Consider the following 44,288-nt stretch of genomic DNA (forward strand, 5'->3'; position numbering starts at 1 on the left):
CATGTGAAAGTAGGTCAACGCCAGGCTCCCAATACCGAAACCCCCGTACGCCGTAAAGGCTGCGGAGGTTTCTTCATGGCGGTGGCGAGTCTCTCGACCCGGCAGGGTGGGCTTGGGCCCACCCATCCATCCGCCAGGACGGATGGATCTCGGCGCGTCCTCGGCAACTCGGCTCGCCTCTCGACTGACTCTCGCCTACCGCGCAAACGGCCCTTTGGCCACTTGATCCATCAGTCGATCCACGCCTAGCTCCCACTCTCGAAAGGCCCGCGCGCCATTTGGCGGCGAGGATTCGGCGTTGTAGGAATTGGCGCACAGGGATCGAGGCGGATTCCTACGACGATTGAGGATTATCCCCATATTCACAGCCGGCGATTCCCCTTAAGCTCCTGATCTGGGTGACAGATGAAGAGTTGAGCGAGTGGTGACGAACACAGGTTTTGGGTGGATGGGTGTCGGGCTGTTGTTTATGGCGTCCTTCCCGGTTCAGGCGAGTGGTCTGGATCTCAATCGGGCGTCGGTGTCCGATCTTGCCGGCGTCAACGGTGTTGGGCCGGTGTACGCTGAACGAATCGTGCTCCATCGCCTGACGGAGGGCGCATTTGGCTCTGTTGATGATCTAGAAACGGTATGGGGCCTTGACGCGCAGGCCATCCGGCGGCTTCGTCCTCACGTCGCGGTTCATCCTGACTAATTCGCATGTTTTGATTTCTCCCCTGAGTGACTTTTTGCCCCGGCCCTGCCGGGGCTTTTTCTTGGCTCCTGTTCCAGGCTGCGGATAGCGACTGCGGGCATGACAATGGCGCGTCGGTGCGCGACAATGCCCCCTTTTCATTGACGATTTCTGGAACGGGCCACCATGAACCTGCATGAATATCAGGCCAAAGCGCTGCTGTCCGAATTCGGCATTCCCGTGCCCTCCGGCACGCTGATCGAATCGGCCGACGAGGTGGGAGACGGTAGTCGCCTGCCGACCAGCGAATCGGGTCGGTGGGTGGTCAAGGCGCAGGTGCACAGCGGGGCGCGGGGCAAGGCCGGCGGCGTGCGGTTGGTCGACGATGTCCCCGGTGTGACGCAGGCGGCCAGCGACTTGCTCGGCACCCGGCTGGTGACCCTGCAATCCGGTCCCAACGGCCTTCCGGTCGACTCGCTATTGGTCGAGCCGGTCGCTGGTATCCAGCATGAATATTACTTGGCCGTCACGGTCGATCGGGCATTGCAGCGCGTCGTGATGGTGGCGTCGTCTCAGGGCGGCATGGACATTGAAGCGGTCGCCGAGCAACTCCCCGAGTCGATCCATCGGGCCGTGGTCAACCCCACCGTGGGCCTGGGGGCGTATCAAGCCCGCGAGTTGGCATTTGCACTCGGGCTGGGCGCAGGCCAGGTCAAGGATTTTGTCTCGCTGGCGCTAAAACTCTACTCCGCGTTTGTCGAACGGGACGCGGCCCTGATCGAGATCAATCCGTTGGCGGCCTTGACCGACGGGCAGCTGGCGATCGTGGACGCCAAAGTCGCCCTGGATGACAACGCCGGTTACCGACAGGCCGAATGGTGGCAACGCCGGGATATCGCCCAAGAGGATCCGGCCGAGCGCAAGGCGATCGAGCACGGCCTCAACTACGTCTCGCTGGATGGCAATATCGCCTGCATGGTCAATGGTGCCGGACTGGCGATGGCCACCATGGACCTGATCCAGCACGCCGGCGGCAGGCCGGCGAATTTCCTCGATGTCGGCGGCGGCGCCTCGGCGGCCAAGGTCACCGAGGCGTTCAAGCTCATCCTGGAAAATCCCCGCGTCGAGGCGATTTTGGTCAACATCTTCGGCGGGATCGTGCGTTGCGACCTGATTGCCGAGGGGCTCATCGAGGCTGCCCGAGAGGTGGCACTGGATGTGCCGACGGTCGTGCGTCTGGCTGGCACCAACGCCGACCAGGGGCGCCGCATGCTGGCCGAATCCGGCCTGGCATTGACGGCCGAAGACGATCTAGCCGCTGCCGCCAACCGGGCGGTGGCGCTCGCCCACACCAGCCGGGAGGCTGCACGATGAGCATTCTGGTCGACGAATCCACTCGAGTGATCTGCCAGGGCTTCACTGGCAAGCAGGGGACGTTTCATTCCGAGCAGGCGATCGCTTACGGCACCCGTCTGGTCGGGGGGGTAACCCCCGGCAAGGGGGGGCAGATGCACCTCGGTCTGCCGGTATTCGATACGGTCGCCGATGCCGTGCGCGAGACGGGCGCGATCGCGAGCATGATCTACGTCCCCGCCCCGTTCGCCGCGGACTCGATTCTCGAGGCCGCCGCCGCCGGGATCGAGGTGATTGCCTGCATTACCGAGGGCATCCCGGTAATCGATATGCTCAAGGTCAAGGCGGTGCTCGCCCAGGACTATCCCGAGGCCTGCCTGATCGGACCGAACTGCCCGGGTTTGATTACGCCGGATGGCTGCAAGATCGGCATCATGCCGGGCTCGATCCATACCAAGGGGCGGGTTGGCATCGTCTCGCGTTCCGGCACGCTCACCTACGAGGCGGTGGCGCAGACCACGGCCGCGGGGCTCGGGCAGAGCACCTGTGTGGGGATTGGCGGTGATCCCATCGGCGGGCTGGATTTCATCGATTGCCTGTCGCGTTTTGCCGACGATCCGCAGACCGAACTGGTGTTGATGGTGGGCGAGATCGGCGGGGGCGCCGAAGAGGCCGCCGCCGAGTTCATTCGCCAAGGCTATCCCAAGCCCGTGGTGGCCTACATCGCCGGGGCCACGGCGCCGGCCGGCAAGCGCATGGGCCATGCCGGTGCGGTGATTGCCGGGGGCAAGGGGACCGCCGCGGCGAAATGCGAGGTGTTGCGCGCCGCGGGCGTCCACGTGGTAGACAGCCCGGCCGATCTGGGCGTCACGGCTGGCCGCGTTCTCGAGGGTCGATCCGAGGGCGTGAACGCATCGTGACTGACAACCTGAACCGAATCGAGGAAAGCGAGGCCGGCGGTCTGCGGATTGCGCTGGCCCAGATCAATACCCGGGTCGGCGATTGTCGCGCCAACGCCTCGCGCGTGATCGAACTGGTCGCACGGGCCGGCAAGGAGATCGATGCGCGGCTGGTCGTCTTCCCCGAGCTGACCATTTCCGGCTATCCACCGGAAGACCTGCTGCTGCGTGACGATTTCGTCGAATCCTGCGAGGAGCAGCTCGCGCGTATCGCCCGCGAGGTGGGCGATACGGCCGTGCTGATCGGCACCCCGGGGCGCGACGCCGAGGGATGCTTGCAGAACCAGGCGGTGCTGATCGATGGCGGCCAGGTGGTGGCCCGCTACGCCAAGCGCGCCCTGCCCAACTACGGCGTGTTCGACGAGAAGCGTTATTTCCGCAAGGGGACCTCTCCGTTGGTGGCCAAGATCGACGGGGTCCCGGTGGGCGTGGTCATCTGCGAGGACGCGTGGCGTGAAGGGCCGATCGAAGAGACCGCCCGGGCGGGCGCCGCCGTGATCTGCGTGCTCAATGCCTCGCCGTTTCATCGTCAGAAGACCCGTGAGCGCGAGGCCCAGATCGCCGAGCGCGTCAATTCGAGCGGCTGCGCGATCATCTACGTCAATCTGGTCGGTGGCCAGGACGAACTGGTGTTCGACGGTCGTTCGTTCGTTTCCTCGGCCTCCGGCAACCACATGCATCTGCCCGGCTTTGCCGAGAGCATCGGTTGGACGGAGATCTCGTCGACGGGCGAAGTCCTGGCCCACGGCCCCAGCCATGACTGGGAGCAGGGCGAGGCGGAGATCTATCGCGCCTTGACCACCGGTATTGCCGATTACGTGCGCAAGAACGGATTTTCCGGCGTGGTGCTGGGGCTGTCCGGTGGCATTGACTCGTCCCTGGTGCTCGCGCTTGCCGTGGATGCGCTGGGGGCCGACAACGTGCTGGCCGTGCGCATGCCGTCACAGTACACCTCGCCGATGAGTCTCGAGGATGCCCAACTCCAGTGCGACGCGTTGGGCGTGCGTTGCGAGACGTTGTCGATTGAGCCGGTGTTCGGCTCCTTCCAGGAAACGCTATCGCCGTTGTTCGCCGGCCTGGCCCAGGACGTTACCGAGGAGAACCTGCAGGCCCGTACCCGCGGTGTGATCCTGATGGCCTTGTCGAATAAGTTCGGCCGGCTGTTGCTCACTACCGGCAACAAGTCGGAACTCGCCGTCGGCTACGCGACCCTCTACGGCGACATGGCCGGTGGGTTCGCCCCGATCAAGGACGTGCCCAAGACGGTGGTCTACCAGCTCGCCCGCTACCGCAACTCGCTGGGTGGAACCGTGCGTCCCGAACTCGATGCCGTGCCCGAGCGTGTCATCACGCGTGAGCCCTCGGCGGAATTGCGCGCCGACCAGCGGGATTCCGATTCGCTGCCGGCCTACGCGGATCTCGATCGCATCATCGAGGCCTTCGTCGAGCATGACCGCAGTATCGAGGAGATCGTGGCCATGGGGCTGGATGAGGCGGTGGTCCGCCGCGTGGTCGGCATGATTTTGGTCAACGAGTACAAGCGCCGTCAGGCCCCGCCGGGGGTACGCATCAGCCGGCGGGCCTTCGGCCGCGATCGTCGCTACCCGATCAGTTCCGGTTTCCGCCCCGACAAGGTCGACGACTGAAACTCGCTTTAAGATCACCGCGGGGTAACACTCGCCCCCCTCTGCTCTCTGGCGTCTCTACCCCAGATCGCCCCATTGGTACTGCAGTATTGCCACGCCGGTGATGGCTGCCGTCTCGGCACGCAGGATGCGTGGTCCGAGGGTCAGTGCGCGAAAACCCTGCTCCCCGGCTCTAGCCACTTCCCCATCGGTCAATCCGCCCTCCGGACCCACTAGCAGGGCCACCCCGGTGGGGCGTGGCTGGTCCCGCAGGGCCGTCAGCGGCTGTTGGGCGCGTGGGTCGAGCACGAGGCGTATCGGCGCGTCGGTCGCCATCAGTGCCTGATGCAGTGATCGAATCGGCTCGATGGTGGGCAAGGTGTCGCGGCCGCACTGTTCGCAGGCGTTGATCATGATCTGGCGCCAGCGGATCAGGCGCTTTTCGGCACGGCTGCCCTTGAGTTCCAGCACGCTACGCTCGGTCTCCACCGGCGCGATGGTGGTCACGCCCAGCTCGACCGCCTTCTGGATCACCAATTCCATCTTCTCGCCCTTGGCCAGCGCGGCCATCAGGGTGATCGGGACCACCGACTCCTCGGGGCTGATTTTGCTGGATTCGACCAGTGCGCGGGCCTCGCGCCGGGCCAGTGCCAGCCGGCCGTGGGCGCGCTGGCCACGACCGTTGAACAGCTCCAACGGCTGGCCGTCCTTCAGGCGCAGGACGTTTCTCAGGTAATTGACGGTGTCTGCCGGCAGGTCGATTTCTCTCCCGGCTTGCAGTTCGTGGTCGACGAAGACGCGACGGGTGCGCATCGGTGCTAGCGCAGTGCCGCGCGGGCGGCGTCACGCGTGACCTCGAACACGTGCCGATAGTCGTCCTCGTCGAGGACGTAGGGCGGCATCCAGTAGAGCGTGTTGCCGAGCGGACGCAGCAGCAGCTCGTGCTCAAGCGCGTACTGGTACGCGCTCACCCCACGGCGATCCCCGGACGGGAACGGCTCGCCCGTCGCCGGGTCGATCAGGTCCATGGCGGCGATCATGCCGGTGCGCCGCACGTTGGTGATGTGGGGCTCCGCGGCCAGCTCGGCGAGATGCCGATCCATGATCTCTTGGGATTTCTGGTTGGCGTTGATGACGTCGTCGCGCTCGAACAGGTCGAGGGTGGCGAGTGCCGCCGCGCACGCCAGCGGGTTGCCCGTGAAGCTGTGGCTGTGCAGGAAGGCGCGCATGGTGGCGTAGTCGTCATAGAACGCCTGGTAGACCGTGTCGCTGGTGAGCACGGCGGCCAGCGGCAGGTAGCCGGCGGTCAGCCCCTTCGACAGGCACATGAAGTCCGGCGTGATGTCGGCCTGCTCGCTGGCGAACAGGGTGCCGGTCCGGCCGAAGCCCACCGCGATCTCATCACAGATCAGGTGCACGTCGAACTCGTCGCAGAGCATCCGCAGCCCGCGGATGTAGTCCGGATGATGCATCAACATGCCCGCCGCGCACTGCACCAGCGGCTCGACGATCACGGCAGCGGTGCGCTCGGCCTGTTCCTCGAGGATCCGTCGCATGCCGTCGAGCGCCTCGGCGGCCCGCTCGCGGCAATCGCCACGATCCTGCCGGCAGGCCGGCGAGGGCGCGGTCGCCGTGGTGCGCAGCAGCGGGCCGTAGGTGTCCTTGTAGAGCCCCACGTCGCCGACCGACAGCGTGCCGAGGGTTTCGCCGTGGTAGCTGTTGGCCACCGTGACGAACTCGCTTTTCTCGGGGCGGCCGCAGTTGCGCCAATAGTGATAGCTCATCTTCAGCGCCACCTCGACACCCGAGGAGCCGTTGTCCGCGTAGAAGACCCGGTCGAGCCCGGAGGGCGTGATCTCTACCAGTCGCTCGGACAGTTCCACCACCGGGGCATGGGAGAAGCCGGCCAGGATGACGTGTTCGAGCTTGTCGAGCTGGGCCTTGATGCGGTCGTTGATATAGGGATTGGCGTGACCGAAGATGTTGACCCACCAGGAGCTGATGATATCGAGGTAACGTCGGCCATCGAAGTCATAGAGCCAGGGCCCTTCGCCCCGCTCGACGGGCACCAACGGAATGGACTCGTGGTCCTTCATCTGGGTGCAGGGGTGCCAGAGGACGTTGAGGTCGCGGCGTTGCCAGTCCTGGTTGCGGGTCATGCCGTACTCCGAGAGTGAGTCGTGGATTCAGTCAGCGTTCGTTGATGGTCTCGTCGACCCGGCGACCGAAGTGCCGCCCGCCGCGCTCGGCCAGCGAGACGCGCACCCGGTCGCCGGGGTTGAGGTCGAGCACGCTCACCGCTCGGCCCTCGGGGTTCACCAGGCGGATGGTCTCGGCGTGCTGCACGATGGCCGAGAAGCGGTCGCCGTCATCATCGACCGCCTCGATCTGCACCATCGGGCGCCGTTCGATCTTGTTGCGACCGACGGCCAGGGTGCGGGTTCGGCCATCGGCGCCCACCACCAGGGCGGGGTCGCCGCTGCTCATCTCGGCGAGGTAACGCACCCGGTCGCCGGGGGTGAGCACGTAGCCGTGAATCGCGCCGGCGTTCACCCGAAAGGGGCGCGCGGCGCAGTGTGGGTTGTCGACGTTCTCGCTGTGGATCAGAAAGCGGGCGTGATTGAAGCTACCCACCAGCAGCCCTTCGCCCGGGGCGAGTTCGCCGATCAGGTCGAGGCAGCTGCGATCGCCCATGCCCACCGGGGTGATGGCGGTGATCCGCGCGTCCGTCAGCTCGACCGGCGAGGGGGCAAGTTCCGCGAGCATGCGGCCCAGTGCCTCGATGGTCTTGGCATCGGCATGGCGCAGCCAGATGCCGGCCACACCCTGCTCCATGATCGTCAGCGCCAGCTTGGCCTGCTCGGCGTCATCGACCACCTGGATTACCTGCACGCCGCGCGAGATCAGGTTCTCCGCGGGAATGATGCTCCACTCGGCCGGCTCGATTACCGCGAGCCGGTCGCGACGGACGGATTCCTCATCGGCCTCGCGCTCGACCCGGTGGTGCTCGAAATCACGCCCTTCCTCGAAGTCGCCGCCGGCCCCGACGAGAGGCAGGCCGGCGGTCTCCTGACCCGCGGGCAAGACCAGCGCGGTGGCGCCGGCCTCAGCCGCGGGGCCGGCGAGGGAGGCGTCGGCCGGTTCGATCCAGATGTGCTTGTCGGACAGCTTGATGCTCATGCGCGGGAGTATATCGTCCGTCGGCGGCTGTGGGGTCCGGGTATCGTTACGCGGCTGGAGACTCGGTCAGGCCGGTCGCCGCATCCGGTTGAGCCTCGCCCGCAATGGCGGCTTCGGTCGTCGGCCCGGCTCAACCCGATGTCACGAGCCGGCTTCGGGCCTCAGTCCCCGACCAGCCCGGCGTCGCGACAGAGTCGAATGACCGGCTGCGAGCGGTTCATGGCGTAGAAATGGATCCCGGGTGCGCCGGCATCGACCAGTTGTTCGCAGAGCTCGGTGACCACGTCGTGACCGAAGGCGCGCAGCCCCTCCAGGTCGTCGCCGAAGGCCTCCAGTCGTTTGCGCAGCCAGCGCGGGATGTCCGCACCGCACATGTCGGAAAAGCGCGCCAGCTGCTGGTAGTTGGTGATCGGCATGACGCCGGGGACGATCGGCACGTCGATGTTCAGGCGTTCGCAGTCGTCGAGAAAGCGCCGGTAGGCCTCGATCGAGTAGAAATACTGCGTGATCGCCGCATCCGCGCCGGCCTCGACCTTGCGCTTGAAGTTGGCCAGATCGGCCTCCGCATTGGGCGCCTGGGGGTGGATTTCCGGGTAGGCGGCTACCTCGACGTGGAACCAGTCGCCACTGTATTCGCGGATGAAGGCGACCAGCTCGTTGGCATAACGAAAGTCGCCGGGGTCCTGCATGCCGCTGGGCAGGTCGCCGCGCAGGGCGACGATGCGCCGGATATCCTGGGCGCGATAGTCATCGAGGATCTGCCCGACGCCTTCGCGCGAGGAGCCGATGCAGGACAGATGCGGGGCGGCCGGCACCCCCGAGTCGCGCTGGATCTGGCGGACCGTTTCGAACGTGCGGGTCTGGGTCGAGCCGCCGGCGCCGAAGGTCACCGAGAAGTACTCGGGGTCGATTGCGCGGGCGAGTTCCTGGTAGACCTCGCGCAGCTTGGCCTCGCCGTCGGCGGACTTGGGCGGAAAGAATTCGCAGGATACCGGGATCGGCATGATTCCTCCGGGGAATGTAGGGCAGGCGACACGGGATGCCGTGCCGCCCGGGGGCATGATGTCGGTAAAGTCAGATCAGAGCGCCAGATCAGTAGCGGTACGCGTCCGGTTTGAACGGGCCTTCGGTGGGCACGCCGAGGTACTTGGCCTGCGTGTCGGTCATGCGGGTAAGCACGCCGCCGAAGCCTTCGACCATGTAGCGGGCGACTTCCTCGTCGAGATGCTTGGGTAGCACCTCGACGCGCAGCGCCTCACCCTTCTTGTCGGCCGGCAGGTCGGCAAAGCGATCCCGGAACAGGTGAATCTGTGCCAGTGCCTGGTTGGCGAACGAGCCGTCCATGATGCGGCTCGGGTGGCCGGTACCGTTGCCCAGGTTCACCAGGCGACCCTCGGAGAGCAGGATCAGGTAGTTCTCGCTGTCCGGATCGAATGCGCCGCCGGCGGTCGCCTCGCGGTAGATCTTGTGCACCTGCGGCTTGATCTCTTCCCAGGCCCAGTTCTCGCGCATGTAGGCGGTGTCGATCTCGTTGTCGAAGTGACCGATGTTGCAGACCACGGCCGCGTTCTTCAGTGCGCGCAGCATCGGCGCGTCGCAGACGTTGACGTTGCCGGTGGTGGTGACGAGCAGGTCGATCTTGCCCAACAGGCGCTGGTCGACGCCGTCGTCGGTGCCGGTATTGATGCCATCGATGTACGGCGAGACCACCTCGAAACCGTCCATCGCCGCCTGCATGGCGCAGATCGGATCGATCTCGGTGACCTTCACGATCATGCCTTCCTGGCGCAGAGAGGCGGCCGAGCCCTTGCCCACGTCACCATAGCCGATCACCAGCGCCTGCTTGCCCGATAGCAGGTGGTCGGTGGCGCGCTTGATGGCGTCCGAGAGCGAGTGGCGGCAACCGTACTTGTTGTCGTTCTTCGACTTGGTGACCGCGTCGTTGACGTTGACCGCCGGGATCTTCAGCGAGCCGTCCTCGAGCATTTCCAGCAGGCGATGCACGCCGGTGGTGGTCTCCTCGGAGACGCCGTGGATGTCCTCGATGAGATTGGGGTACTTCTCGTGCATCAGGCCGGTCAGGTCGCCGCCATCGTCGAGCAACAGGTTCGGGGTCCATGCCTGCTGATTGTCGCCGGGGCCCTGGATGGTCTGTTCGACGCACCACCAGTATTCCTCCTCGGTCTCGCCCTTCCAGGCGAACACCGGCACGCCGCTCGCGGCGATGGCGGCGGCGGCGTGGTCCTGCGTGGAGAAGATATTGCACGACGACCAGCGCACATCGGCGCCCAGCGCGGTGAGCGTCTCGATCAGCACCGCGGTCTGGATGGTCATGTGGATGCAGCCGGCGATGCGCGCCCCGGCCAGCGGCTGCTCGGCGCGGTATTTCTCGCGGATCTTGCTCAGGGCCGGCATTTCGCGCTCGGCGATGCGGATCTCGCGGCGACCCCAGTCGGCGAGATTGATGTCGGCGACCTTGTAGTCGTTGAAGGCTTGCGGTTTGGTGACTGCGTTCACGGTCAGCGTCCTCGTCGATTCTTTTCAGTGGATCGACTCGAACGAGAGGGCGGGTCGTGCGGCTCTTGTTCAAGTCGAGGCTTGAAAGCGAACCCGGTTCCGATGGGTCGGGTTCTCAAGAGCGCCGTTGTTCAGGTGACGGGCCGGGTGATCCGGTCCGCCGCCGCGCCCCGGCCGAGCCTGACCCGCTGATCAGCGGATTGCAGCGCTCCTCGGTCGGGGCGGGGAAAATTCAGTCGGGGATTATAACCGCCCGAGGGGCGGTCTGCACGGCGCCGATTCCGTGCTTACAGGCCGGCATCGCTGCGCAGTGCCTCGGCCCGATCGGTGCGCTCCCAGCTGAACTCGGGCTCTTCGCGACCGAAATGGCCGCCAACGGCGGTCTTGCGGTAGATCGGTCGGATCAGGTCCAGCATCTGCAGGATGCCGTAGGGGCGCAGGTCGAAGTGCTTGCGAACGAGATCGGTGATGCGCTCGTCGGCAATCCGGCCGGTGCCGAAGGTATCCACCGAGATCGAGGTGGGTTCGGCCACGCCGATGGCGTAGGAAATCTGGATCTCGCAACGGTCGGCCAGATCGGCGGCCACGATGTTCTTGGCCACGTAGCGTCCGGCGTAGGCGGCCGAGCGATCGACCTTGGATGGGTCCTTGCCGGAGAAGGCGCCGCCGCCGTGGCGGGCCATGCCGCCGTAGGTGTCGACGATGATCTTCCGCCCGGTCAGGCCGCAGTCACCCACCGGCCCACCGATGATGAACTGGCCGGTGGGGTTGATGTGGTATTTGGTGTGCTGGTCGAGCCATTCGGCCGGCAGCACCGGCTTGATGATCTCCTCCATCACCGCCTCGTGCAGGTCGGGCTGAGAGATGTCGGGGTTGTGTTGGGTGGAAAGCACCACCGCGTCGATGCCCACCGGGACCCCGTCTTCATAACGGAAGGTGACCTGCGACTTCGCGTCCGGCCGCAGCCAGGGCAGGGTGCCGGCCTCGCGCACCGTCGCCTGGCGCTGCACCAGGCGGTGGGCGTAGGTGATCGGCGCGGGCATGAGCACGTCGGTTTCGTTGGTCGCGTAGCCGAACATCAGGCCCTGGTCGCCGGCGCCCTGGTTGGCGGCGTCCTCGCGGTCAACGCCCTGGGCGATGTCGGAGGACTGCTTGCCGATGGCATTGAGCACGCCGCAGGTGTGACCGTCGAAGCCGAGCTCCGAGCTGTCGTAACCGATATCCACGATCACCTCGCGCACCAGCTCGTCGACATCGACCCAGGCGGAGGTGGTCACTTCGCCGGCGAGCACGACAAACCCGGTCTTCACCAAGGCCTCACAGGCGACCCGGGCCGACGGGTCCTGTACCAGGATCGCGTCCAGGATCGCGTCGCTGATCTGGTCGGCGATCTTGTCCGGGTGGCCCTTGGAGACGGACTCCGAGGTGAACAGGTGGCGCTTGGCGGCGTTTGCGCTCATGTCGTGCAGGCCTCTTTTGCGTACATAATGGGGTGGGTCAGAAAATGGGGCGGGATAACGACACAGACCTGACGGTTGCTTCAGTAGCCGTAGGTGCCGACCAGCAGTTCGGCGTTACCGGCGTAGTAGCGATTGGTCGCCGGCACGATGTCGGTCAGTTGTTGTTCATCGAGGATGCGTCGGCCTTCATCGGTCTCGGCAAACGACAGCAGTGCCTGTCGCAGCGCCTTGCGGGTGCGCTCATTGAGCTCCGGGGAGACCGAGAAGCCCAGGAATGGCAAGGGGTCGGTGGTGATCACCGGGTACAGCCCCGGGTAGCCTCCGACCAGCGGGGTGGGGATGACGCCCGCCTTGGCCTTGCCCTCGATCACCGCGGCGGCGACGTCACGGTTGGTGCGTTCGAAGATCAAGGTCGGTTGCTGCACGGGGTTGGGGAACAGCTGGTACAGCACCAGTGCGCCGACCGATGGCGACGGCTGGACGGCCACGCGCTTGTTGACCAGTTCCCTCGGCGACAGGATCAGGTCGTCATCGCGGGTGACCAGGGACTGGGTCACTTCGCCGTCAAAACGGGCGATCACCTGCCAGTTCTGGCGCTGCACGCGGAAGTCGGTCACGGGCGCGGCGTCCAGGGCGATGTCGAAATCCGAGCCGCCGCGCGTCGCCTCCCAGAAGGAGAGGTAGTTCGGGAACAGCTCCAGTTCCACGGTTTCGCCCAGACGCCGGCTCAGGTACTCGGCCACCGGGGCGTAGGCCTCGTTGAGCTCCGCTTCCGGCAGGAAGGGCGCGATGGCCATCTTCAGGGCCTCCTCCGCCTTGGCGGGGAGGGCCGCGACCAGCAGCGCCGCGGCACCGGCCAGCAAGGGCAGCAGGCGCCCGGCGTGGCCGAGTCGGCGGGTGGCTGGGCGAGAGGCGTAGGCGGGGTGCGTCGACGCGTGCATGGGCGGGTTTCTCCTGGTCCTTGGCGATCGGTTTGTGTCCGCGACCGGTCTGCTGCCGGTTTTGCGTGTTTCCGTGAGCTGTCGCGATCCTGTCGGGCGAGACGGCTCGCTGCGCCGCCCATCGCGGCATGGCGGGCAGCGGTCGAATGGCAGGGAAAATATCACAGTTGTCGTCCGGGCGGCGAGCGGCGCCGTTCGGCGGGAAGCCCCGGGCGGCTTGCCCCCCCCCGATTGGCGTGTCGTGCGACACTCTGCCGGTTACGTAACCATTGACTCGAGAAAGCCGCAAGGAGGTTCGCTCATGGCTCGCACCGAAACCCCGGTCTGCGAATTTGGTCGTCCCGCCGTGGAGTTCGCCCTGCCGGACGTCGAGGGGCGCATCTGGCGTCTGAGTGACGTGCAGGGTGAAAAAGGCACCCTGGTGATGTTCATTTGCAATCACTGCCCGTACGTTAAATCCGTGCTGGATCGCATCGTGCGCGACGCGCGTGAGCTCAAGGGGCTGGGTGTCAACACGGTGGCGATCATGTCCAACGATCCCAGCGACTACCCCGAGGACTCGCCAGAGAACATGAAGCGTGTCGCCGAAGCGCAGATGTTCTCCTTTCCCTACCTGATCGACGACTCTCAGGCAGTCGCCAAGGCCTACGGCGCGGTCTGTACGCCGGACTTCTTCGGCTACAACGCGGATCTGGAACTGCAGTACCGCGGTCGTCTGGACGCCTCGCGCAAGGAGGCCGAGCCGGACGCGCCGCGCGAATTGTTCGAGGCGATGAAGCAGGTGGCCGAGACCGGTCACGGCCCCGAGGAGCAGGTGCCCTCCATGGGCTGTTCAATCAAGTGGCGCGAGTCCTGACCGGGTTGGCCTGGCCTTGTCGGCCTTTTTGGTTCGCCGGGGAGGTGATGTCTGTCGTTGCTAAGTAATTGAAAAACAGGGTGGTTGCCTTGTGTGAGGGTTTTGGGGACAATGTCGCGCAACTTCCGCGCCTGCCTCAAGGCTAGGTGCCGTCGTCTGTGCACTCAATGCACGCGGCGCCCAGAACTGCTTCTTTTTCAACCCTTTGGAGTGTTTTATGTCGACACGTAGAGAGCTTGCCAACGCGATTCGCGCGTTGAGCATGGACGCCGTTCAGAAGGCGAATTCGGGTCACCCGGGCGCCCCGATGGGCATGGCGGATATCGCCGAAGTGCTGTGGAACGACTACATGCACCACAACCCGAAGAACCCGGAATGGCCGAACCGCGACCGTTTCGTGCTCTCCAACGGCCACGGCTCGATGCTGATCTACTCTCTGCTCCATTTGACCGGCTACGAGCTGCCGATGGAAGAGCTGAAGAACTTCCGGCAGCTGCACTCCAAGACCCCGGGTCACCCGGAATACGGCTACACCCCCGGCGTCGAGACCACCACCGGCCCGCTGGGCCAGGGTCTCACCAATGCCGTCGGCATGGCGATCGCCGAGAAGATGCTCGCCGGCCAGTTCAATAAGCCGGGCCACAAGGTCGTCGACCACTACACCTACTGCTTTTTGGGTGACGGCTGCCTGATGGAAGGCATCTCCCACGAGGCCTGCTCACTGGCGGGCACGCTGGGTGTGGGCAAGCTGATCGCCTTCTACGACGACAACGGCATCTCCATCGACGGTCACGTCGAGGGCTGGTTCACCGATGACACGCCCAAGCGTTTCGAGGCTTACGGTTGGCACGTCGTCCGTGACGTCGACGGTCACGATGCCGATGCCATCGACGCGGCCATCCGCGAGGCGCGTTCGGTCAACGACAAGCCGACCATGATCTGCACCAAGACCGTGATCGGTTTTGGCGCACCGAACCTCTGTGGCACCCACGACTGCCACGGCGCCGCCTTGGGCGATGCCGAGGTCAAGGCCACCCGCGAGAACATCGGCTGGAGCCACGAGCCGTTCGTCATCCCCGACGAGGTCTACGCCGGCTGGGACGCCTCCGAGAAGGGCGCGAAGGCCGAGGCCGAGTGGAACAAGACCTTTGCCGCCTACGAAAAGGCCTTCCCGGCCGAAGCCGCCGAGCTCAAGCGTCGCCTCAACGGTGATCTGCCGGCCGACTTCGCCAAGAAGATGGACGCGCTGATCAAGGAGATCGACGCCAAGGGCGAGAGCGTCGCTTCGCGCAAGGCCTCCCAGGCCGTGATCACCGGCCTGGCCGAGATGCTGCCGGAACTGGTGGGTGGCTCGGCTGACCTGGCGCCGTCCAACCTGACCACCTGGAAGGGCTGCACCGCGCTGACCGCCACCGAGTCGGATGCCAACTACATCCACTACGGCGTGCGCGAGTTCGGCATGAGCGCCATCATGAACGGCATGGTGCTGCACGGCGGCCTGCTGCCGTACGCCGGCACCTTCCTGATGTTCTCCGAGTACGCTCGCAACGCCCTGCGCATGGCCAGCCTGATGAAGATCGGCTCGATCTTCGTCTACACCCACGACTCCATCGGCCTGGGCGAAGACGGCCCGACCCACCAGCCGGTCGAGCAGATCGCCACCATGCGCCTGATCCCGGGCATGCAGACTTGGCGTCCCTGTGACGCGGTCGAGACCGCGGTGGCCTGGAAGCAGGCGGTCGTGCGTCGCGATGCGCCGACCTCGCTGGTCTTCTCGCGTCAGGGCCTGCCGCACCAGACCCGCTCGGGTGAGCAGATCGCCAATATCGAGAAGGGCGGTTACGTGCTGAAGGATTGCGACGGTACGCCGGACCTGATCCTGATCGCCACCGGCTCCGAGGTCGGCCTGGCCATGGATGCCGCCGAGAAGCTGACCGACAAGAAGGTGCGTATCGTCTCCATGCCGTGCGTCGAGGCCTTCGACGCCCAGGACGATGCCTACCGCGAATCGGTCCTGCCGAGCGAAGTCACTGCCCGCATGGCCATCGAGGCCGGTGTGACCTCCTGCTGGTACAAGCACGTGGGCACCCACGGCAAGGTGATCGGTCAGGACACCTTCGGTGAATCCGCCCCGGCCGGTGACCTGTTCAAGTACTTCGGCTTTACCGTCGAGCGCGTGGTCGACGAGGCCCGCAAGCTGGGCTGATCCACGCCCGCATCAACCGTTTTTGGGCGCATGTGTCGTCAATCGCATGCGCCTTGACTGATTTGTATCCACGTATTGATTAGGAGAAAACCCATGGCTATTCGTGTCGGCATCAACGGCTTCGGCCGTATCGGTCGCATGGTCTTCCGTGCGGCCGCCCAGGAATTCCCGGAGCTGGAAATCGTCGGTATCAACGACCTGCTCGAGCCGGAGTACCTGGCGTACATGCTCAAGTACGATTCCGTGCACGGCCGCTTTGACGGTGACGTGTCGGTCGAAGGCAACAACCTGGTCGTCAACGGCAAGAAGATCCGTCTCACTGCCGAGAAGGATCCATCCCAGCTCAAGTGGGGTGACCTGGACGTCGACGTCGTGGTCGAGTCCACCGGCCTGTTCCTCACCGAGGAGACTTGCCAGAAGCACATCGAGGCGGGTGCCAAGAAGGTGGTCCAATCGGCCCCGTCCAAGGACGCCACCCCGATGTTCGTCTACGGCGTCAACCACAACGACTACGCCGGTCAGCAGATCGTTTCCGCCGCCTCCTGCACCACCAACTGCCTGGCGCCGGTGGCCAAGGTCCTGAACGACAAGTTCGGCATCAAGCGCGGCCTGATGAGCACTGTTCACGCCGCCACTGCTACCCAGAAGACCGTCGACGGTCCGTCCGCCAAGGACTGGCGCGGTGGCCGCGGCATCCTGGAGAACATCATCCCGTCCTCCACCGGTGCTGCCAAGGCCGTGGGCAAGGTCCTGCCGGCCCTGAACGGCAAGCTGACCGGCATGGCGTTCCGCGTGCCGACCTCCGACGTCTCCGTGGTCGACCTGACCGCCGAGCTGGAGAAGGGCGCCTCCATGGACGAGATCAAGGCGGCCATGAAGGAAGCCTCCGAGGGCGAGCTCAAGGGTGTGCTGGGTTACACCGAGGAAGCGGTCGTTTCCACCGACTTCCGTGGTCACCCGGAGCCGTCCGTGTTCGATGCCAAGGCCGGCATCGCCCTGGACGACACCTTCGTCAAGGTGGTTGCCTGGTACGACAACGAATTCGGTTACACCTGCAACATGCTGCGCGTCGTGCAGCACGTCGGCAAGTAAACCGAACGACCGGAACGGGTGGGTTTTCCCACCCGTTTTTCCAGCTGTCTTTCGCAGCCCGCGAGAGCCGTAAGGACTGGGCGTCACCGAGTCGCCTCCCAATCCTTACCGCTTTTTATCTGTCTCATTGAGGAGTTTCCATGGCGAATGTCATCCGCATGACTGATCTCGATCTTGCCGGCAAGCGCGTGCTGATCCGCGCCGACCTGAACGTGCCGGTCAAGGACGGCAAGGTCACCTCCGACGCGCGCATCAGCGCGTCGCTGGGGACCATCAAGGCCGCGCTCGACCAGGGCGCCCACGTGATGGTCACCTCGCACCTGGGTCGTCCGACCGAGGGCGAGTTCTCCGAGGAGGATTCCCTCGCCCCGGTCGCCAAGGACCTGGGCGACAAGCTCGGTCGCGACGTCCGGCTGGTACGTGACTACCTGGGCGCGAGCGTCGAGGTTGGCGCCGGCGAGGTGGTCATGCTGGAGAACGTCCGCTTCAACAAGGGCGAGAAGAAGAACGACGAGGCGCTCTCGAAGCAGTACGCCTCCCTGTGCGATGTGTTTGTGATGGATGCCTTCGGCACCGCTCACCGCGCCCAGGCCTCCACTCACGGTGTGGCCCAGTTCGCACCGGTCGCCTGTGCCGGCACGCTGCTGACCCAGGAGCTCGAGGCCCTGAACAAGGCGCTGGCCAATCCGGCGCGTCCGATGGTCGCGATCGTCGGCGGCTCCAAGGTATCCACCAAGCTGACCGTGCTTGAGGCGCTCGCTGCCAAGGTCGATCAGTTGGTCGTCGGTGGCGGCATTGCCAATACCTTCGTCAAGGCTGCCGGTCACGGCGTGGGCAAGTCGCTCTGCGAAGACGATCTGGTGCCGACCGCCAAGGCGCTGATGGACAAGCTCAAGAGCAACGGGGCGAACATCCCGATGCCGACCGACGTGGTCATCGGCAAGCAGTTCGACGAGAACGAGCCGGCCGTCCTCAAGCGCGTCGAGGACGTCGCCGACGACGAGATGATCTTCGATATCGGACCGGAGAGCGCCGAGGCACTGGCGAAGATCATCGAGAACGCCGGGACCGTCGTCTGGAACGGCCCGGTCGGCGTATTCGAGTTCGATCAGTTCGGCGACGGCACCAAGCGCATCGCCCAGGCGATTGCCGACACCAAGGCCTTCACGCTGGCCGGTGGCGGCGACACCATCGCGGCAATCCAGAAGTACGATATCTACGACAAGGTGAGCTACATTTCGACCGCAGGCGGCGCGTTCCTCGAGTTCCTCGAGGGCAAGACCCTGCCGGCGGTCGCCATGCTCGAAGAGCGGGCGAAAGGCTGATGGCGACTATGCACGGTTCCACTGATCATCTGCCAGCGCAGCGACGCACCAAGATCGTCGCCACGTTGGGCCCGGCCAGCGACGACCTGGCCACCATCACCGCCCTGGTGCGCGCGGGCATCGACGTCGTGCGCATGAACTTTTCGCACGGCAATGCTGCCGACCACCAGCGTCGCGCCGACTTGGTGCGCGAGGCCGCGGCCGCCGAGGGGCGTTACGTCGCCATCCTCGGCGACCTGCAGGGGCCGAAGATCCGCATCGACCGGTTCAAGGACGGCAAGGTGGAGCTCGAAGAGGGCAAGCCGTTCACCCTCGACGCTGACCTCGACTCGGATAGCGGCGACGAGACTCAGGTCGGCATCACCTACAAGGCACTGGTTTCCGACTCGCGCCCGGGTGACATCCTGCTGCTCGACGACGGCCGCATCGTTCTCAGGGTCGATGAGGTCCAGGGCAACCAGGTGCGCACGACGGTTGCCATCGGCGGCATGCTCTCCAACAACAAGGGCATCAACCGTCAGGGCGGTGGCCTGTCCGCGCCGGCGATCACCGACAAGGATCGCGCCGATATCGTGACCGCATCCCAGATCGGTGTCGACTACATCGCCGTTTCCTTCCCGCGTTCGGGCGAGGACATCCACGAGGCGCGTCGCCTGCTACAAGAGGCCGGTTGTCGCGCACATATCGTCTCCAAGATCGAGCGCGCCGAGGCGGTCGACTGCATCCGCGAGATCATCCAGGCCTCCGATGCCATCATGATCGCCCGCGGTGACCTGGGCGTGGAAATCGGCGATGCCGAGCTGCCCGCGGTGCAGAAGGCCTTCATCAAGATGGCCAAGGAACTCAACCGCCCCGTCATCACCGCCACCCAGATGATGGAGACCATGATCGATAACCCGATCCCGACGCGGGCCGAGGTGTTCGACGTGGCCAACGCGGTGCTCGACGGCACGGATGCGGTGATGCTCTCGGCCGAGACGGCCGCCGGCAAGTACCCGGTGCGCGTGGTCGAAACCATGGCGCGGGTCTGCCATCGGGCCGAGTACCAGATCGAGGCCAAGAAGAGCCCGCCGCCACTGGACGTGCCCTTCGAGCGGATCGACCAGGCGATTGCCTACTCGGCGATCTACACGGCCAACCACCTTTCGGTCGCGGCCATCGTCGCGCTGTCCGAGTCGGGGGCGACGCCGCTGTGGATGTCGCGGGTCGATACCGACATCCCGATCTATACCTTCACCCGTTCGGAGGAGACTGCTCGTCGCGTCGGTCTCTATCGCGGCGTGCAGGCGGTGCACTTCCCCGCGCCCTCGACCGATCATGCCGAGGTCAACCGGATGGTGATCGAGAGCCTGCAGAAGATGGAAAAGCTCGACGAGGGCGATCTGGTGATCATCACCAAGGGCGACCTGATGGGTCAGATGGGCGGCACGAACGCCATGAAGATCGTTCGGGTCGGGGACGTGATCTCCGTCGACTGACGGGCGGTGGTCATGTATTGGCGCGATTTTGCATATCCCGGCGCGCTGGGTATGCTGTCGCGCTTATCGAATTCTCGGTGTCCGGGCCGGTGCGGCCGGGATGCCACCACGGTTTCTTAACTACGTTTCAACTTGAGGAGAGGCAACATGGCGCTCATTTCGCTTCGCCAGCTGCTGGATCATGCCGCTGAACACAGCTACGGCATGCCGGCGTTCAACGTCAACAACATGGAGCAGATCCACGCGATCATGCAGGCCGCCGACGAAGTCGACAGCCCGGTGATCCTGCAGGGCTCTGCCGGTGCTCGCAAGTACGCGGGCGAGCCGTTCCTGCGTCACCTCGTGGAGGCGGCGACCGTGGCGTACCCGCACATCCCGATCGTCATGCACCAGGACCACGGTTCGGACCCGGGCGTCTGCCTGCGTGCGATCCAGTCGGGCTTCTCCTCGGTCATGATGGACGGCTCCCTGATGCCCGACATGAAGACCCCGTCCGACTACGAGTACAACGTCGACGTCACCGCCAAGGTGACCGAGATGGCACACGCCGGCGGTGTGTCCGTCGAGGGTGAGCTGGGCTGCCTTGGTTCGCTGGAAACCGGCGAGATGGGCGAGGAAGACGGCCACGGTGCGGAAGGCAAGCTGGACATGGACATGCTGCTGACCGACCCGGAAGAAGCCGCCGACTTCGTCAAGCGCACCGACTGCGACGCCCTGGCGATCGCCATCGGCACCAGCCACGGCGCCTACAAGTTCACGCAGAAGCCGACCGGCCAGATCCTGCGCATCGACCGAGTCAGGGAGATCCACCAGCGGATCCCGGACACTCACCTGGTCATGCACGGCTCCTCCTCCGTTCCGGAAGAGTGGCTCGAGATCATCAACAACTACGGCGGCGACATGGGTCAGACCTACGGCGTGCCGGTTGAAGAGATCGTCGAAGGCATCAAGCACGGTGTTCGCAAGGTCAACATCGACACCGACCTGCGCATGGCATCCACCGGTGCGGTTCGCAAGCACCTCGAAGAGAACAAGTCCAACTTCGACCCGCGCAAATTCCTCAAGGAAGCAACCGCTGGCATGCAGTCCATCTGCAAGGCGCGCTTCGAAGCATTCGGTTCGGCCGGCATGGCTTCCAAGATCCGTCCGATCTCCCTGGAAGAAATGTACAAGCGTTACGAGTCCGGTAGCCTCAAGCAAAAGATCCGCTGATCTTGGCTTGACCGGGCAGTTGCCCGGCACTGCTGGAAACGACAACCCCGCCGATTGGCGGGGTTTTTTTGTGCCTCCGGCTTGCCCCCGCCCGTAGGCGTAAGGGTGCAAATGCGTGATAATCGGCCCCATGGGAGCAAACGCGTACAAGGATGACCCCGTGCCCCGGCGGCCGGTGGATAACCGGCGACCGGGGCTGCGTGCCGTCTGGCTATTGGTGCTGGTTGGCTGGGTGGTGTTGGGCGTTCTCGGCGCGTGGGTGGTCCAGCGTGAGTTCGAAGCCGAGGTCGACGCCCATGCGGATCGACTGCAGGACACGACTGAATACGCGCTGTCGAGCCGCCAGGCCGAACTGGCGCGGATTGCCCGGATTCTTGCGTTGGATGAACGGGTGCGCGAGATCCTCTCGCAGGCACGCGCCATGGTCGAACTCGAAGGCGGCGGTGGCGGCGAGGACGGCGCGGCGAAACTGCGGCGGGAACTTGCCCGCGCGGTCACCCCGATCGCCAGCGAACTGATCCACGGTCAGGACCGCGTGATGCAGTTTCATCTTGGTCCCGAGGCGGTCAGTTTCCTGCGGGTGCACGCCCCGGATCGTTTTGGCGATGAATTGGGCTCCCTGCGCCCACTGCTTTCCCAGGTATACCGCAGTGGGCAAGGTGCGATGGGCTTCGAGGTCGGACGCGTGTTTTCGGGCTTTCGGGCGGTCGAGCCGGTCTGGGCGCCGAATCCCGGTGGATCACCCGGGGGATCGAGCCGGGTGATCGGCACCGTGGAAGTGGGCACGGGCGTCGCGCCGGTCGATAACTACCTCAACGAGAGCCTGGGCGCACGCGCCACCCTACTGTTGCCCGCCGGGATTGCCGCCGAGAACATCTGGGCGGACATGCGTGAAAAGCGTCACATCGCCCCGGTTGGCCGCGGCGACTACTACCTCGACGGGCCCGAGGTCGAGGATGTCGGGCTGGCGGCGGCGCTTCGGCACCTCGAGGGCGAACCGCCGACGCGCTGGCGTTTTTCCGCCGACGGGCGTGAGTGGCTGGCGGTCTCGCGGCCGGTGCCGATTCTCACCCAGGAAAGTCAGACGCCGGCCCAACTCGTCGCCGTCGAGCCGATCACAGACCTTTATGCGGCCATGCAGGGGCGGCTGGCGGCGCTGCTCGCCGCGGTCGTCGTCGCCTTTCTGCTGACCTCCTTGGGTCTCTGGTTGCTGTCGCGCTGGCAGCGCACCCGCTGGATGGTGGTGATCGATCGAGCCGAGGCCGAGCGCGACGCGCTGTTCGAGTTGAGTCCCCAGCCGTTGGAGCTGACCGACATGCAGGGGCGTTCGCTGCTGGTCAACGATGCCTTCCGCCACACCTTCGGCGCCGCCGAACCTGTCGACGGGCGCGGTTGGCTGGCGCGTGGGCTGGAGGGGTTGCAGCTCGAGGCATTCGAGCGCGCGATCGTGCGCGGGGAGCGCTGGAACGGGGCGCTGCGACTGCCGGCATTACAGGGCGGGTTGGGCTGGTTTCGGGTACAGGTGGTGCCGATTGCCGACGAGTCCGGTCGCCCGGCGCGCCTGTGGTGGTTCTTTCACGATGTCGATCGCGAACGGCGCGCCGCCGCCGTGGCGCAGGCCGAGCGGGATCGCCTCGATGCCTTCCTCGCGGCGAGCCCGGCGGTCATCTATACCTTCCGCGCCGATCGCCCCGACCGGCTCGACTACGTCAGCGCCAATATTCGCGAGATCCTCGGCTACACCCCGGATGCACTAATCGACGGGCCCGACTGGTGGGAGCAGACCCTGCACCCGGACGATCGCGAGCAAGCCCTGCAGGAGGGCGATTTCACGCGATGGCAAGGCGACCAAAAGCGTAGCCGCTACCGGCTATTGCGTCCGGACGGTACGCCTCTCTGGGTGACGGACCATGCCCGCCTGCTGCGCGATGCCGAGGGGCGTCCGGAGCGGATTGTCGGTGCGCTGATCGACTCGCGCGAGACGGTGGCGCTCGAAGCACGGTTGGCCGAAAGCGAGCGGTTGTATCGCTCGATCGTCGAGGGTGTCGAGGAGTCGATTTTCGTGGTGGCGGTCGGACCCGATGGCGCCTTTCGCTTTCTCACCAACAACCCGGCCCACGAACGCGCCACCGGCCTGTCGCGCGTGCAACTGGCCGGAGCCACCCCGGAGGAGATCTTGCCGCCCGAGGCCGCCGCCCACGTCAAGCGTCAGTACCGCGCCTGTCTGGAGGCGGGGCAGGCGATTCGCTATCACGAAACGCTCGATTTCCCGGCTGGTCGTGGGCATTGGCATACCACGCTCACCCCGATCCGCGACGAAAACGGGCATGTTGCCTTGATCGCCGGGGTGGCCGTGCGCCTCGAGGACGAGCGCAAAGACGAGGCCTGAGTCGATCGGGCCCTTACCTTGCAAACCTCGATGACGTCGACCATCATCCCGGCCCTTCGATATCCGAGGACCTGCGCGTGACCTTGCCTGATCCACCGTCTGCCCGCTCACAAACGACCGCCGCGCCGGTGGTCCGCGCGCGCGGCCTGGTCAAGTGCTTCGGTGCGCTGCGCGCCGTCGACGCGGTCGATTTCGATATCCCGGCCGGGCGCTGCTTCGGTTTTCTGGGCCCCAATGGGGCCGGCAAGACCACCACCCTCAAGATGCTGATGGGGCTGGCCGATTTCGATGCCGGCGAGCTCTCCGTGCTCGGACACGCCCTGCCGGCCGAGGCGCGCGCCATTCGGGCCCGCGTGGGTCTGGTGCCCCAGGGGGACAACCTCGACCCCGACTTTACGGTTCGCGAGAACCTGTTCATGTACGCCCGCTTTTTCGGCCTGTCCCGGTCGGAGGTGGCCTCACGGGTCGACGCGTTGCTCGAATTCGCCAACCTGACGCACAAGGCCGAAGCGCGGGTCGATCAGTTGAGCGGCGGCATGCAGCGTCGCCTGACCATCGCCCGGGCGCTGGTGAATGACCCCGAGGTCGTCATCCTGGATGAGCCCACCTCGGGGCTCGATCCGCAGGTGCGTCACGTCATCTGGGGGCGGTTGGCCGAATTGCGTGCCCGCGGCGTGACGTTGGTGCTGACGACCCATTACATGGAGGAGGCCGAGCGGCTCTGCGACGAACTGGTGGTAATGGACCACGGTCGCATTCTCGATCAAGGCAGCCCCGGCGAGCTGATTGCTCGCCACGTCGAGCCAGACGTGATCGAGTTGCGGGGCGCGGTCAGCGATGGCGTGTTCGCCACGTTGACCTCGATGGCCCTGCGCGTCGAGCGTCACGGTACCGCCGTCTACGTCTATACCGGGGCACCGGGCCCGATACTCGATTTTCTGGGTCAGCCGGATGGCCTGACGGTGATCCACCGTCGTGCCGGTCTCGAGGATGTGTTCCTGCACCTGACCGGACGGGATTTGCGCGAATGAAGCGCTCGATCTGGCAATTGCCGCGGGCAAGGATGGCGGCGTTTTCCGTGTTCGCCCGCAATTTTCTCGTCTGGCGAAAGCTGATCGGGCCGGCGATCGTGCTCAATTTCGGTGAGCCGGTGATCTACCTGCTGGGCCTGGGTATCGGGCTGGGGGCGTTGGTGGGCGACATCGGCGGGCTACCGTATCTCGTCTTCCTCGCCTCGGGGATCGTCGCCTCCTCGGCGATGATCTCGGTCAGTTTCGAGGGCATGTACTCGGTCTACACGCGGATGGTGCCGCAGAAGACCTTCGACGCGATCATGGCCACGCCGCTGGATATCGACGACATCATCCTCGGCGAGACGCTCTGGGCGGCGTTCAAGGGGCTGTTGAGCGCGGTGGCGATCCTGATCGTCGCCGCCCTGCTGGGCGCGGTGCCGGGCGGCTGGATGGCGCTGTGGGCGCTGCCGGTGGTGTTCCTGCTCGGACTGGCCTTCGCCGGGCCGGCCATCGTGATGACGGCCATCGCCGACAACTACGATTTCTTCAACTACTACTTCGTGCTCGTGGTTACCCCGATGTTCATGCTCTCCGGGGTGTTCTTCCCGATCGAGACCCTGCCCGATTGGATGCAGACCGCCGTGCTGGTCCTGCCGCTGACACATGCGATCGAGGTCATCCGCCCCCTGATCGTCGGCGAGCCGGTCGAGCACCTGCTCGCCCACCTGGCCGTGCTGGCCGGCTTCGCCGTGGTCGCCTATTACCTGGCCGTGGCCCTGGTGCGGCGGCGGTTATGGAATTGAAGAAGGCCGAAAGCGCAGCGTGTGAAGGGGCGTAGGAGCGGCTTTAGCCGCGAACATGCCGGGATGGCAAAGAGGTCGGGAAAAAGAAATTAGGAGTCAGAGGATGGCTTGATGCCGGAGGCGATGAGTCCAGCATTTCGCGCTGACAGCTCAGCTCTCCCAGCGTCGCCCGGTATCCAGCCGGATCACGGCCTGATTGATCAACGGACAAGCCATCAGGTAATCGACCGTCTGGCTGACGACGCCCGGGCCGGGCTCGAACGGCAGCAGGCGTCGCTTGAGCCGGTGGCGACGGTACTCGGCGTCGTCCTCCGGGTGGAACATCAGTAGGCCGGGGGCGATGGCGTTCACCCGCGTGTGCGGGGCGTAGCGCAGGGCCAGCGAGCGGATCGAATTCTCGATCGCCGCCTTCGAGGCGATGTAATGGATGTGGTCGGCTTCACCCTCGTCGATGTGGGCGTCGGTGAGGAAGATCGCCTGCCGGTCGGCGTGGCCGTCATCGCGCTCGCGGGCGGGCAGGGCGCGCTGCAGGTGTTCGGTCAGCTCGATCGGGCTGGTCACGTGCACGGTGTACATCGCCGTGGCCAGTTCCGGCTTCGCGGCGACGTCCTCGTCGCGGTGCCAGATCGAGGCGTTGTGCACGATCAGATCCAGGCGATCCGTTTGGTCGGCGACCTGCTGGGCGAATTCGGCGAGCCGTTCGCGCTCGAGCAGGTCGAGTGGCAGGGCGATCAGCCCTTGCTCGATCAGCGCGCGCAGGGCGTCGGTCTCGCGGCGATAGGTGCCGATGACCCGGTGGCCCGCGGCCAGCAGGTGTTCCGCGAGATGGGCGCCGACGCGGCGCGTCACCCCGGTGATCAGGATGGTCTGAGCGCGTGATGTCATGGGGTCACCGTGCCACCAGCTGCAGGAACTCGTTGCGGGTGGCCGCGCTGTCACGGAACTGCCCGGTCATCCGCGAGGTGATGGTCTCGGATTCGACCTTCTGGACGCCGCGCATCGCCATGCACATGTGCGCGGCGCGCACCTGAACGGCGACGCCGACGGCCCCGGTGGCGGTCTCCACTGCCTCGGCGATCTGCTGGGTCATGTTCTCCTGGATCTGCAGGCGGCGCGCGTAGAGATCCACGATGCGGGCGAGCTTGGACAGCCCGAGTACCTTCCCCTGCGGGATGTAGCCGATATCGACATGGCCGATGATCGGCAGCATATGGTGCTCGCAGAGGCTGTAGAACTCGATATTGCGCACCACCACCATCTCGTCGTTGTCCGACTCGAACAGGGCGTTGCCGATGGCGGATCCCAGGCGCTGATTCAGCCCTTGGTTGAGGTAGAGCAGGGCCTTGGCGACGCGCTTGGGCGTGTCGATCAGCCCCTCGCGGGCGGGGTCCTCGCCCAGTTCGGCCAGGATGGTCTTGACCGCACCGGCGATGGTCTCGATGCGCTGTTCGTCGGCGCCGACCGGTTCGGGAAAGTCGTCCTCGTGCAAGGCTGCCATGTCGGTGGTTTCTCTCGGTAAAAGGCAAAAAACGTCGGCACGAACTTTAACAGGTGCCCGCGGGCGTGTCTGACCCGGGCGGTTACCCAGCGATTGCCTGGCGATTGCCCAGCGGTTGGTTGGGCCCGCGCTTGCCGCTAAACTGTCGCGTTCTTTCCCAGCGCCGACACCGGCGCCCATGTCATGTTTCCAGCGCAAGGGGTTATCCCGTCCGTGAAGGCCGTAATCGAACAACGTCTCCAGGCCATCTGCCAGCAACTGGTCGCCGAGGGTGATCTGTCTGCCGAGGTGCCGGTCAAGCCGGTGCTAACGGTGCCGAAAGATCCGGCCCACGGCGATTTCGCCAGCAACCTGGCGATGCAGCTGGCCAAGCCGATGAAACGCCCGCCCCGGGCGATCGCCGAGCGTATCGTCGAGGCCTTCGCCGATCAGACGGGGGTCGAACGGGTCGAGATCGCGGGTCCGGGCTTCATGAACTTCTTCGTCGAGGCGGGCGCCGCCTTCGCCCTGATCGACCGCATTCTCGAGGAGGGCGAGCGCTTCGGTGGCTCGAACGCCGCCGGGGGGCAGCGCGTGCAGGTGGAGTTCGTCTCGGCCAACCCGACCGGCCCGCTGCACGTCGGTCACGGCCGGGGCGCGGCCTACGGTTCGGTGGTGGCGAACCTGCTCGAGGCGGTCGGGGCCGATGTCCAGCGCGAGTACTACGTCAACGATGCCGGCCGGCAGATGCACATCCTCGCGGTCAGCGTCTGGCTGCGTTACCTGGAAGGACAGGGCGAGAGCATCACGTTCCCCTCCAACGGCTATCGCTCCGAGGGCTACATCCTCGAGATCGCGACCGCGCTGGCCGACGAGCACGGCCGGCGACTGGTGGTGGGCTCGGACAAGGTGTTCGCCGATCTACCGGAGGATGCGCCGGACGGCGACAAGGAGCGTCACATCGATGCGCTGATCGGGCGTATGCGCGAGTTGCTCGGCGAGACCGACTATCAGCTGGTGTTCCGTGCCGCGCTCGATTCGATCCTGTCGGATATCCGCGCCGACCTGGCGGAATTCGGTGTGACCTACGACCACTGGTATTCGGAACAGAGCCTTGCCGATCGCGGCCTGGTCGAGCGCGGCATCGAGCGGCTGGAGGCGCAGGGGCATCTCTACGAGCGCGACGGCGCGCTGTGGTTCCGCTCGACCGACTTCGGTGACGACAAGGATCGCGTGGTACGTCGCGACAACGGCCAGACCACCTACTTTGCCTCCGACATCGCCTATCACCTCGACAAGTTCGACCGCGGCTTCGACCAGGTGGTCGACATCTGGGGCGCCGATCACCACGGTTACGTGCCCCGCGTGCGCGCCGCGCTGACCGCGCTGGGCAAGTCGGCCGACCAGCTGACCGTTTCCTTGGTGCAGTTCGCCATCCTCTATCGGGGTGGTGAGCGCGTGCCGATGTCGACCCGCTCGGGCAGCTTCGTCACCCTGCGCGAGCTGCGCCAGGAAGTGGGCAACGATGCCGCGCGCTTCTTCTACGTCATGCGGGCGGCCAATCAGCATCTCGATTTCGACCTGGATCTGGCCAAGAGCCAGAGCAACGAGAATCCGCTCTACTACATCCAGTACGCCCACGCCCGCGTGGCCTCGGTGTGGCGCCAGTTGCCGCTGCGCGGCTTTACCCATGACCCGCAGACCGGTCGCGAGGCGTACGCGCGACTGACCGAGCCGCACGAGCAGGCCCTGTTCAAGCGCCTGTCGCAGTATCCGGCACTGGTCGAGCGGGCCGCCCTGTCGCACGAGCCGCACCAGCTGGTGCACTACCTGCGCGATCTCGCCCAGGATTTCCACAGCTACTACAACGCGCACGCCTTCCTGCTGGGTGACGATGCACCGTTGCGCAACGCCCGGCTCAATCTGGTGCTGGCGACCCGGCAGGTGCTGGCCAACGGCCTGGCGCTGCTGGGCGTCAATGCCCCGGACGAGATGTAACCGTCACCATGGCCAGCAAGGGGTACAAAAAGGTGAATCGACCTCGATCGTCGGCAGGCAATCGTGGCGCCAAATGGGCGCTGCTGATCGCTCTGGCCCTGCTGGTCGGGATGGTGGTGCTGCTTGCCCGGCTGACGGCAGAAAAGAACAGCCAGCCATCCGCTCCATCGAGTGGGCAGACCGAGGCCCGCGGCGTGGAAAAGCCGCCGGAGAAGCAACCGGTCTCACCCGAGTTCCAGTTCTACACCCTGTTGCCCAAGGAGGGCAATCAGCCGCCTCGCCCCGTCGCACAAGAGGATGAGGTCCCGGACGAGGCGGCCGCCGAGCAGCCTGAGTTGAAATCGGAGGCGCGTTACGTGCTCCAGGCCGGTTCGTTCAGCAAGGCGCGCGATGCCGAGGCGCGCAAGGCGGAACTCGCGCTGCTTGGGGTGGAAAGTCGCATCAATGCAGTCGACGTGAGCGGGCAGCGCTACCACCGTGTGATGCTCGGCCCCCTGCCGGGCAAGGAAATCACCGCTCTGCGCCGTCAACTCGATCAAGCGGGCATCGAGACGACCGAGCCTCGCCGCAGCGACGGCTGATCGTTACCGGGCGGCTATTGCCCGGGCGCTATACTCGGAATACAGTGAGCCATATGCAGGGCTGTCGTGATACGGGAGCCTGCCGACAGCAAAGGCCAATTCCGAGGATGGCACATGGGCGGTGGCGATACCGCGGAGGAGATGGAAGCGGAGGCCAGCGTCAGGCGGGCGGGCCGCGTATCGCCCTCGGCGTCGATGTTGCTGCTGATCATGGTCGCCTTCCTGCTGTTCGTCCCGGTCGCGCAGGCCGAGCGAGATATCCTTTCCCAGACCCATTGGGCCACCACGCCCGAGCGCCTCTCGCCGGCCGAGGCCACGGCCCTCGATTTTCGTGCCGCCGAGACGGATTCCCTGAACCTCGGACCGCATCAGGGGCGAGTCTGGTTGCGCTTCACGCTGGATGGTGACGCGCTCGACGAGTCACGCTGGCTGTCGGTTCGCTGGCCGTATTTCCTTGATCTGCGGGTGTTTCTGCGCGATCCGGATGTCGCCGAGAGCGACTGGCTGGAGGTGCGAAAGGCCACCGAGATGGTGGGGTTGCTGGATATGCCAAGCCACCCGGGGCGGTTGTTGCCGCGGTTTTCAGGTGAGCGCGAGGTGCTGATCCAGCTGCGAGCCGATGGCCCGACGGCGCTGCGCCTGACGCTCGGCACGCTGGAAGAGGAGCGGGTTCGCACCCTGGTGCGCTACACCCTGTTCGGCGTCTATCTCGGCGCGATGCTGGGCATGGCGGCCTACAGCCTGTTCCTGATGGCGGCGGTGCGCGAGCGGACCTATCTCGGCTATGCCGCGTTCTTGACGGCCACCGTGCTCTATATCGGTCTGCGCTACAACATCCTCACTCCGTTGCTGCCCGATCTCGTCCAGTCGTGGCCACCGGCGGCGCGGGCGCAACTGGCCGTCGCCCTCATGGTCTTGTCAGGCATCTGGTTTGTTCGGTGCTTCCTGCGTACCCAACGCGATGATCGACGCATCGATGGCGTGCTGGTCGGCATCATGATCGTGGTGTTGCTGTCGGTGCCCGCATCGATCTGGCTGGCGGGGGTCGCCTCGTTCGCGATCGTGGCAACCTACGCGGTCGCCGCGGTGATGGTGATCGTCTGGGCCGCCATACGCGCCATGCGCCGTGGGTTCGATCCGGCCGCTTACCTGTTGCTGGGCTGGTCGGTGTTCGCCCTGGCCGCATTGCTGTATCTGGCCCTGCTGCTGGGCTGGCTGCCGTATGCCACCTGGCTGATGGTCGCCTTGCCGGTCGGCTCGTTGGCCGAGGCCTTGTTGCTGGCGTTCGCCCTGGGCAATCGCATTCGCCACAAGCAGCGCGAGGAGGCGGTGCTGGCGCAGGAGCGCGATCGATACCGTTTCCTCAGCGAGCAGGATGGCCTGACCGGGCTCTACAACCGCCGGGCGCTGGATCGAGGTCTGGAGCACGCGGTCGCGACCAGCCTGCGCACGGGGGCCCCGCTGAGCCTGATCGTGCTGGATACGGATCGGTTCAAGGATTACAACGATCGCTATGGCCACCTCGCCGGAGACGATGCGCTGCGTTGTCTGGCGCGCGTGATGCGGGCGAACGTACGTGATGGCGACCTGTGCTTCCGCTACGGGGGCGAGGAGTTCGTCATCCTGATGCCGGGGCAGGCGCGCGCCCAGGCGACGGTGGTCGCCGAGCGGATTCGCGAGGCCTATCGTGGCCATTCCGCCTCCGAACTTGGCACCGGCTGCACCGTGAGCCTCGGGGTGGCGCAATTCCGCGAGGGCGATACTGCCAACACCTTGCTCGCACGCGGCGATGCCGCGCTCTATCACGCCAAGGAGGGCGGACGCGATCGGGTCGAGTTGGCCCACTGACGCCCCTGCCGGAATCCCGTTGGGGGTGATAAACTCGCGGGTTTGCGCGCCGGTGTGTCGTTGATCGCTCAACGTGCGCCGCGCGGCACCGTTTCACTGCTCTGCGAGGCATAAAACAATGTCGATGGAAGATCGCGATGGCCTGATCTGGCTGGATGGCGAGATGGTCGAATGGCGCGAGGCCAAGACCCACGTGCTCACCCACACCCTGCATTACGGCATGGGCGTGTTCGAGGGCGTGCGGGCCTACAAGACCGATCAGGGCACCGCGATCTTCCGCCTCGAGGACCACACCCGCCGGCTGCACAACTCGGCGAAGATCCTCGGCATGAAGTTGCCCTACACCGAGAGCCACCTCAACGAGGTGCAGCGCCAGGTCGTGCGCGAGAACCATCTCGAGAGCGCCTACATCCGTCCGATGGCCTTCTACGGCTCCGAGGGCATGGGCCTGCGTGCCGACAACCTCAAGGTGCACGTCATGGTCGCCGCGTGGCACTGGGGTGCCTACCTCGGTGCCGAGAACATCGAGAAGGGCATCCGCATCCGCACCTCGAGCTACTCGCGCCACCACGTCAACGTCACCATGTGCAAGGCCAAGGCCAACGGGGCGTACATGAACTCCATGCTGGCGCTGCGCGAGGCCACTGCCGCCGGCTACGACGAGGCGATGCTGCTCGACACGCAGGGCTTCGTCGCCGAAGGCTCGGGCGAGAACATCTTCATCGTGCGCGACGGCATGCTCTTCACCCCCGACCTGGCCTCCGCGCTCGATGGCATCACCCGCCGGACGATCATCGCGCTGGCGAACCAGTTCGGCATCCCGGTGGTGGAAAAGCGCATTACCCGCGACGAGGTCTACATCGCCGACGAGGCCTTCTTCACCGGCACGGCCGCTGAGGTCACACCCATCCGCGAGGTGGACGACCGGCCAATCGGCAGTGGCGTGCGCGGCCCGATCACCGAGCGGCTGCAGACCACCTATTTCGACCTGGTCGAGGGCCGCTACCCGCCGCTGGCGGACAACTGGCTGGACTACGTGGAGGCGAAAGCATGAACCCGGATACCGCGTCGCACCCCAAGGATTTCGAGACCCCCAATGCCGATTGCCTCGTCGAGGTGACCCAGGCGGACCTGCCGATCTACTGCCCGCCTGCGGAGGATGCCTTGTGGAACTCGCACCCGCGGGTCTACATCCATCTCGAACACCAGGGTGACGAGGCCCGCTGCATCTACTGCAGTGCGGTCTACAAGCTGATCGACTGAACTGGCTGGTCGACTGACAGGGGGCCCATCGCGGCGGCGTTATCGCTCGCCCGTGACCCTTTCGCAGATCACCGCCGCTACCTGCCGGCTGTCATCCACCGGCTGGTAGTCCCAATGCTCGAGCGAGCCATCGAAGGCGCGTGTCACGCCTTCCTCGCGCAGTTCGCGATGGAATCGCGCCAGGCGCTTCGAATACATGCCGAAATCGATCACGTACAACGGACGACCGGTCGAGGCGGCCTCGGAGACCATCGAGGCCGAATCGCCGCTGACCACGAGATAGTCGGCCAGGGCGAGGATGCCGAAGTAGGGATTCGGTCCCTCGCCTTGCCAGAGTTGGTGCGGCACCTCACGAATGGTCTCGGCCAGGGCGCGCGTGTTGGCCTCGCCGGTACGTCGTGACGGCGTGATCAGGAGCGAGCCGCCGCTGTCCCGCGCCGCACTCGCCAACTGCTCGCCGATCTGCCGCGTCTTTTCCGGCGTGAGCGTCATGGTCCGGTTCGAGCCGCCCAGCAACACGCCGATCCAGGGGCGCGGCAGCGTCTCGAATGGGGTGCGGAATTGGCCGGCGGCCTGATCGAGCTTCGCTTGGGTGACGTGATGGATCGCCCCGCGCGTGGGCAGGACGTTTGGGCCGGCCAGCCCGTCGTGACGGGGTGGTGCCACCAGGTCGAAGTATCGTGGCGGGATCAGCGGGTCTTGGACATGGACCGTGAAGCAGCGCCCGCCACTGGCCTTGCGGATAGCGATCGAGGCCGCCGCGCTGCGGCGTCCGCAAGTGATCAGCACGCGCGGCCAGGGTGGGGCGAGATGGTCCGAGTCGGGGCTGAGCCGGTCCAGCGGCAGGGGTACCCAGTGCATCGGCAGCCAGCGCCACGGACGCGGCATGCCGATGGTCTTCTGTACCACCGGCCAGCCGGTGGACACGGCGACGGCCTCGGCCAGCCCGCGGGCCTGGTTGGCCATGCCCGCCTCGCCGGTGGTGACGGCCCAGATTTCGTTGACGATGTCGGGATGCGTCGGCATGCGGGCATGATAGCGTCTCCGGCAGACCGTCGGGGAGCATTGGGAGGAGAGGGTGAGAGAAGACGTGCAGGGAGCCAAGCGTGTGGCGCGCCGCTTGACCGTGGTGCAGATGCTGCCCGCCCTCGACGGTGGTGGTGTCGAGCGCGGCACGCTCGAGATCGCCGAGGCGCTCGTGGCGGCCGGCCATCGCGCCATCGTGATCTCCGAGGGTGGGCGACTGGTCGAGGAACTCGAGGCGTTGGGGGCCGAGCACGTCACGCTCCCCGTCGGTCGTAAGGCCCTGAGCACCCTGCGCTACATTCCGATCGTGCGTCGCCTGCTGCGCGACGAGGGTGTCGACATTCTGCACCTGCGCTCGCGCTTGCCCGCGTGGATTGGTTACCTCGCCTGGAAGGGGCTACCGAACGAATCCCGTCCGCATCTCGTCACCACCGTCCACGGTGCCTATTCGCCCGGCTGGTACAGCGCGGTGATGACCAAGGGCGAGCGCGTGATCGCCGTCTCCGACAGCATCGTCAACTACATCCGCACGAACTACCCCAAGGTCGACCCCGAGCGCATCGTGCGCATCTACCGCGGCATCGACCCTGAATGCTATTACCCCGACTTTCGTCCCGACCCGGCGTGGCTGGAGCGGTTTTTCAATGAAAATCCGCAGGCCAGGGATCGTTGGCTGCTGACCCTGCCGGGGCGCATCACCCAGATCAAGGGGCAGATGGACCTGATCGAGATCGTCGCCGGGCTCAAGGCCCGCGGTGTGCCCGTCCACGCCCTGCTGGTCGGTGGCGTGCATCCGCGCCGGCAGGAATATTGGCACAAGGTGCAGGCGGCCATCGCGGAGGCAGGCCTGGCGAACGACATCACCTGGCTCGGCCCGCGTCGCGACCTGCGCGAGATCATGGCGATCAGCGACGTGGTGCTCTCGCTGACGCAAAAGCCCGAGTCGTTCGGTCGCACGGTGACCGAAGCACTCGCCCTTGGACGGCCGGTGCTCGGCTACAATCACGGCGGGGTGGGCGAGCAGCTGGGGCAAATATATCCTGAGGGACGGGTGCCGCCGGGTGGGATCGACGACGCAATCAAGCGTCTCGCCCGCTGGTGGCAGGAGGGTGCTCCCCCGATCGTCAATCAGGTGCCGTTCACGCTTGCCCGGATGCAGGCCGAGACGCTCGACCTTTATCGCTTGCTGGCCGTCTCACACCCCTGACGACCGACCAGTGCCAGGGCCTGCCGGTAGCCCGCCTCCATCTGCGGCAGCACAGCATCGACGCAATATCGCTCGCGATAGCGGACCATGGCCTGCTGGGCGCGGGCGGTCCGGCCGGCATCATCCCGGATCGCATCCTCGAGCTGCTTGGCCATATCGTCGGCATTGTCGATCTCGCACAACCAGCCGGTGGTCTCGTCGAGCATGGTGACCGGCCCCTCGGTGCGCGTGCTGACGATCGCCGTGCCGCGGGCCATCGCCTCGAGAACCACGATGCCGAAAGGTTCATGGCGCGAGGGCAGGACGAAGACATCTGCCTGGTCGAGCAGCGGGGCGACGTCTTCCAACCAGCCCGGGAACGCCACCCGCTCGGCGATACCGAGCTCGCGCGCCAGTGCGGTCAGTTTGTCCCGGTCCGGGCCGTCGCCGGCGAGGACCAGGCGGTAGGCATCCTGATCGGGAAGGTGCGCCACCGCCCGGAGCAACACGTCGAACCCCTTCTTGTGCACGAACCGCCCGAAGGCCAGCAACTGCACGACCGTCGTGGCCTCGCCGGCCGGGCGCTCGCGCGCCGGGAACATCGAGAAATTCGGCACTACCGTGACGCGGTCATCGGCCACGCCCAGTTCGCGCAGGTGGCGGGCCTGGTCTTCGGTCGCCGCGGTGAAAAAATCGACCTGTCGGAAGTACTTGAGGTCGAGGTAGTTGTGTACGTGCGTGACCAGCGGGGCGGCAAGCCAGTGCTTGATCCGGCCGAGGTATAAGCCGGCACGGCTGAGTTGGGCCTCGACGATGTCGGGGCGGAACGCCCGGATGGCGCGCGCCAGCGGCCACAACTTCAACCAGTCGTGGTTGCCGCGCACGCGCAGCGCCATCACCCGGATGCCCGGCTGGCCTTCGAGGTGACGGCGGCTGGCGGATTCCGGGTGGGTGATCGCCAGCACCTCGTGGCCGCGTGCGGCCAGCGACAGGCACAGATCGACAAAGTAGCGTTCGGCGCCGCCGAACCCCTTGCTGAACATGACTTGGGCAATGCGCATGACGTGCTGATTTCCGTCTGGATGTCGCGGCGGGCGAGGTCCGATTGAAGGGCGGATTCTCATGGTCTAGCCGGGTTGGGTATCATCGCACAGCGCCCGGCCCGTTGGGCCGCCCGGATCCGATCCCAGGAGTTCTCGTGCCTGAATTGCTGTACTGGTTGGCCTTGCTGATTGCCGTTCTGGTAACCCTCGGTCTGCTGGCCCGCTACAACCTGTGGCGTCCGCCCCGGCCGAAGGCCTGGCCGCGTGTGCTGATGTACCACAGCGTCCGGCCAACGAACGCCTCGGCGGGCATCGTCATGGACGTGCCGCGTTTTGCCTGGCAGATCGACTGGCTGGCCCGCCACGGTGCGCGATTCGTCACCGTCTCGCAGTTGCTGGCCGCGGATGACCCACGCGGCATGGTGGCGATCACCTTCGATGACGGCTACGCCGACAACTATTGGCACGCCTGGCCGGCGCTGCGGCGGTACGCTGCACCGGCGACGGTCTACCTCGCCCCGGAGATCGAGGGCATCGAGCGGCTGACCCCGGCGATGATTCACGAACTCCAGGCCGACGGCTGGGAGTTCGGTGCGCACACGGTCCGCCACTGCCACCTGCCATCGACGGCGCCAGGGGCGGCTCGAGACGAGATCACCGACTCCCGGCGGGCAGTCGAGGCGATCACCGACCGGCCCTGCCGGAGTTTTTCCTACCCGTTCGGCAAGTACCGGCCCGAGCATGTCGAAATGGTGCGCGCCGCCGGCTTCGAGTCGGCGGTGACCACGCGCAAGGCGATCGCGCCACTCGAGCGCGTCGACCGTCTCGAGCTGCCGCGACTGTCGATGGTCGGACAGATGAACCGTTTCGAGTTCTGGCTCACCTACACGCGAGGGCGATACCGTGTCTGAGACCGATGGCAAGTTGCCGGTCAGCGTCTTTCTGATCACCAAGGACTGCGGACGCTGGCTCGACCGTGTGCTCGAGCCGCTGGCGGACTTCGCCGAGATCGTGGTGCTCGACTCGGGGTCCCGTGATGACACCCTCGTCATCGCCGAGCAATACGGCGCGTCCATCCACCACCAGGAGTTTCGCGGATTTGGGGCACAGAAGCAGGCCGCACTCGAACTGTGCTCCCAGCCCTGGGCGCTCAATCTCGACGGGGACGAGGTGATCGATGAGACGCTGTGCGCGGCCATCGCCCGCCTGGTCCGCCAGGACGATCCGGCGGTGGTCGGCGCGCGGGTGCGTATCCGCGACTGGTTCATCGGCGTGCCGGCCTCGAAGGCGGCGCGGCCGATCCGGCGGGTTCGGCTGTTCCGCCGCGAGCGTGGCCGGTTTCTGGCCCGCGAAACGGTGCATGAATCGGTGCAGTTGGATACCGACGGCGGTCGCGTGCTCGACCTGCCGGGCTGGATCGAGCATTTCGGTGTCGAGTCGGTGGCCTTGCGGGTCGAGAAGATCAACCGCTATTCCACCTACCGGGCCGAGCAGGATCTTGCGCGTGGCAAGGGCCCGTCGGCGCTCAAGCTGTTCACCGTCTTCCCGCTGCGTTTTCTCAAGAGCTACCTGTTGCGCCGCGCTTGCCTCTCCGGACGTCGCGGGCTGATCCAGTCGGTTGCGAACGCCTACTACGCCTTTTTGATCGAGGCGAAGAAATTTGAGCGGATCGAGGAACGTCGCCTGGGTATGCATCGGCCTGCCAACAAGCGGTGACCGATATGCTGCCAGCGTTACCGGTAAGGGGAGGGGATGCCTTCGGGCAGCGTCTTGAACCGCCGATGGCCCCAGAGATAGATCGCTGGGTGACGGCGGATTTCCGCCTCCAGTCGCTCGACCAGTAGCTGGGTGTCGGCGACTTCATCGCCACTGGGGATGCCCTCAATCGGCGGTTCGATCTCGAGCTCGTAGCGGTTGCCAAAGCGGCGGACGTGGTAGGGCAGGATTGCGGCCCGGCCCATGCGCGCCAGTATTGGCATGGCGGTATTGGTGGCTGCCGGCAGGCCGAAGAAGGGGATAAAGGCACTGGTCTTGCCGTGGTAGTTCTGGTCCGGCGCGGTCCAGAGCACGCCACCCTCGCGCAAGGTGCGGACCATGGCCCGAGTGTTCTCGCGATGGATCAGGTCGGCCACGTGTTTTACGCGGCCCATATTGATCAGGCTGTCGATGGCCGGGTTGTTGTTGGGGCGATAGACGGCATGCACCGGCGCATGGCGGGAGACGAAGTACACGCCCAGTTCCATGTCGGTGACATGCGCGGCGTTAAGGATCACGCCCTGCCCGGCGGCTCGGGCGGCCTCGAGGTGTTCCAGGCCGATAATGCGGTATTCGGGCACCTTGTCGAGAGCGCCGAACCAGCCCCAGAACCCCTCGCAGATGCCCGCCCCGAGGCGGGCGAAGTGTTCGTCGATGGTGGCCTCCCGCGCCGCGGTGGACCATTCGGGGAATGCCACGGCCAGGTTCGCCCGCATGACGCGGCGACGTTTCTTGAGCACGCGCGCCATCAGCCAGCCGAGCCCGCGGCCGAGGGCAAGCCGGCCGCGCTGCGGCAGGGCGGCGATCAGGCGCGGAATCAGCGACAGCAGCATGCGCGTGGCGCGCACTCGTCGGGGGAGAGGCTCACTCATGGGGCGGCATTCTAAGCGATAATGGGCGCCATGCACTTGAAGCGATTTGTCTTCCCGTTTGTCCCGCCGGCGTGCGGCTCCTTTCCTGATCTGTGCCATTGGCACCGGCGCGTGGCATGAGGCGCTGGCAGTACCAGTTGGCCTTGGGGCTGATCAGCCCGTGGCTCCTGTGGGACGCCTGGCGTCGTTACCGGCATGCCCGCCCGGGGCATCGCCGCCTGCTGGAACAGTTCGGCCGTTTGCGCGACGGGCTGCCCCAGAGCGGTTTGTGGTTGCATGCCGTCTCCCTGGGCGAGGTGCGTGCCGCGGCCATGCTGGTCACCGAGTTGCAGGCACGTTGGCCCAACCTTCCCATCGTGATCAGCACCACCACCGAGACCGGCGCCGAGGCGGCGCGCGCGCTCGGCCTACCGCATTTCTACGCCCCCTTCGATCTGGCCTTCGCGCAGCGTCGCGTGTTGGCGCGCTTGCGCCCGCGGCTGATGGTCGTGATGGAAACGGAGCTGTGGCCCAATCTGGTGCGCGAGGCGGGACGTGCCCGAATTCCGCTGGTCATCGCCAACGCCCGCCTGTCCGACCGGTCGTATCGACGATACGTCCGCTGGGGCGGTGGTTTGCTCCGGGAGGTGCTGAGCGGGGTCGATCTGATCTGCGCCCAGTCCGCCGCCGACCGGGACCGTTTCCTTGCCCTGGGGGCGGCGCATGCCGAAGACTGCGGGAATCTCAAATTCGATCTGCCGGTGAGCGAGGAAGTCGTGCCGGTGTCGGCCGAGCGTCGCCTGACCTGGCTGGCGGCGAGCACCCACCCGGGCGAAGAGGCCCAGGTGCTTGCCGCTCACCAGGCGGTACAGGCGCGTTACCCGGAGGCCCGCTTGATCCTGGTGCCACGCCATCCCGAGCGGGCGGGCGAGGTGCGGCGGCTGGTCGAGCGTTCCGGCTTGTCGATGGAGGTGTGGGCGCCTGATCGGCAGCCGGACGATCGGCCGGCGGTGGAGGTGGTTGACCGGGCGGGGCTGCTCGCGGGGCTGTTCCCCGAGGTGCCGGTCGTCTTCATGGGCGGATCGCTGGTGGCCGTTGGCGGGCATAACCCGATCGAGCCGGCGGCCGTGGGGCGGGCGGTGCTGCATGGGCCAGCGGTGCAGAACTTTCGCCCGGTGTTTGCGGCACTCGACGGGCGCGATGCCTGCCGTGAGGTGGCCGACAGCGAGGCGCTGGGGGTGGCCGTGATCGAGTGCTTTGATCAACCCGAGCGCTGGGCGGCGACGGGCGCGTTGGCGCGCGGCGTGATCGCCGAGCACCGCGGGGCGGCCGACCGGCTGGTCGATCGACTCGCTTCGTGGTTGGATTAAGCGGTCTGAAGAACGTCGACTGCCTGGCTCGCTAGGCGAGGCGGGTTAGTCCTCGCCGTTGACCGTCTGGCGGGCGCGTTCGAGCACGCGCTGCATCATCTCGGTGTCGGCCGTGCTTGCGCCGTTCTCATCGCCCCGACCCATCAGGGGCGCGATCAGGGCGTTGGTTTCCTGATCCGTGAGCTGACGATTGATGGCTGCCAGATCGGCCACGGTCAGTTGACCGGTGTCGGCCTTCAGCTGCAGCAGATTGGTGATGTAGCCGTAACGGGCGTCGAGATAGTTGGCCATGGCCTCGAACACGCGCAACTCGGCGTTCAGGACGTCGACGATGGTCCGTGTGCCCACGCCGTAGCCCGCTTCGGTCGCGACCAGGCTGGTCCGTGCGGATTCGACGGCCTGGCGGTAGGCCGTGATCTGGCTGATCGAGGTCTGCACGCCGCGGTAGCTATCCGAGGTTTGCTGGCTGACCTGGCGACGCTGCGCCTCGAGATCGTACTGGCTGCGCTGGTAGTCGAATGCCGCCTGGCGCGATTGGGCATTGATGCGCCCGCCGGTGTAGATCGGCAGGTTGAGCTGCACGCCGACCTGGCCGTTGAGCGTCTCGCTGCGGTTGCCGAACTGGCTGGGGCTGCTGTCGTAGCCGTAGCTTCCCTCGAGACTCACGGTCGGCGCGCGCTGCGAGCGGGCCACGTCCACGTTTTGTTGGGCGATCCGCGTGCCGACCACCGCGCTCTGCAGGCCGAGGTTCTGCTCAACGGCCAGGTCGATCCAATCCTGCGGATCAGCCGGCTCCGGCTTGGCGACGTCGAGGTTGGTGCGGATGTCGTCCAGGTCGGTCAGGGGCTTGCCGACGATGGTTTGCAGAGCGGCCTCGGCGTTGTTCAGTGCGTTGCGTGCCTGGATGATCTGGGCGTTGGCCTGGTCGTATTCAGACTGGGCATCGGCCACATCGGTCACCGCCACCAGCCCCACCTCGTACTGGCGCTGGGCGCGTTCGAGCTGGCGCGTGAGCGCGGTGCGGTTGGCCTTGGCCAGCTGCAGCTGGGCGTCGGCGTTCAGTACCTGGAAGTAGGCCTGGCCGGCGCGCAGGATCAGATCCTGGCGTGCCTGTTCGTAATCGATGGCGGCCTGGTGCACCTGCAGCTGGGCGATGTCGAGCTGCAGATTCTCGCTGCGGTTGTAGATCGTCTGCGACAGGCTCAGGCCGAGGTTGTGCCCGCTGCCCTTGGTGACGTCCGAGGAGTTGGGGAAGCCGCCGGCGAGCACGCGGGTGTGGGTATAGTCGACGCCGGCGTTTCCCCCGACCTGGGGTAGGAGGTCGGCCCGCTGGATGGGGATGTTCTGTTCGACCGAGAGCCGCTGCTGTTCCGCGGAGCGCAGTTGCTGGTCGTTCTGCTCGGCCAGCGCATAGATATCGAGCAGGTCGGCCGACCAGGCCGGTGTGCCGCCGACTGCAAGACCGACGCCGATGGCGACCGACAGGACGGCGCGGCGCAGCGGCCGGTTCGGGGCGATGTGCCCGCCGCGAGTGGATGCGTTGCGACTGACAGGCATGGTCGGGACACCTCGGAAAGGTTGGTCGGGAATTGATTAGCTTTCTAATGGAATCGCACGATACCCCAGCCGTTGCTTCACCGGCAAGCGGTAGCCGCGCCGCCCGTCTGGTTTGAACGGGTGCGTGTTCAAGGGGAAGAGCTTAGCGCAGAAAGGGCCGGGTTGGAGCCCCTGGCGGGCACGGGGGCTGGCGGGGTCGTGGCGGGTGTGCCACCAATCATGTCGAGGGCATCAGGTGCTGGAAAAGAGGCCGCGTTGGCCTCTTTCGGTCGGCAATTAAAGCGAGAATGCCGGTTTCGGTTCAGCGCCGATCAGGTAGCCCGTGCGGGTCTCGAACAGGGACTCGGTGTGGAACTGGGTCTCGGATTCGCGGGTAACCAGCGAGGCGGTCTGGATCGGGCCGGTGCCGGTGATCGCCAGCAGGCGTCCGCCGATATTGAGTTGGCGCAGGCTCGCCTCGGGCATCTCGGTGCGGGCACCGGTGAACACGATCACGTCGAACCGTTCGTCGTTGGCCCAGCCGTCGTGGCCATCGCCGGTCTCGAGCACGACGCGCTCGAAGCCCAGCTCTGAGAGCAGGCCGCCGGCGCGCTCGGTAAAGTCCGGAAAGATGTCCACCGAGCGCACGCTGTTGCCCAGCGAGGCCAGACACGCCGTAAAGAAGCCGGTGCCGGTGCCGATCTCGAGCACGCGCTCACCGGGCTGAACCTGCAGGTACTGCAGGATGCGACCTTCAACAACCGGCGCCAGCATGGTCTGCCCGTGGCCGATTGGTACGGCCACGTCGGCAAAGGCGTGCACCCGCTCGGCATCCGGGACGAAACGCTCGCGCGGGACGTTGAAGAACACCTCCAGAACGCGCTTGTCGAGCACGTCCCAGGGGCGGATCTGTTGCTCGACCATGTTGAAGCGGGCCAGTTCGATGTCGGTGGGCATGAATTCGGCTCTGGTTTCTGGATATTGAGTGCGCGGTAATTTACGGGTTTTCCACTGCCCCGGCAACTTCCGGCTCTTGACGGAGGTGCCGGGGCGTTCTTCTAAGTCACTGAAAGCCGTGCGGGAACTTGTTATTTGCCTGCCGCTGGGGTAGCGTCCCGACCATGATGGTGGTTGACCGGGCGATGCTCGGCGGCCACCCATCCGCAGACTAGGGGTGCCCCCCCGGCCATGAACGGCCGGTCAGGCGGCTGAGAAACACCCTTGGAACCTGATCCGGCTTGCATCGGCGTAGGGAAGTCTGTCTGGCACAACCGAGATTCCCTCCTCGTGTCCAGTCGGCGCTCGTCGTGCATGCCCCAAACAATGCACAGGTGGCATATCCATGAGCGCAATCCCCAGCGATTTCCTGCAGAAGACCGCGAAACTCTCCGAAACGGTCATCGCCCCGTTCCCGGCCAGTCACAAGCGCTACACCGTCGGTTCACGCCCCGATGTGCGCGTGCCGTACCGGGAGGTTTCCCAGACGGCCACCCAGAACGATTCCGGCATCGTCTCCAACCCGCCGATCCCGGTCTACGACACCTCCGGCCCGTACACCGACCCGGAGGTCGAGATCGACCTGCTCAAGGGGCTCGCCCCGCTGCGGGCCGACTGGATCGACGAGCGTGGTGACACCGAGCAGCTCGACGGTCCGAGCTCCAAGTTCGGCCAGGATCGCCTGGAAGACGAGAAGACCGCCAACCTGCGCTTCTCGCATATTCGCCCGCCGCGCCGCGCCAAGAACGGCGCCAACGTCACCCAGATGCACTACGCCCGTGCCGGCGTCATCACCCCGGAGATGGAATACGTCGCCATCCGGGAGAACAACCGCCTGCAAGAAATGCGTGCCGATCCGCGCTACACGAAGCTCTTGCGCCAGCACCCGGGCGAATCCTTCGGCGCGTCGATTCCCGATGAGATCACGCCCGAGTTCGTTCGTGACGAGATCGCCCGCGGCCGCGCCATCATCCCGGCGAACATCAACCACCCGGAAATCGAGCCGATGATCATCGGCCGGAACTTCCGCACCAAGATCAACGGCAACCTCGGCAACTCCGCGGTCACCTCCGGCATCGCCGAGGAAGTCGAGAAGATGGTCTGGGGCATCCGCTGGGGTGGCGACACCATCATGGATCTCTCCACCGGCAAGCACATCCACGAGACCCGCGAGTGGATCCTGCGCAACTCGCCGGTGCCGATCGGCACGGTGCCGCTCTACCAGGCGCTGGAAAAGGTCAACGGCAAGGCCGAGGACCTGAGCTGGGAGATCTATCGCGACACCCTGATCGAGCAGGCCGAGCAGGGCGTGGACTACTTCACCATCCACGCCGGCGTGCGCCTGGCCTACGTGCCGATGACCGCCGATCGGCTTACCGGCATCGTCTCGCGCGGTGGCTCGATCATGGCCAAGTGGTGTCTGGCCCACCACGAGGAGTCCTTCCTCTACACGCGCTTCAACGAGATCTGCGAGATCATGAAGGCCTACGACATCTCCTTCTCGCTGGGCGACGGCCTGCGACCGGGTTGTCTCGCCGATGCCAACGACGAGGCGCAGTTCGCCGAATTGAAGACCTTGGGCGAGTTGACCCAGATCGCCTGGAAGCACGACGTGCAGGTGATGATCGAGGGCCCGGGCCACGTGCCGCTGCACATGGTCAAGGAGAACATGGACAAGGAGCTCGAGGACTGCTTCGAGGCGCCGTTCTACACCCTCGGGCCGCTGGTCACCGACATCGCGCCGGCCTACGACCACATCACCAGCGGTATCGGCGCGGCCACGATCGGCTGGTACGGCACTGCCATGCTCTGTTACGTCACGCCGAAAGAGCACCTCGGCCTGCCGGACAAGGACGACGTGCGCGAAGGGGTGATCACCTACAAGATCGCCGCCCACGCCTCGGATCTTGCCAAGGGCTTCCCGGGCACCCAGCTGCGCGACAACGCCCTGTCAAAGGCGCGCTTCGAGTTCCGCTGGGTCGACCAGTACCACCTGTCGCTCGACCCGGAGCGGGCGCGGGAATTCCACGACGCGACCCTGCCCTCGGATGCCCACCAGGTAGCGCATTTCTGTTCGATGTGCGGCCCGCACTTCTGCTCGATGAAGATCACCCAGGAGGTCCGCGAGTACGCGGATGAAATGGGGGTCGACGAACAAGAGGCCCTCAAGCAGGGCATGAAGGAGAAGTCGATCGAGTTCGTCGCCAAGGGCAGTGAGGTCTACGGCCGCATCTGACGCCGTTTGTTTCGCAACTGGATAAACAAAACCCCGGCCA

Annotated in this window: 37 protein-coding genes and 2 riboswitches; of the genes, 23 read left to right on the forward strand and 14 right to left on the reverse strand. The window is 65.8% G+C overall.

All coding sequences use genetic code 11. The features are described 5' to 3' along the window. The first annotated feature begins 421 nt into the window (after positions 1 to 421). The 4 genes from ABGV18_RS09495 (at position 422) to ABGV18_RS09510 (ending at position 4,631) form a co-directional block, all read left to right on the forward strand. A complete protein-coding gene (locus ABGV18_RS09495) occupies positions 422 to 694 on the forward strand; it encodes a helix-hairpin-helix domain-containing protein (RefSeq protein WP_396585810.1) in 273 nt (90 codons plus the stop codon). A 165-nt stretch (positions 695 to 859) separates the two neighbouring features. After that, positions 860 to 2,047: an ADP-forming succinate--CoA ligase subunit beta gene (gene sucC, locus ABGV18_RS09500; RefSeq protein ID WP_396585811.1), complete on the forward strand. Its 1,188-nt coding sequence runs from the start codon at positions 860 to 862 to the stop codon at positions 2,045 to 2,047. Then, positions 2,044 to 2,946, forward strand: a complete 903-nt coding sequence (sucD, locus tag ABGV18_RS09505) for a succinate--CoA ligase subunit alpha (protein ID WP_396585812.1) — start codon at positions 2,044 to 2,046, stop codon at positions 2,944 to 2,946. The genes sucC and sucD overlap by 4 nt, the downstream gene beginning before the upstream one ends. Further along, positions 2,943 to 4,631, forward strand: coding sequence for an NAD+ synthase (locus ABGV18_RS09510; RefSeq protein WP_396585813.1), 1,689 nt, complete (start codon positions 2,943 to 2,945; stop codon positions 4,629 to 4,631). The genes sucD and ABGV18_RS09510 overlap by 4 nt, the downstream gene beginning before the upstream one ends. A 57-nt stretch (positions 4,632 to 4,688) precedes the next feature. Here the strand turns inward: ABGV18_RS09510 and ABGV18_RS09515 are convergent, their stop codons facing one another. The 7 genes from ABGV18_RS09515 to ABGV18_RS09545 form a co-directional block, all read right to left on the reverse strand. Then, positions 4,689 to 5,423 (reverse strand): 16S rRNA (uracil(1498)-N(3))-methyltransferase, encoded by a 735-nt coding sequence (locus ABGV18_RS09515; protein ID WP_396585814.1) that lies wholly within the window; start codon positions 5,421 to 5,423, stop codon positions 4,689 to 4,691. A 5-nt stretch (positions 5,424 to 5,428) separates the two neighbouring features. Beyond that, the gene (locus ABGV18_RS09520; protein WP_396585815.1) at positions 5,429 to 6,769 is read right to left on the reverse strand and encodes an adenosylmethionine--8-amino-7-oxononanoate transaminase; all 1,341 of its coding nucleotides are present in this window, start codon (positions 6,767 to 6,769) and stop codon (positions 5,429 to 5,431) included. Between the two features lie 31 nt (positions 6,770 to 6,800). Then, positions 6,801 to 7,790 carry a 3-dehydroquinate synthase II gene (locus tag ABGV18_RS09525; protein WP_396585816.1) on the reverse strand — a complete coding sequence of 330 codons (990 nt, stop codon included), beginning with the start codon at positions 7,788 to 7,790 and terminating at the stop codon, positions 6,801 to 6,803. Positions 7,791 to 7,951: 161 nt separating this feature from the next. After that, positions 7,952 to 8,794 carry a methylenetetrahydrofolate reductase [NAD(P)H] gene (gene metF / locus ABGV18_RS09530; RefSeq protein WP_396585817.1) on the reverse strand — a complete coding sequence of 281 codons (843 nt, stop codon included), beginning with the start codon at positions 8,792 to 8,794 and terminating at the stop codon, positions 7,952 to 7,954. Between the two features lie 88 nt (positions 8,795 to 8,882). Further along, positions 8,883 to 10,307, reverse strand: a complete 1,425-nt coding sequence (gene ahcY / locus ABGV18_RS09535) for an adenosylhomocysteinase (RefSeq protein ID WP_396585818.1) — start codon at positions 10,305 to 10,307, stop codon at positions 8,883 to 8,885. 112 nt (positions 10,308 to 10,419) lie between these two features. Then, positions 10,420 to 10,527, reverse strand: a riboswitch (S-adenosyl-L-homocysteine riboswitch). Between the two features lie 67 nt (positions 10,528 to 10,594). Then, positions 10,595 to 11,767: a methionine adenosyltransferase gene (metK, locus tag ABGV18_RS09540; RefSeq protein ID WP_396585819.1), complete on the reverse strand. Its 1,173-nt coding sequence runs from the start codon at positions 11,765 to 11,767 to the stop codon at positions 10,595 to 10,597. 80 nt (positions 11,768 to 11,847) lie between these two features. Continuing rightward, positions 11,848 to 12,708 (reverse strand): PhnD/SsuA/transferrin family substrate-binding protein, encoded by an 861-nt coding sequence (locus ABGV18_RS09545; RefSeq protein WP_396585820.1) that lies wholly within the window; start codon positions 12,706 to 12,708, stop codon positions 11,848 to 11,850. A gap of 301 nt (positions 12,709 to 13,009) precedes the next feature. On the opposite strand from ABGV18_RS09545, the gene ABGV18_RS09550 reads away from it, so the two are divergent. From ABGV18_RS09550 to ABGV18_RS09590, 9 genes are all read left to right on the forward strand, one after another. After that, complete coding sequence (locus ABGV18_RS09550; protein WP_396585821.1) at positions 13,010 to 13,564, forward strand: redoxin domain-containing protein; 555 nt, start codon at positions 13,010 to 13,012, stop codon at positions 13,562 to 13,564. Between the two features lie 217 nt (positions 13,565 to 13,781). Next, positions 13,782 to 15,770 carry a transketolase gene (gene tkt / locus ABGV18_RS09555; RefSeq protein WP_396585822.1) on the forward strand — a complete coding sequence of 663 codons (1,989 nt, stop codon included), beginning with the start codon at positions 13,782 to 13,784 and terminating at the stop codon, positions 15,768 to 15,770. Positions 15,771 to 15,863: 93 nt separating this feature from the next. Continuing rightward, positions 15,864 to 16,862 carry a type I glyceraldehyde-3-phosphate dehydrogenase gene (gene gap, locus ABGV18_RS09560; protein WP_396585823.1) on the forward strand — a complete coding sequence of 333 codons (999 nt, stop codon included), beginning with the start codon at positions 15,864 to 15,866 and terminating at the stop codon, positions 16,860 to 16,862. A 140-nt stretch (positions 16,863 to 17,002) separates the two neighbouring features. Further along, entirely contained in the window at positions 17,003 to 18,187 is a 1,185-nt protein-coding gene (locus tag ABGV18_RS09565) for a phosphoglycerate kinase (protein WP_396585824.1), read from the forward strand. An 8-nt stretch (positions 18,188 to 18,195) separates the two neighbouring features. Beyond that, positions 18,196 to 19,665 (forward strand): pyruvate kinase, encoded by a 1,470-nt coding sequence (gene pyk, locus ABGV18_RS09570; protein ID WP_396585845.1) that lies wholly within the window; start codon positions 18,196 to 18,198, stop codon positions 19,663 to 19,665. A 147-nt stretch (positions 19,666 to 19,812) separates the two neighbouring features. Next, entirely contained in the window at positions 19,813 to 20,877 is a 1,065-nt protein-coding gene (gene fba / locus ABGV18_RS09575) for a class II fructose-bisphosphate aldolase (protein WP_396585825.1), read from the forward strand. 130 nt (positions 20,878 to 21,007) lie between these two features. Beyond that, on the forward strand, positions 21,008 to 23,266 hold the full coding sequence (locus ABGV18_RS09580; RefSeq protein WP_396585826.1) for a PAS domain-containing protein: 2,259 nt from the start codon (positions 21,008 to 21,010) through the stop codon (positions 23,264 to 23,266). A gap of 77 nt (positions 23,267 to 23,343) precedes the next feature. Further along, the gene (locus tag ABGV18_RS09585; protein WP_396585827.1) at positions 23,344 to 24,297 is read left to right on the forward strand and encodes an ATP-binding cassette domain-containing protein; all 954 of its coding nucleotides are present in this window, start codon (positions 23,344 to 23,346) and stop codon (positions 24,295 to 24,297) included. Further along, positions 24,294 to 25,082, forward strand: coding sequence for an ABC transporter permease (locus tag ABGV18_RS09590; RefSeq protein WP_396585828.1), 789 nt, complete (start codon positions 24,294 to 24,296; stop codon positions 25,080 to 25,082). Before ABGV18_RS09585 ends, ABGV18_RS09590 begins: the two co-directional genes overlap by 4 nt. A 150-nt stretch (positions 25,083 to 25,232) precedes the next feature. On the opposite strand, the gene ABGV18_RS09595 is transcribed toward ABGV18_RS09590, so the two are convergent. Together ABGV18_RS09595 and folE are read right to left on the reverse strand one after the other, a co-directional pair. Further along, positions 25,233 to 25,967 carry an SDR family oxidoreductase gene (locus tag ABGV18_RS09595; RefSeq protein ID WP_396585829.1) on the reverse strand — a complete coding sequence of 245 codons (735 nt, stop codon included), beginning with the start codon at positions 25,965 to 25,967 and terminating at the stop codon, positions 25,233 to 25,235. Positions 25,968 to 25,971: 4 nt separating this feature from the next. Continuing rightward, on the reverse strand, positions 25,972 to 26,580 hold the full coding sequence (gene folE, locus ABGV18_RS09600; protein WP_396585830.1) for a GTP cyclohydrolase I FolE: 609 nt from the start codon (positions 26,578 to 26,580) through the stop codon (positions 25,972 to 25,974). A 183-nt stretch (positions 26,581 to 26,763) separates the two neighbouring features. Between folE and argS the strand changes: the two genes are divergently transcribed. The 5 genes from argS to ABGV18_RS09625 all read left to right on the forward strand — a co-directional run bounded on the left by argS (position 26,764) and on the right by ABGV18_RS09625 (position 32,249). Further along, positions 26,764 to 28,557, forward strand: coding sequence for an arginine--tRNA ligase (argS, locus tag ABGV18_RS09605; RefSeq protein ID WP_396585831.1), 1,794 nt, complete (start codon positions 26,764 to 26,766; stop codon positions 28,555 to 28,557). 32 nt (positions 28,558 to 28,589) lie between these two features. Next, complete coding sequence (locus tag ABGV18_RS09610) at positions 28,590 to 29,138, forward strand: SPOR domain-containing protein (protein WP_396585832.1); 549 nt, start codon at positions 28,590 to 28,592, stop codon at positions 29,136 to 29,138. A 114-nt stretch (positions 29,139 to 29,252) separates the two neighbouring features. Next, complete coding sequence (locus ABGV18_RS09615; protein ID WP_396585833.1) at positions 29,253 to 30,986, forward strand: diguanylate cyclase; 1,734 nt, start codon at positions 29,253 to 29,255, stop codon at positions 30,984 to 30,986. A gap of 118 nt (positions 30,987 to 31,104) precedes the next feature. Continuing rightward, the gene (locus ABGV18_RS09620; protein ID WP_396585834.1) at positions 31,105 to 32,040 is read left to right on the forward strand and encodes a branched-chain amino acid transaminase; all 936 of its coding nucleotides are present in this window, start codon (positions 31,105 to 31,107) and stop codon (positions 32,038 to 32,040) included. Beyond that, complete coding sequence (locus ABGV18_RS09625; protein WP_396585835.1) at positions 32,037 to 32,249, forward strand: zinc-finger domain-containing protein; 213 nt, start codon at positions 32,037 to 32,039, stop codon at positions 32,247 to 32,249. Before ABGV18_RS09620 ends, ABGV18_RS09625 begins: the two co-directional genes overlap by 4 nt. A gap of 39 nt (positions 32,250 to 32,288) precedes the next feature. Here ABGV18_RS09625 and ABGV18_RS09630 read toward each other — a convergent pair whose 3' ends face one another. Then, positions 32,289 to 33,275 (reverse strand): mitochondrial fission ELM1 family protein, encoded by a 987-nt coding sequence (locus ABGV18_RS09630; protein WP_396585836.1) that lies wholly within the window; start codon positions 33,273 to 33,275, stop codon positions 32,289 to 32,291. A gap of 109 nt (positions 33,276 to 33,384) precedes the next feature. On the opposite strand from ABGV18_RS09630, the gene ABGV18_RS09635 reads away from it, so the two are divergent. Next, complete coding sequence (locus ABGV18_RS09635) at positions 33,385 to 34,482, forward strand: glycosyltransferase (RefSeq protein WP_396585846.1); 1,098 nt, start codon at positions 33,385 to 33,387, stop codon at positions 34,480 to 34,482. Here the strand turns inward: ABGV18_RS09635 and ABGV18_RS09640 are convergent. Then, entirely contained in the window at positions 34,452 to 35,522 is a 1,071-nt protein-coding gene (locus ABGV18_RS09640) for a glycosyltransferase (protein WP_396585837.1), read from the reverse strand. The two genes, ABGV18_RS09635 and ABGV18_RS09640, sit on opposite strands and share 31 nt — an antisense overlap. Before the next feature lie 137 nt (positions 35,523 to 35,659). Here ABGV18_RS09640 and ABGV18_RS09645 point away from each other — a divergent pair, with 137 nt between their 5' ends. Next, positions 35,660 to 36,415 (forward strand): polysaccharide deacetylase family protein, encoded by a 756-nt coding sequence (locus ABGV18_RS09645; RefSeq protein WP_396585838.1) that lies wholly within the window; start codon positions 35,660 to 35,662, stop codon positions 36,413 to 36,415. Beyond that, positions 36,408 to 37,220: a glycosyltransferase gene (locus ABGV18_RS09650; protein ID WP_396585839.1), complete on the forward strand. Its 813-nt coding sequence runs from the start codon at positions 36,408 to 36,410 to the stop codon at positions 37,218 to 37,220. Before ABGV18_RS09645 ends, ABGV18_RS09650 begins: the two co-directional genes overlap by 8 nt. A 17-nt stretch (positions 37,221 to 37,237) precedes the next feature. Here the strand turns inward: ABGV18_RS09650 and ABGV18_RS09655 are convergent, their stop codons facing one another. After that, complete coding sequence (locus tag ABGV18_RS09655; RefSeq protein WP_396585840.1) at positions 37,238 to 38,131, reverse strand: LpxL/LpxP family acyltransferase; 894 nt, start codon at positions 38,129 to 38,131, stop codon at positions 37,238 to 37,240. Positions 38,132 to 38,247: 116 nt separating this feature from the next. Here ABGV18_RS09655 and ABGV18_RS09660 point away from each other — a divergent pair, with 116 nt between their 5' ends. Beyond that, entirely contained in the window at positions 38,248 to 39,480 is a 1,233-nt protein-coding gene (locus ABGV18_RS09660; RefSeq protein WP_396585841.1) for a glycosyltransferase N-terminal domain-containing protein, read from the forward strand. Between the two features lie 45 nt (positions 39,481 to 39,525). Here the strand turns inward: ABGV18_RS09660 and ABGV18_RS09665 are convergent, their stop codons facing one another. Together ABGV18_RS09665 and ABGV18_RS09670 are read right to left on the reverse strand one after the other, a co-directional pair. Continuing rightward, the gene (locus ABGV18_RS09665) at positions 39,526 to 41,037 is read right to left on the reverse strand and encodes a TolC family outer membrane protein (RefSeq protein ID WP_396585842.1); all 1,512 of its coding nucleotides are present in this window, start codon (positions 41,035 to 41,037) and stop codon (positions 39,526 to 39,528) included. 276 nt (positions 41,038 to 41,313) lie between these two features. Continuing rightward, positions 41,314 to 41,973, reverse strand: a complete 660-nt coding sequence (locus tag ABGV18_RS09670; protein ID WP_396585843.1) for a methyltransferase domain-containing protein — start codon at positions 41,971 to 41,973, stop codon at positions 41,314 to 41,316. A gap of 203 nt (positions 41,974 to 42,176) precedes the next feature. Beyond that, positions 42,177 to 42,288, forward strand: a riboswitch (TPP riboswitch). 70 nt (positions 42,289 to 42,358) lie between these two features. Here ABGV18_RS09670 and thiC point away from each other — a divergent pair. Next, a complete protein-coding gene (thiC, locus tag ABGV18_RS09675; protein ID WP_396585844.1) occupies positions 42,359 to 44,248 on the forward strand; it encodes a phosphomethylpyrimidine synthase ThiC in 1,890 nt (629 codons plus the stop codon). Positions 44,249 to 44,288: the final 40 nt, after the last annotated feature.

It is taken from the genome of Guyparkeria halopsychrophila (assembly GCF_044582135.1).
Lineage (GTDB): Bacteria > Pseudomonadota > Gammaproteobacteria > Halothiobacillales > Halothiobacillaceae > Guyparkeria.

What these genes read in the sequence shown, in the direction of transcription:
- sucC (WP_396585811.1), top strand. Translation starts at nt 860, where the DNA reads ATGAACCTGCATGAATATCAGGCCAAAGCGCTGCTGTCCGAATTCGGC.
- sucD (WP_396585812.1), top strand. Translation starts at nt 2,044, where the DNA reads ATGAGCATTCTGGTCGACGAATCCACTCGAGTGATCTGCCAGGGCTTC.
- ABGV18_RS09515 (WP_396585814.1), bottom strand. Translation starts at nt 5,423, where the DNA reads ATGCGCACCCGTCGCGTCTTCGTCGACCACGAACTGCAAGCCGGGAGA.
- ABGV18_RS09520 (WP_396585815.1), bottom strand. Translation starts at nt 6,769, where the DNA reads ATGACCCGCAACCAGGACTGGCAACGCCGCGACCTCAACGTCCTCTGG.
- ABGV18_RS09525 (WP_396585816.1), bottom strand. Translation starts at nt 7,790, where the DNA reads ATGAGCATCAAGCTGTCCGACAAGCACATCTGGATCGAACCGGCCGAC.
- metF (WP_396585817.1), bottom strand. Translation starts at nt 8,794, where the DNA reads ATGCCGATCCCGGTATCCTGCGAATTCTTTCCGCCCAAGTCCGCCGAC.
- metK (WP_396585819.1), bottom strand. Translation starts at nt 11,767, where the DNA reads ATGAGCGCAAACGCCGCCAAGCGCCACCTGTTCACCTCGGAGTCCGTC.
- ABGV18_RS09545 (WP_396585820.1), bottom strand. Translation starts at nt 12,708, where the DNA reads ATGCACGCGTCGACGCACCCCGCCTACGCCTCTCGCCCAGCCACCCGC.
- ABGV18_RS09550 (WP_396585821.1), top strand. Translation starts at nt 13,010, where the DNA reads ATGGCTCGCACCGAAACCCCGGTCTGCGAATTTGGTCGTCCCGCCGTG.
- tkt (WP_396585822.1), top strand. Translation starts at nt 13,782, where the DNA reads ATGTCGACACGTAGAGAGCTTGCCAACGCGATTCGCGCGTTGAGCATG.
- gap (WP_396585823.1), top strand. Translation starts at nt 15,864, where the DNA reads ATGGCTATTCGTGTCGGCATCAACGGCTTCGGCCGTATCGGTCGCATG.
- ABGV18_RS09565 (WP_396585824.1), top strand. Translation starts at nt 17,003, where the DNA reads ATGGCGAATGTCATCCGCATGACTGATCTCGATCTTGCCGGCAAGCGC.
- pyk (WP_396585845.1), top strand. Translation starts at nt 18,196, where the DNA reads ATGCACGGTTCCACTGATCATCTGCCAGCGCAGCGACGCACCAAGATC.
- fba (WP_396585825.1), top strand. Translation starts at nt 19,813, where the DNA reads ATGGCGCTCATTTCGCTTCGCCAGCTGCTGGATCATGCCGCTGAACAC.
- ABGV18_RS09580 (WP_396585826.1), top strand. Translation starts at nt 21,008, where the DNA reads ATGGGAGCAAACGCGTACAAGGATGACCCCGTGCCCCGGCGGCCGGTG.
- ABGV18_RS09590 (WP_396585828.1), top strand. Translation starts at nt 24,294, where the DNA reads ATGAAGCGCTCGATCTGGCAATTGCCGCGGGCAAGGATGGCGGCGTTT.
- ABGV18_RS09595 (WP_396585829.1), bottom strand. Translation starts at nt 25,967, where the DNA reads ATGACATCACGCGCTCAGACCATCCTGATCACCGGGGTGACGCGCCGC.
- folE (WP_396585830.1), bottom strand. Translation starts at nt 26,580, where the DNA reads ATGGCAGCCTTGCACGAGGACGACTTTCCCGAACCGGTCGGCGCCGAC.
- argS (WP_396585831.1), top strand. Translation starts at nt 26,764, where the DNA reads ATGTTTCCAGCGCAAGGGGTTATCCCGTCCGTGAAGGCCGTAATCGAA.
- ABGV18_RS09615 (WP_396585833.1), top strand. Translation starts at nt 29,253, where the DNA reads ATGGGCGGTGGCGATACCGCGGAGGAGATGGAAGCGGAGGCCAGCGTC.
- ABGV18_RS09620 (WP_396585834.1), top strand. Translation starts at nt 31,105, where the DNA reads ATGTCGATGGAAGATCGCGATGGCCTGATCTGGCTGGATGGCGAGATG.
- ABGV18_RS09625 (WP_396585835.1), top strand. Translation starts at nt 32,037, where the DNA reads ATGAACCCGGATACCGCGTCGCACCCCAAGGATTTCGAGACCCCCAAT.
- ABGV18_RS09630 (WP_396585836.1), bottom strand. Translation starts at nt 33,275, where the DNA reads ATGCCGACGCATCCCGACATCGTCAACGAAATCTGGGCCGTCACCACC.
- ABGV18_RS09635 (WP_396585846.1), top strand. Translation starts at nt 33,385, where the DNA reads ATGCTGCCCGCCCTCGACGGTGGTGGTGTCGAGCGCGGCACGCTCGAG.
- ABGV18_RS09640 (WP_396585837.1), bottom strand. Translation starts at nt 35,522, where the DNA reads ATGCGCATTGCCCAAGTCATGTTCAGCAAGGGGTTCGGCGGCGCCGAA.
- ABGV18_RS09655 (WP_396585840.1), bottom strand. Translation starts at nt 38,131, where the DNA reads ATGAGTGAGCCTCTCCCCCGACGAGTGCGCGCCACGCGCATGCTGCTG.
- ABGV18_RS09660 (WP_396585841.1), top strand. Translation starts at nt 38,248, where the DNA reads ATGAGGCGCTGGCAGTACCAGTTGGCCTTGGGGCTGATCAGCCCGTGG.
- ABGV18_RS09665 (WP_396585842.1), bottom strand. Translation starts at nt 41,037, where the DNA reads ATGCCTGTCAGTCGCAACGCATCCACTCGCGGCGGGCACATCGCCCCG.
- ABGV18_RS09670 (WP_396585843.1), bottom strand. Translation starts at nt 41,973, where the DNA reads ATGCCCACCGACATCGAACTGGCCCGCTTCAACATGGTCGAGCAACAG.
- thiC (WP_396585844.1), top strand. Translation starts at nt 42,359, where the DNA reads ATGAGCGCAATCCCCAGCGATTTCCTGCAGAAGACCGCGAAACTCTCC.